The 56,653-nt window shown below is 60.2% G+C and carries 52 protein-coding genes and 3 pseudogenes (2 of these 55 running past the window's edge); 30 read left to right on the plus strand and 25 right to left on the minus strand.

Annotated elements, in window-relative coordinates; translation table 11 throughout:
- Both ACN9MU_RS09525 and ACN9MU_RS09530 read left to right on the plus strand, forming a co-directional pair.
- Window positions 1-5,190, plus strand: partial view of an Ig-like domain repeat protein gene (locus tag ACN9MU_RS09525; protein WP_426344478.1) — the 3' end only. 21,279 nt of this gene lie to the left of the window's left edge; only the last 5,190 of its 26,469 coding nucleotides appear in the window; its start codon lies off the left edge, out of view; its stop codon occupies window positions 5,188-5,190.
- Complete coding sequence (locus ACN9MU_RS09530; protein WP_426344479.1) at window positions 5,187-5,450, plus strand: hypothetical protein; 264 nt, start codon at window positions 5,187-5,189, stop codon at window positions 5,448-5,450. Before ACN9MU_RS09525 ends, ACN9MU_RS09530 begins: the two co-directional genes overlap by 4 nt.
- Before the next feature lie 234 nt (window positions 5,451-5,684).
- Here ACN9MU_RS09530 and ACN9MU_RS09535 read toward each other — a convergent pair whose 3' ends face one another.
- Window positions 5,685-6,122 (minus strand): integrase core domain-containing protein, encoded by a 438-nt coding sequence (locus ACN9MU_RS09535; protein WP_426344480.1) that lies wholly within the window; start codon window positions 6,120-6,122, stop codon window positions 5,685-5,687.
- Between the two features lie 18 nt (window positions 6,123-6,140).
- Window positions 6,141-6,557 carry a hypothetical protein gene (locus ACN9MU_RS09540; RefSeq protein ID WP_426344481.1) on the minus strand — a complete coding sequence of 139 codons (417 nt, stop codon included), beginning with the start codon at window positions 6,555-6,557 and terminating at the stop codon, window positions 6,141-6,143.
- 103 nt (window positions 6,558-6,660) lie between these two features.
- Between ACN9MU_RS09540 and ACN9MU_RS09545 the strand changes: the two genes are divergently transcribed.
- From ACN9MU_RS09545 to ACN9MU_RS09555, 3 genes are read left to right on the plus strand one after another with little or no spacing between them, the layout of a single operon-like run.
- Window positions 6,661-6,882 carry a hypothetical protein gene (locus tag ACN9MU_RS09545; RefSeq protein WP_426321953.1) on the plus strand — a complete coding sequence of 74 codons (222 nt, stop codon included), beginning with the start codon at window positions 6,661-6,663 and terminating at the stop codon, window positions 6,880-6,882.
- A gap of 40 nt (window positions 6,883-6,922) precedes the next feature.
- Window positions 6,923-10,876: a hypothetical protein gene (locus tag ACN9MU_RS09550; protein WP_426344482.1), complete on the plus strand. Its 3,954-nt coding sequence runs from the start codon at window positions 6,923-6,925 to the stop codon at window positions 10,874-10,876.
- 12 nt (window positions 10,877-10,888) lie between these two features.
- A complete protein-coding gene (locus ACN9MU_RS09555) occupies window positions 10,889-11,344 on the plus strand; it encodes a hypothetical protein (RefSeq protein WP_426321947.1) in 456 nt (151 codons plus the stop codon).
- A gap of 558 nt (window positions 11,345-11,902) precedes the next feature.
- On the opposite strand, the gene ACN9MU_RS09560 is transcribed toward ACN9MU_RS09555, so the two are convergent.
- The gene (locus tag ACN9MU_RS09560) at window positions 11,903-12,901 is read right to left on the minus strand and encodes a transposase (protein ID WP_426344483.1); all 999 of its coding nucleotides are present in this window, start codon (window positions 12,899-12,901) and stop codon (window positions 11,903-11,905) included.
- Between ACN9MU_RS09560 and ACN9MU_RS09565 the strand changes: the two genes are divergently transcribed.
- The 8 genes and pseudogenes from ACN9MU_RS09565 (at window position 12,879) to ACN9MU_RS09600 (ending at window position 23,802) form a co-directional block, all read left to right on the plus strand.
- Window positions 12,879-13,100: a hypothetical protein gene (locus ACN9MU_RS09565; RefSeq protein WP_426344484.1), complete on the plus strand. Its 222-nt coding sequence runs from the start codon at window positions 12,879-12,881 to the stop codon at window positions 13,098-13,100. The two genes, ACN9MU_RS09560 and ACN9MU_RS09565, sit on opposite strands and share 23 nt — an antisense overlap.
- A gap of 40 nt (window positions 13,101-13,140) precedes the next feature.
- Window positions 13,141-14,232: a hypothetical protein gene (locus tag ACN9MU_RS09570; protein ID WP_426344485.1), complete on the plus strand. Its 1,092-nt coding sequence runs from the start codon at window positions 13,141-13,143 to the stop codon at window positions 14,230-14,232.
- Window positions 14,233-14,282: 50 nt separating this feature from the next.
- Window positions 14,283-15,849: pseudogene (locus ACN9MU_RS09575) on the plus strand (IS3 family transposase).
- The gene (locus tag ACN9MU_RS09580; RefSeq protein WP_426344486.1) at window positions 15,839-18,682 is read left to right on the plus strand and encodes a LysM peptidoglycan-binding domain-containing protein; all 2,844 of its coding nucleotides are present in this window, start codon (window positions 15,839-15,841) and stop codon (window positions 18,680-18,682) included. Before ACN9MU_RS09575 ends, ACN9MU_RS09580 begins: the two are co-directional and overlap by 11 nt.
- A gap of 1 nt (window position 18,683) precedes the next feature.
- Window positions 18,684-19,355: a hypothetical protein gene (locus ACN9MU_RS09585; RefSeq protein WP_426344487.1), complete on the plus strand. Its 672-nt coding sequence runs from the start codon at window positions 18,684-18,686 to the stop codon at window positions 19,353-19,355.
- 609 nt (window positions 19,356-19,964) lie between these two features.
- The gene (locus ACN9MU_RS09590) at window positions 19,965-21,605 is read left to right on the plus strand and encodes a M28 family peptidase (protein WP_426337203.1); all 1,641 of its coding nucleotides are present in this window, start codon (window positions 19,965-19,967) and stop codon (window positions 21,603-21,605) included.
- 64 nt (window positions 21,606-21,669) lie between these two features.
- Window positions 21,670-22,071: a hypothetical protein gene (locus ACN9MU_RS09595; RefSeq protein WP_426337204.1), complete on the plus strand. Its 402-nt coding sequence runs from the start codon at window positions 21,670-21,672 to the stop codon at window positions 22,069-22,071.
- A 353-nt stretch (window positions 22,072-22,424) separates the two neighbouring features.
- Window positions 22,425-23,802, plus strand: a pseudogene (locus tag ACN9MU_RS09600) (PLP-dependent aminotransferase family protein).
- On the opposite strand, the gene ACN9MU_RS09605 reads toward ACN9MU_RS09600, so the two are convergent.
- On the minus strand, window positions 23,788-24,537 hold the full coding sequence (locus ACN9MU_RS09605) for an FCD domain-containing protein (protein WP_426344488.1): 750 nt from the start codon (window positions 24,535-24,537) through the stop codon (window positions 23,788-23,790). The pseudogene ACN9MU_RS09600 and the gene ACN9MU_RS09605 overlap by 15 nt on opposite strands.
- Before the next feature lie 81 nt (window positions 24,538-24,618).
- On the opposite strand from ACN9MU_RS09605, the gene ACN9MU_RS09610 reads away from it, so the two are divergent.
- Window positions 24,619-25,434 (plus strand): DUF4019 domain-containing protein, encoded by an 816-nt coding sequence (locus tag ACN9MU_RS09610; protein WP_426170088.1) that lies wholly within the window; start codon window positions 24,619-24,621, stop codon window positions 25,432-25,434.
- Window positions 25,435-25,444: 10 nt separating this feature from the next.
- Here the strand turns inward: ACN9MU_RS09610 and ACN9MU_RS09615 are convergent, their stop codons facing one another.
- From ACN9MU_RS09615 to ACN9MU_RS09645, 7 genes are read right to left on the minus strand one after another with little or no spacing between them, the layout of a single operon-like run.
- A complete protein-coding gene (locus ACN9MU_RS09615) occupies window positions 25,445-26,089 on the minus strand; it encodes a hypothetical protein (protein WP_426344489.1) in 645 nt (214 codons plus the stop codon).
- Window positions 26,086-26,790: a hypothetical protein gene (locus tag ACN9MU_RS09620; protein WP_426337208.1), complete on the minus strand. Its 705-nt coding sequence runs from the start codon at window positions 26,788-26,790 to the stop codon at window positions 26,086-26,088. Before ACN9MU_RS09620 ends, ACN9MU_RS09615 begins: the two co-directional genes overlap by 4 nt.
- Entirely contained in the window at window positions 26,777-27,736 is a 960-nt protein-coding gene (locus ACN9MU_RS09625; protein ID WP_426170094.1) for an AraC family transcriptional regulator ligand-binding domain-containing protein, read from the minus strand. Before ACN9MU_RS09625 ends, ACN9MU_RS09620 begins: the two co-directional genes overlap by 14 nt.
- A gap of 15 nt (window positions 27,737-27,751) precedes the next feature.
- Window positions 27,752-28,285 carry a DUF2059 domain-containing protein gene (locus ACN9MU_RS09630; protein WP_426321971.1) on the minus strand — a complete coding sequence of 178 codons (534 nt, stop codon included), beginning with the start codon at window positions 28,283-28,285 and terminating at the stop codon, window positions 27,752-27,754.
- 11 nt (window positions 28,286-28,296) lie between these two features.
- On the minus strand, window positions 28,297-29,898 hold the full coding sequence (locus ACN9MU_RS09635) for an OmpP1/FadL family transporter (protein ID WP_426344490.1): 1,602 nt from the start codon (window positions 29,896-29,898) through the stop codon (window positions 28,297-28,299).
- Between the two features lie 10 nt (window positions 29,899-29,908).
- Entirely contained in the window at window positions 29,909-30,916 is a 1,008-nt protein-coding gene (locus tag ACN9MU_RS09640; protein ID WP_426170100.1) for a transporter, read from the minus strand.
- 10 nt (window positions 30,917-30,926) lie between these two features.
- Window positions 30,927-31,694 (minus strand): C39 family peptidase, encoded by a 768-nt coding sequence (locus ACN9MU_RS09645; protein WP_426170103.1) that lies wholly within the window; start codon window positions 31,692-31,694, stop codon window positions 30,927-30,929.
- Between the two features lie 450 nt (window positions 31,695-32,144).
- Here ACN9MU_RS09645 and ACN9MU_RS09650 point away from each other — a divergent pair, with 450 nt between their 5' ends.
- Genes ACN9MU_RS09650 through ACN9MU_RS09665 form a run of 4 tightly spaced genes read left to right on the plus strand, consistent with a single transcriptional unit; the run spans window position 32,145 to window position 34,843 of the window.
- Window positions 32,145-32,657, plus strand: a complete 513-nt coding sequence (locus tag ACN9MU_RS09650) for a DUF6160 family protein (protein ID WP_090443139.1) — start codon at window positions 32,145-32,147, stop codon at window positions 32,655-32,657.
- A gap of 43 nt (window positions 32,658-32,700) precedes the next feature.
- Window positions 32,701-33,492 carry a hypothetical protein gene (locus ACN9MU_RS09655; protein WP_426344491.1) on the plus strand — a complete coding sequence of 264 codons (792 nt, stop codon included), beginning with the start codon at window positions 32,701-32,703 and terminating at the stop codon, window positions 33,490-33,492.
- Entirely contained in the window at window positions 33,492-34,385 is an 894-nt protein-coding gene (locus ACN9MU_RS09660) for a hypothetical protein (RefSeq protein WP_426344492.1), read from the plus strand. The genes ACN9MU_RS09655 and ACN9MU_RS09660 overlap by 1 nt, the downstream gene beginning before the upstream one ends.
- A complete protein-coding gene (locus ACN9MU_RS09665; protein ID WP_426170111.1) occupies window positions 34,382-34,843 on the plus strand; it encodes a hypothetical protein in 462 nt (153 codons plus the stop codon). Before ACN9MU_RS09660 ends, ACN9MU_RS09665 begins: the two co-directional genes overlap by 4 nt.
- Here ACN9MU_RS09665 and ACN9MU_RS09670 read toward each other — a convergent pair.
- Window positions 34,840-36,018, minus strand: a complete 1,179-nt coding sequence (locus tag ACN9MU_RS09670; RefSeq protein ID WP_426321983.1) for an MFS transporter — start codon at window positions 36,016-36,018, stop codon at window positions 34,840-34,842. The two genes, ACN9MU_RS09665 and ACN9MU_RS09670, sit on opposite strands and share 4 nt — an antisense overlap.
- 55 nt (window positions 36,019-36,073) lie before the next feature.
- Between ACN9MU_RS09670 and ACN9MU_RS09675 the strand changes: the two genes are divergently transcribed.
- From ACN9MU_RS09675 to ACN9MU_RS09685, 3 genes are all read left to right on the plus strand, one after another.
- A complete protein-coding gene (locus ACN9MU_RS09675; RefSeq protein WP_426344493.1) occupies window positions 36,074-36,787 on the plus strand; it encodes a substrate-binding periplasmic protein in 714 nt (237 codons plus the stop codon).
- A gap of 4 nt (window positions 36,788-36,791) precedes the next feature.
- On the plus strand, window positions 36,792-38,288 hold the full coding sequence (locus ACN9MU_RS09680; RefSeq protein WP_426344494.1) for a dipeptidase: 1,497 nt from the start codon (window positions 36,792-36,794) through the stop codon (window positions 38,286-38,288).
- 132 nt (window positions 38,289-38,420) lie between these two features.
- The gene (locus ACN9MU_RS09685) at window positions 38,421-39,362 is read left to right on the plus strand and encodes a TraB/GumN family protein (RefSeq protein WP_426170122.1); all 942 of its coding nucleotides are present in this window, start codon (window positions 38,421-38,423) and stop codon (window positions 39,360-39,362) included.
- Here ACN9MU_RS09685 and ACN9MU_RS09690 read toward each other — a convergent pair.
- The 3 genes from ACN9MU_RS09690 to ACN9MU_RS09700 form a co-directional block, all read right to left on the minus strand.
- The gene (locus ACN9MU_RS09690; protein WP_426344495.1) at window positions 39,359-39,718 is read right to left on the minus strand and encodes a hypothetical protein; all 360 of its coding nucleotides are present in this window, start codon (window positions 39,716-39,718) and stop codon (window positions 39,359-39,361) included. The two genes, ACN9MU_RS09685 and ACN9MU_RS09690, sit on opposite strands and share 4 nt — an antisense overlap.
- A gap of 76 nt (window positions 39,719-39,794) precedes the next feature.
- Window positions 39,795-40,193, minus strand: a complete 399-nt coding sequence (locus tag ACN9MU_RS09695; RefSeq protein ID WP_426344496.1) for a VanZ family protein — start codon at window positions 40,191-40,193, stop codon at window positions 39,795-39,797.
- Between the two features lie 143 nt (window positions 40,194-40,336).
- Window positions 40,337-42,199 (minus strand): methyl-accepting chemotaxis protein, encoded by a 1,863-nt coding sequence (locus ACN9MU_RS09700; RefSeq protein WP_426344497.1) that lies wholly within the window; start codon window positions 42,197-42,199, stop codon window positions 40,337-40,339.
- Between the two features lie 190 nt (window positions 42,200-42,389).
- On the opposite strand from ACN9MU_RS09700, the gene ACN9MU_RS09705 reads away from it, so the two are divergent.
- Genes ACN9MU_RS09705 through ACN9MU_RS09715 form a run of 3 tightly spaced genes read left to right on the plus strand, consistent with a single transcriptional unit; the run spans window position 42,390 to window position 43,495 of the window.
- Window positions 42,390-42,593, plus strand: coding sequence for a hypothetical protein (locus ACN9MU_RS09705; protein WP_426170131.1), 204 nt, complete (start codon window positions 42,390-42,392; stop codon window positions 42,591-42,593).
- 2 nt (window positions 42,594-42,595) lie between these two features.
- On the plus strand, window positions 42,596-43,051 hold the full coding sequence (locus tag ACN9MU_RS09710) for a hypothetical protein (protein WP_426321999.1): 456 nt from the start codon (window positions 42,596-42,598) through the stop codon (window positions 43,049-43,051).
- Window positions 43,052-43,057: 6 nt separating this feature from the next.
- Window positions 43,058-43,495: a hypothetical protein gene (locus ACN9MU_RS09715; protein ID WP_426170135.1), complete on the plus strand. Its 438-nt coding sequence runs from the start codon at window positions 43,058-43,060 to the stop codon at window positions 43,493-43,495.
- A 135-nt stretch (window positions 43,496-43,630) separates the two neighbouring features.
- Here ACN9MU_RS09715 and ACN9MU_RS09720 read toward each other — a convergent pair whose 3' ends face one another.
- The 4 genes and pseudogenes from ACN9MU_RS09720 to ACN9MU_RS09735 form a co-directional block, all read right to left on the minus strand.
- On the minus strand, window positions 43,631-44,395 hold the full coding sequence (locus ACN9MU_RS09720; protein WP_426337215.1) for an SDR family NAD(P)-dependent oxidoreductase: 765 nt from the start codon (window positions 44,393-44,395) through the stop codon (window positions 43,631-43,633).
- Window positions 44,396-44,427: 32 nt separating this feature from the next.
- Window positions 44,428-44,952 (minus strand): TPM domain-containing protein, encoded by a 525-nt coding sequence (locus ACN9MU_RS09725; protein WP_426337216.1) that lies wholly within the window; start codon window positions 44,950-44,952, stop codon window positions 44,428-44,430.
- A gap of 616 nt (window positions 44,953-45,568) precedes the next feature.
- Window positions 45,569-46,031, minus strand: a pseudogene (locus ACN9MU_RS09730) (TPM domain-containing protein); the annotation flags it as partial.
- Between the two features lie 195 nt (window positions 46,032-46,226).
- Window positions 46,227-46,820, minus strand: coding sequence for a LemA family protein (locus ACN9MU_RS09735; protein WP_426322005.1), 594 nt, complete (start codon window positions 46,818-46,820; stop codon window positions 46,227-46,229).
- 121 nt (window positions 46,821-46,941) lie between these two features.
- Between ACN9MU_RS09735 and pyrF the strand changes: the two genes are divergently transcribed.
- A complete protein-coding gene (pyrF, locus tag ACN9MU_RS09740) occupies window positions 46,942-47,763 on the plus strand; it encodes an orotidine-5'-phosphate decarboxylase (RefSeq protein WP_426322007.1) in 822 nt (273 codons plus the stop codon).
- A 79-nt stretch (window positions 47,764-47,842) separates the two neighbouring features.
- Here the strand turns inward: pyrF and sbcB are convergent, their stop codons facing one another.
- Window positions 47,843-49,288 carry an exodeoxyribonuclease I gene (gene sbcB / locus ACN9MU_RS09745; RefSeq protein WP_426322009.1) on the minus strand — a complete coding sequence of 482 codons (1,446 nt, stop codon included), beginning with the start codon at window positions 49,286-49,288 and terminating at the stop codon, window positions 47,843-47,845.
- Between the two features lie 50 nt (window positions 49,289-49,338).
- On the opposite strand from sbcB, the gene ACN9MU_RS09750 reads away from it, so the two are divergent.
- Entirely contained in the window at window positions 49,339-49,899 is a 561-nt protein-coding gene (locus ACN9MU_RS09750; protein ID WP_426170155.1) for a DUF5610 domain-containing protein, read from the plus strand.
- Window positions 49,900-49,979: 80 nt separating this feature from the next.
- Here the strand turns inward: ACN9MU_RS09750 and ACN9MU_RS09755 are convergent, their stop codons facing one another.
- Entirely contained in the window at window positions 49,980-50,951 is a 972-nt protein-coding gene (locus ACN9MU_RS09755; protein WP_426322011.1) for a diguanylate cyclase, read from the minus strand.
- Between the two features lie 66 nt (window positions 50,952-51,017).
- On the opposite strand from ACN9MU_RS09755, the gene ACN9MU_RS09760 reads away from it, so the two are divergent.
- Window positions 51,018-51,791 carry a helical backbone metal receptor gene (locus ACN9MU_RS09760; RefSeq protein WP_426344498.1) on the plus strand — a complete coding sequence of 258 codons (774 nt, stop codon included), beginning with the start codon at window positions 51,018-51,020 and terminating at the stop codon, window positions 51,789-51,791.
- Between the two features lie 3 nt (window positions 51,792-51,794).
- Here the strand turns inward: ACN9MU_RS09760 and ACN9MU_RS09765 are convergent, their stop codons facing one another.
- The 4 genes from ACN9MU_RS09765 to ACN9MU_RS09780 form a co-directional block, all read right to left on the minus strand.
- The gene (locus tag ACN9MU_RS09765) at window positions 51,795-52,151 is read right to left on the minus strand and encodes an HPF/RaiA family ribosome-associated protein (RefSeq protein ID WP_426170162.1); all 357 of its coding nucleotides are present in this window, start codon (window positions 52,149-52,151) and stop codon (window positions 51,795-51,797) included.
- 54 nt (window positions 52,152-52,205) lie between these two features.
- Window positions 52,206-52,850 carry a DUF1345 domain-containing protein gene (locus ACN9MU_RS09770; RefSeq protein WP_426344499.1) on the minus strand — a complete coding sequence of 215 codons (645 nt, stop codon included), beginning with the start codon at window positions 52,848-52,850 and terminating at the stop codon, window positions 52,206-52,208.
- Between the two features lie 13 nt (window positions 52,851-52,863).
- Window positions 52,864-54,087 carry an MFS transporter gene (locus tag ACN9MU_RS09775; RefSeq protein ID WP_426322016.1) on the minus strand — a complete coding sequence of 408 codons (1,224 nt, stop codon included), beginning with the start codon at window positions 54,085-54,087 and terminating at the stop codon, window positions 52,864-52,866.
- Window positions 54,088-54,153: 66 nt separating this feature from the next.
- Window positions 54,154-55,179: a CDP-6-deoxy-delta-3,4-glucoseen reductase gene (locus tag ACN9MU_RS09780; protein ID WP_426344500.1), complete on the minus strand. Its 1,026-nt coding sequence runs from the start codon at window positions 55,177-55,179 to the stop codon at window positions 54,154-54,156.
- A gap of 12 nt (window positions 55,180-55,191) precedes the next feature.
- Between ACN9MU_RS09780 and ACN9MU_RS09785 the strand changes: the two genes are divergently transcribed.
- The 3 genes from ACN9MU_RS09785 to ACN9MU_RS09795 form a co-directional block, all read left to right on the plus strand.
- On the plus strand, window positions 55,192-56,076 hold the full coding sequence (locus tag ACN9MU_RS09785; RefSeq protein ID WP_426170173.1) for an SDR family oxidoreductase: 885 nt from the start codon (window positions 55,192-55,194) through the stop codon (window positions 56,074-56,076).
- A 45-nt stretch (window positions 56,077-56,121) separates the two neighbouring features.
- A complete protein-coding gene (locus ACN9MU_RS09790) occupies window positions 56,122-56,346 on the plus strand; it encodes a hypothetical protein (protein ID WP_426170175.1) in 225 nt (74 codons plus the stop codon).
- Window positions 56,347-56,559: 213 nt separating this feature from the next.
- Window positions 56,560-56,653, plus strand: the beginning of a protein-coding gene (locus ACN9MU_RS09795; RefSeq protein WP_130315086.1) for a hypothetical protein. 149 nt of this gene lie beyond the right edge of the window; the window shows 94 of its 243 coding nt (coding positions 1-94); the start codon lies at window positions 56,560-56,562; its stop codon lies beyond the right edge, outside the window.

Consider the following 56,653-nt stretch of genomic DNA (forward strand, 5'->3'; position numbering starts at 1 on the left):
CACTGGGGCAACCTGCTGCAGGAAACGCAGCCGGTGGTTGCTGGCAACCCAGCGCCGACGGTCACCTACACCTACGACCTGAAGAACCGCAAGCTGACCGAGAACCACACCAAGGCGGACGGCACTGCTGGCGGCCGTGTTCGTGAGTTCAGCTACGTGTTCGGTGAGCGTGGCGTTGCCGTCATCCGCCAGATCAACGACCGTGAGAATGCGGCCGTCGCCGGTCCACAAGACAACGATAGCCTGCGTGCGCGCTATCGCGAGACGGTCGAAACCTACAACCTCGCAGGCCAACTGCTGTCGAGCATCGTCAACGGCACCAAGGCGGAAGAACATACGTACGACGTATTTGGTCAACTGCGCAGCGACATCATCGGCGGCCGGGTGGTCTGCAACTACGACTACAACGGCATTGGCCAGCTGGTCAAGGAGACCCACCCGATGGTGGATAACTGGCGTTTTGACCTGGCTTCGCACAGCACGGTCAACGATGGCCAGCGCGCCATGAGCAAGACCTATGCGTATGACAATCGCGGCAACCTGGCAAGCATCACCGCCGGGACTGGCGTGGTCACCAGGTACACTCACGACGAGCAGGGCAACCTGACTTCGTCGACGGATGCTCTGAACAACACCAGCTACACGACCTGGGACAAGAACGGACATAAGAAAACGACGAAGGACGCGCTCAATTACACCGTCACCAACGAGTACGACAAGCTGGGCCACCTCAAGAAGGTGACCGGCGCCGATGGATCCGTCACGATCAACGAGTATGACAATGCAGGCCTGCTGGTGCGCAGCACCCAGGCAAGCAAGGGTCAGACCGTTGAGTACACTTACGATGATGCCGGCCAGGTCGCCACCATCCACGAACTGGTTACGGGCATGGGCGCAGCGGCGAACACCAACCGCTGGGCCTATTATGCATACGACGCCGTAGGCAACCGCATCTCCGAAGTCCAGGAGCAAAACGGCCAGACCTTCCAGCGCAATGTGCTGGGCTACGACGCCGAACACCGTCTGATTAGCGTGGACGCTGCCGATCTCGGTACTGGTGCGCAGTTCATCCGCATGGAGTTCGACGGCTTTGGCAACCGCAGCCGCTTCAACTCCTGGTCCAGCAGTGCCGGCGCGGGTCGTAACCAGGATGGCTACTTCTTCTACGATGCGTTGAACCGTGTAGTGCGCGCTGACGCTACAAATGCCTCCGGCGCGGTCGACGAGTCGACGACCGATTATGTCTATGACATTGACGGCAACCTGGGCAGGAAGATCCAGGGCGGCAGCGTAACGCAGACGTTCACCTACGATGCGATGAACCGACTGGTTGCCAGCGTGATAGGTGGGCAGCAGTACAACACCCGCTACGATTCCGCAGGCCGTGTGGTGGAAGAATGGACCAAGGTCGAGGATCTGCCTGACGTCCAGGCTGACGCCGCACCGGTAGCACCGGTCGAACCGACGAAGCCGGTCGATCCGGGTCCAAATGCACCACAGGCGGACAAGGACCGATACCAGGCGCTGCTCACGCAATACAACATCGACTACACCGCCTACCAGCAAGCGTTGGCCGACTATGCAGAGCAGCAGGCCGAATATGGCGATCAGCTGTCCTTCCTGGCGCGACTGGTGAGGAGCAAGGCGAAGACCGGCTACGAACGGCATGCCATGTCGTACGATGTCGCCGGCCGCAACCTGGTGACGGAAAGCTACAACGACGACGGCAGCGTCAAGTCCCGCCAGACCAACGACAAGTTCGACGCTGCAGGCAACGTCTTGAAGAGCACCTCCTTCTCGACCGTTGGCGATGACATGAGCCAGTTCTACACCAGCACTTACGGCGCGGGTGCAACCGGTTCCGTCTTGCTGTGGTCGGAAGGCTATATGCGCGGCGAAAGCGGCAAACTTGCCGGCCGTACTGGCGCCAGTGCCAGGAGCGTCATGGTGTACAACGCCGACGGCAGGATGATTGCTGTGAACTTCGAAGAACCAGCCAGCGGCGAATGGCCGAAGTCCGGACCGAAGTCGAAGTTCTTCGTGTTCGACGCCCAGGGCAACATCCTGAAGTCGACCGAAGTCGACAAGAACGCGCCGATTCAGGAGCAATACCAGGTCATTGCCAACGGCCAGTTGCAGATGCGTTACAGCACCAACTCCGGCAGCTTCGGCGACATGTCGGACGAGCAGAAGAACAACTTCTGGCGTGCTTACAACCTCAACGCCAGCCAGAACCCGTTGATCGACGATCCTGTGGCTGGCGGCAGCACGCCGGGCAACGGCGGCAATGTGGTGGTAGCCAACGACGGCGACACCTTGCAGACGATCGCCCAGCGCATCTACGGCGATGCTTCGCTGTGGTACAAGCTGGCAGAGGCCAACAAGCTCGAACCGGGCCAGGCGCTGCACGGCGGCCAGGCGCTGATTGCGCCGGCTTACATGAATGGCGTTTCGCTGGAGCAGGCCTATAACAACGGCAAGCTGGTCGGCAGCACCTTACCGAACCTGCCTTCGCCGCCCCCGCCCAAGTCGAAGTTCGGCTTCATCGCCAAGATTATTTCCATCATCGTATTTGTGGTGGTGTGTGTGATTACAGGCGGCAGCGGCGTCGGCATCGCCTTGGCAGCGATGTCGTCCGTGCTGGCTGAACAGCATGCGACCAATATACTGAACGGAAACTTCGATTTCAAACGCGCCGTGAAGCGCACGCTCAACCCGTTCTCCGGCAACCTGCACGACTTCACGCGGTCGTTGTACGACCCGATGGGCAATGGCGACCATGAATACATGAACTACAAGGCCGTGGCCAAGGCGGGCGCCATGGCTCTTGTGACAGCGGGCGTTGGCAGTTATGTGACGGGCATGGTTGGCGGCGCCGTTACGCAAGGCGCAACAGCCATGGGCGTATCCAGCAGCATGGCCACGGCGATCGGCACCCAGGTCGGCATATTCGCCACTTCGACGTTGACTACCGCATTGACCAGCGAGCACTTTAGCTGGAAGGCCGTGGCTGCATCATACATCGCGAAGAATGCTGGGAACGTTGTCGGAAGAGCGCTTGGCGAATACATCGGCGAATCCGGAACGGTCTTGGGTGGGTCCTGGGGAAAATACGCCCAGCTCGCGGTTAATTCGGCCGCGCAGAATATTTCCTACCAGGTGATCAAGAACGATCACGTGGATTGGAAGGCTGTTGGCGTGAGCACCTTGGCATCGCTTGGCAATGCACTGATCAAGAACAACGTTGGCGTTTTCGGCGGCAAGGGTTCGTTCGGCGACTATGCTGCACACGGAGTGCTCGGTGGCTATTTGTCAGAACGTCGTGGCGGTAACTTCATCGACGGGCTGGTGGAGGGTGCTGGTGACCAGATTAAGGAAGATGCCGCTAACAATCCTGGCGAGATTTTTGAGAACCTCTTTGGCTCTGCGCCAAAAAAAGGGCAAGAACCGGTGCTGGGTAAAACATTTGCAGAAGATGTTGCGGCACGTAAGCAACGAGGCATGTTCGGCGTTGACACCACACCCGACGGTATCAATGGCGCGTCCGCAGCGGCAATTTCTGGCGACGGAAATGCTGAGTCAGAGGCGCTCAAACGGTTCATGAGTTCTTACGCCAAACAACAGCTGCGAGATGATGAAAGGCATCAGGCTCGACTGGATCAGATCATCGAGCAAAAGCTCGCGGCGGCCTCATTCGAACAAAATGCTGGCCTAACGGTTATCGAGCAAAACGCGGTGTCGCTACAGAGAGTTCCGGAGCAACGGTTCGCTAAAAATGGTGAATTGGTGAAATTTGATGGTACTGGCACGGTTCCTATCGGGCAGGTAACGACTTCTGACTTCAAGTTGCAGGGCGAAGAGAGGCTTGTAGGAGGCTCGAATGCGGCCACCTACGCAGCATTCGATGGAGCCGGTAACCTGTTTACAAACGCTTCTGACACGGGAGGAAAATACCAATTCTATGGTCGAACTGAAGGTGCAAAGGCTACGATCCAAGACGTTCTTGATAACACAACAGATCCGCAGCAGCGCCTTGAGCTACTGAAATATCGATTCGAGCGTTGGAACGTGGGGGCAGGGGAGTATGCTTCCTTGGGACTCGAGCTCAATCCTGGCGATCCCCGCTTCACCGAGATGCAACAGCGCGCAAATGGCATGCGTGATGCAGTAGGCGCCTTCTCTCTGACGACGGTCGGCGGCGTCGCGGGGCTGATGACTGGTGGATTGGCCTTTAGCGCAGTACGTACCTTCGGCGCACCTTTGGCTACGAGTGCATGGGGAGCTATTGGCGTCACTGGTGCAGCAGGTGTTTCGGCAGGCGTTGTCGGTGATCTGACGTCCCAGGCTCTCGAAAACGTCGCCTATTTTGCCTCAGGTAAGACTATTGGCCACTTCGGCATAAATAAGACTGAGTTGGCGCTATCTGCAGCGTTCGGCCTTGCGCCTATACTGCCGTCTGTGGTCAGGCAAGGCGCTTCAGAACTTCGAGCTGCAGGCCTGCCCGATTGGAAATTCGGATTTACCAAACCAACCAGCGTTCGGTCGGTGCTAGAAACTGTACAGTTAGAAAGAATCGGCGCGGACGGATTGTTGGCATCGACGAGCAATCCTACCATTGCGTTCGCTGAAATGCGTAGTTCTGGTGTTGGGGAAGCAATAGAGCAGGTTGCAATGAAGGACTGGCGAGCAAGTCGACCTGTAACGACCACCGCGAAATTGTTGGAATCAGGTGAGCTGCCGGGGCATTACGGGTTTACGCTGGATCAGCGTACCATTACTACCAAAGACCTGTGGTCGCTAAACGTTAAACATGAAGGTATGGAGTTTGTCTTGACTCGAGAGACAGTGGACGGAGATAGAGTCTGGAGACTTTACTCTGGTCTTCCGGATAAAGTGAGGTTCCCAGTGTTTGACGACACGCAAGTGTTTGGGCACGTACATCCGTTGGGTGAAATTGAGAAGCTTCCTTCGTTTGCAGATATAAACAATATGAATGAGCTTTGGCGACGAAAGTTAGCCGTAGACCCAACGACGCCACCTCTTAAGTCACGAATAGTCTGGGGCCCGGAAAAGGAAAATGTAACCATTTTTACAACGACAGGCGAGGATGTTCTATCGGATAATTTTAAAGATAAAAGACTAATCCGATTGGGCATGGATCCACAGAAAGTTAAAAGGAATAAACAATGACTGAGAGAGTTTTTACAAACGAGGAAATTGTAAGGGAGTTAACAATGGATGGCCTTCGGATCGAAGACTATGTTGTCATTCGGCCTGAAGACGGCTTAGGTACTCTTTATTCGATTGAACTTAATACGATGTTTGCTCATTTGTTACGACCGGATGCGTTATATGTTCAAGCGATCAGATTCATTAAGGAAAATCTTCCGGAAAATGTTTATCCAGATGTTGCAACCTTGAAAGAAAACTATCCAAATCTGATGACTTAATTTGCTGTGCTGCCCCGTCCAGATGTCCAGAAAGGTGTGGGTATCAATTGAAGCAGCGATTTTTGAAAGAAAATTGCTGCTTTAGTGGCCCCGCAACGGTGTGCACCGGGCATTTTCTAGCGAATAGTTCGAGAATCACGCGACATTTGCTTAATCATTAGGCAGCTTCGTGGTGTGGGGCGAGCAAAGTCCTGGACGACCTGTCCGTATCACCTGCCACAGTCTTCTTGCCGGCTAATGCCGCAGCCACACACCTTTCAGAAGACCGTCCCAGGCTTCGAAAAGATAAGCGCACTTGGGCCTTTGCCGATGCGGGTCGATTCCGCGCCAGGCTTCCATTGGCGTCCTGCCGTTTAGATGCTGGTGCGGCCTGACCTGGTTGTACCAGAATCCGAATTCATGCATGGACAGCCGCAGTGCGGGCAAGTCTTCGACCGTCAGTTGATCGAGCTTTTCTTTCAATGTGCCGAACAGCCTTTCAATGCGGCCGTTCTGCCATGGCATGCCTGGCTGGCTGAATTGCTGTCGAACGCCAAGAAATTTCAACGTTGTCCGGAACAGGAGCGAATGGAAGATGGCTTCATTATCGGTCCTGATCGCCCGCGGCATTCCATATTGACTAATCGCGCGCAAGAGGTGGCGCAGGATGGTGCCTGCGCGCTTGTCAGGCAAGGGTTGCAGGCACAGGGCTTAGCGGCTGCCATGATCAATGACGCCAAGGATGGCGTGGATCTTTCCGGCGGTATCGGCTTTGCCGGTTAGGTCGAGACCCCAAATCCTGTTGCGGGCCAGCGGTGCGGGCTGCTGCCGCTTCCATCGTTCCCGCATATCGGCGATGCGGTAGTGGTGTTGTTTGATCGTCAGAGCCACCCAGCTTTTGCTCACCGTGACACCGCGCTGGCAGCCGTGCAGGCGGTTGAAGGTGTTGGCCAGCTTTTGACAGCTTAAATCGGTGAGCGCCTTTAAGCGGATGATTTCTGCGATTGCCCAGGCTGGCTTGCGGAGGTGATGGTGGCGCGGCTTTTTACAGGCGGCGCGTGGACAATGACGCCGCACGGGCCTCGTCCACAACAGGTGCGCCACGAACCGGCAAAGGAAATGCAGCATCCAGCATAAGTGATACACGGGGACGAAAAAAGGCGCGAGTATATCGTCAAAGCGATTCCGTTTTTGCGGTGCAGGCGGCAAGCTGGCCCGAAAGTGCAGGGCGGTGACATACGACGCCGTAGGCAACCGCACCTCCGAAGTCCAGGAGCAAAACGGCCAGACCTTCCAGCGCAATGTGCTGGGCTACGACGCCGAACACCGCCTGGTCAGCGTGGACGCGGCCGATCTCGGTACTGGTGCGCAGTTCATCCGCATGGAGTTGAAGCGGCTTCGGCAACCGCAGCCGCTTCAATTCCTGGTCCAGCAGTGCCGGCGCGGGTCGTAACCAGGATGGCTACTTCTTCTACGATGCGTTGAACCGTGTAGTGCGCGCTGACGCTACAAATGCCTCCGGCGCGGTCGACGAGTCGACGACCGATTATGTCTATGACATTGACGGCAACCTGGGCAGGAAGATCCAGGGCGGCAGCGTAACGCAGACGTTCACCTACGATGCGATGAACCGACTGGTTGCCAGCGTGATCGGTGGGCAGCAGTACAACACCCGCTACGATTCCGCAGGCCGTGTGGTGGAAGAATGGACCAAGGTCGAGGATCTGCCTGACGTCCAGGCTGACGCCGCACCGGTAGCACCGGTCGAACCGACGAAGCCGGTCGATCCGGGTCCAAATGCACCACAGGCGGACAAGGACCGATACCTGGCGCTGCTCACGCAGTACAACATCGACTACACCGCCTACCAGCAGGCGTTGGCCGACTATGCAGAGCAGCAGGCCGAATATGGCGATCAGTTGTCCTTCCTGGCGCGACTGGTGAGGAGCAAGGCAAAGACTGGTTACGAACGGCATGCCATGTCGTACGATGTCGCCGGCCGCAACCTGGTGACGGAAAGCTACAACGACGACGGCAGCGTCAAGTCCCGCCAGACCAACGACAAGTTCGACGCTGCAGGCAACGTCTTGAAGAGCACCTCCTACTCGACCGTTGGCGATGACATGAGCCAGTTCTACACCAGCACTTACGGCGCGGGTGCAACCGGTTCCGTCTTGCTGTGGTCGGAAGGCTATATGCGCGGCGAAAGCGGCAAACTTGCCGGCCGTACTGGCGCCAGTGCCAAGAGCGTCATGGTGTACAACGCCGACGGCAGGATGATTGCTGTGAACTTCGAGGAGCCGACCAGCGGCGAATGGCCGAAGTCCGGGCCGAAGTCGAAGTTCTTCGTGTTCGACGCCCAGGGCAACATCCTGAAGTCGACCGAAGTCGACAAGAACGCGCCGATTCAGGAGCAATACCAGGTCATTGCCAACGGCCAGTTGCAGATGCGTTACAGCACCAACTCCGGCAGCTTCGGCGACATGTCGGACGAGCAGAAGAACAACTTCTGGCGTGCTTACAACCTCAACGCCAGCCAGAACCCGTTGATCGACGATCCTGTGGCTGGCGGCAGCACGCCGGGCAATGGCGGCAATGTGGTGGTAGCCAACGACGGCGACACCTTGCAGACGATCGCCCAGCGGATCTACGGCGATGCTTCGCTGTGGTACAAGCTGGCAGAGGCCAACAAGCTCGAACCGGGCCAGGCGCTGCACGGCGGCCAGGCGCTGATTGCGCCGGCTTACATGAGTGGCGTTTCGCTGGAGCAGGCCTATAACAACGGCAAGCTGGTCGGCAGCACCTTACCGAACCTGCCTTCGCCGCCCCCGCCCAAGTCGAAGTTCGGCTTCATCGCCAAGATTATTTCCATCATCGTATTTGTGGTGGTGTGTGTGATTACAGGCGGCAGCGGCGTCGGCATCGCCTTGGCAGCGATGTCGTCCGTGCTGGCTGAACAGCATGCGACCAATATACTGAACGGAAACTTCGATTTCAAACGCGCCGTGAAGCGCACGCTCAACCCGTTCTCCGGCAACCTGCACGACTTCACGCGGTCGTTGTACGACCCGATGGGCAATGGCGACCATGAATACATGAACTACAAGGCCGTGGCCAAGGCGGGCGCCATGGCTCTTGTGACAGCGGGCGTTGGCAGTTATGTGACGGGCATGGTTGGCGGCGCCGTTACGCAAGGCGCAACAGCCATGGGCGTATCCAGCAGCATGGCCACGGCGATCGGCACCCAGGTCGGCATATTCGCAACTTCGACGTTGACGACCGCATTGACCAGCGAGCACTTTAGCTGGAAGGCCGTGGCTGCATCGTACATCGCGAAGAATGCTGGGAACGTTGTCGGAAGAGCGCTTGGCGAATACATCGGCGAATCCGGAACGGTCTTGGGTGGGTCTTGGGGAAAATACGCCCAGCTCGCGGTTAATTCGGCCGCGCAGAATATTTCCTACCAGGTGATCAAGAACGATCACGTGGATTGGAAGGCCGTTGGCGTGAGCACCTTGGCGTCGCTTGGCAATGCACTGATCAAGAATAACGTTGGCGTTCTTGGCGGCAAGGGTTCGTTCGGCGACTATGCTGCACACGGAGTGCTCGGTGGCTATTTGTCTGAACGTCGTGGCGGTAATTTCATCGACGGGCTGGTGGAGGGTGCTGGTGAGCAGATTAAGGAAGATGCCGCTAACAATCCTGGCAAGATATTTGGGGGGCTCTTCGGCACTGCGCCAAAAAAAGGGCAAGATCCGGTGCTGGCTAAAACATTTGCAGGAGATGTTGCTGCTCGTAAGCAACGAGGCATGTTCAGCGGTTTCGAGCCAGCGACACAGGCTGGACCAGAATTTCCCGGTCCGTTGGGAATCGGCAATGCACTCGGTTCCAGCCTGACAGACCAGATGCAACCCACACCTGAATCGAGCATCACCATTGGTGGCCGTAGCGAGCATGGCATGGGGCTCAGCGACGGCGGCAGTTTCAATTTAGGTGGAATTCCAACGAACAGCGCGGCTGCCGTTTCGTATTCGGCCGGCGGTATGTGGAGCGACACGCAGTACGCCAAGGTTTATGACGACCCTGCAATGCAGGATGCTCGCTATATCGTTGATGGCCCTGCGGCGGCTGGTCCTGGCGATGACATTCCAGGGGTGACGGGACGAGATCGTCTAAGGTTGCCTTCGGGATCAGTTGATGGCGAGGATGCCAAAGTTAATTGGATTAATCCAGTCGTGAGGGATCGAATGGACGTGGCCGAAAGATATAACGCGTTGGTCGTTGGGGATGCTGCTAAGAATAATCAAGATCTTTCGCCGACAGTAGCCAATGCTGTAAGGCTTGGGTTGTATGAAGTGTCTGACACTGGCTTCCTCGGTAAGACGACTTCGAATTCTTGGGACTTCGCCCTGAGCGACAGCGGTGGTCATCAATACGAATATACGATCCCTGCTCAGTCGCCAGTTGATACGGGGTCGGATTGGAATATCGGAACACGTCTGCTCGGCGTTGTTCAGGGAGTCGGAGGTCTCGCAGGTGGGGTCGCGAGCGGTGCCGCAATTGCTTTGGGTGGCGCCGGGGCACCGATCACTGGTGGCGGTAGCCTATTGCTGTCGGCTGCAGGCTGGGTAGGATTTGCCGCAAGCGTAGACCAGGCAACAGCCGGATTCAAGACAGCGCTTACTGGCGAGGCTTCGCGCACCCTTATTGGGCAAGGAATTGAGTATGCAACCGGTGCATCTCCACAAGTTTCAGAACTTGGCGCTGGACTGCTTACCTTGTCGCCTTCCGCAGCCACGGCGAGCCTGGCCAACCAAGGGACTCAACAATTTGCGGCATCCTGGCGAGCAGCAAAGACCACATATGAGGCAGCACCGGTTGTGGTACCATCTTCAACTACGCAACCGCTGTTGTTGACGTATACGCCCGCAGCAAATACGGTGAATCAAGTCCGGAATGCGGCGTCAGCAGTCCCGTCGGCAGCCCAGAAGCCACTATTGTTGACTTATACACCGACGACCAATACGCTGAATCAGATCCGTAATATGCGTGGCCCTGAGAGTTGGCAGGCCGCTGAACGCTATGTGCAGGAGTTGAGTGGCTCGCCGGGCCAGATGCACTATCCGGTACCTGCGGTGACCATCAATGGGAAGCCAATTACTGGAACTGGTGGTCGATTCGTCGATGCTCCTGTGCCGCAGCCTAATGGTGGAGTTGTCGCCAATGAGGTTAAGGCGTATCAGTCTTGGCGGACGGTAAATGGACTCCCCACCCAACAATTTGTTCCGCTTAGTGAACAGATTCAACAACAGATCCTCAAGGATGTCTGGTTGAGGGGGAATGTCCCTGGATACGATCCTCGCTGGGTGTTCTTGGGGGCGCCGCCTTCTGCAGAATTGAGTCAGCAACTCACGAATAATGGCATCATTCAGGTAATTCATCATTAAAGGTTAATAGGAATGACAGCGCAAGACATGGCCACGCTTGAAAAGCGGAAGGCCGGATTTAACGAGTTTTATGGCGAGCTTATGCCAGTCCTCGTGGACTTCGTAGGGAAGCTGGGAATACAGCCAGCGCACGAAGTGCTGAATCATGCTGCCCAGTTCGCGCCTTATGTAGAGCAGGCATTGCAGGACATGCTCGTGGCTGACGAGGGGGATCGTGCCTGGCTGCTAACCCGTATGGGCTATTGGGTTGGTGAATATTTTGTACAGGAATTCGGGGGCTGTTGGTTTGTAAATGACATCCCGGGATCTCGATACTTTAGTCGCTATGTGGTCGGGAAATTTGCTAAAGCCAAGGATCAGGCCATGATGATTGATCCATTCGAGATCGCAGCGAGTTACGTTGATACTCCACCGCCGAGGAGGCTTACTGCTTTGTTAGCAGCGGTAGCTGCTGAATTGGCTGTGTGATGGGATGGTATATGGCTGCTTAGTTTGCAACTTGCCCCGTTGCCCCGTCCAGATGTCCAGAAAGGTTTGGGGATCGATTGAAGCAGCGATTTTTGAAAGAAGATTGCTGCTTTGGTGGCGCCCGGACGGTGCGCACTGGAGATTTTCTCGAGAATGGTTCGAGAGTCGTGCGACATTTGCACAGACATTAGGCAGGTTCGTAGCAAAGGGCGAGCAAGGTCCTGGACGACCTGTCCACATCACCTGCTACCGCCTTCTTGCCAGCTAATGCCGCAGCCACACACCTTTCAGAAGACCACCCCAAGCTTCAAAAAGATAAGCGCGTTTCGGCCTTTTGCCCCGTCCAGATGTCCAGAAAGGTTTGGGTATCAATTGAAGCAGCGATTTTTGAAAGAAAATTGCTGCTTTAGTGGCCCCGCAACGGTGTGCACCGGGCATTCTCTTGCGAATAGTTCGAGAATCACGCGACATTTGCTTAATCATTAGGCAGCTTCGTGGTGTGGGGGAGCAAAGTCCTGGACGACCTGTCCGTATCACCTGCCACAGTCTTCTTGCCGGCTAATGCCGCAGCCACACACCTTTCAGAAGACCGTCCCAGGCTTCGAAAAGATAAGCGTATTTCGGCCTTTGCCGATGCGGGTCGATTCCGCGCCAAGCTTCCATTGGTGTCCTGCCGTTTAGATGCTGGTGCGGTCTGACCAGGTTGTACCAGAATCCGAATTCATGCATCGACAGCCGCAGTGCCGGCAAGTTGTCGACCGTCAGTTGATCGAGCGTTTCTTTTAATGTGCCGAACAGCCTTTCTATGCGGCCGTTCTGCCATGGCATGCTTGGCTGGCTGAATTGCTGTCGAATGCCAAGAAATTTCAACGTTGTCCGGAACAGAAGCGAATGGAAGATGGCTTCATTATCGGTCCTGATCGCCCGCGGCATTCCATATTGACTAATCGCGCGCAAGAGGTGGCGCAGGATGGTGACTGCGCGCTTGTCAGGCAAGGGTTGCAGGCACAGGGCTTTGCGGCTGCCATGATCAATGACGCCAAGGATGGCGTGGATCTTTCCGGCGGTATCGGCTTTGCCGGTTAGGTCGAGACCCCAAATCCTGTTGCGGGCCAGCGGTGCGGGCTGCTGCCGCTTCCATCGTTCCCGCATATCGGCGATGCGGTAGTGGTGTTGTTTGATCGTCAGAGCCACCCAGCTTTTGCTCACCGTGACACCGCGCTGGCAGCCGTGTTGGCGGTTGAAGGTGTCGGCCAGCTTTTGACAGCTTAAATCGGTGAGCGCCTTTAAGCGGATGATTTCTGCGATTGCCCAGGCTGGCTTGCGGAGGTGATGGTGGCGCGGCTTTTTACAGGCGGCGCGTGGACAATGACGCCGCACGGGCCTCGTCCACAACAGGTGCGCCACGAACCGGCAAAGGAAATGCAGCATCCAGCATAAGTGATACACGGCGACGAAAAAAGGCGCGAGTATATCGTCAAAGCGATTCCGTTTTTGCGGTGCAGGCGGCAAGCTGGCCCGAAAGTGCAGGGCGGTGACATACGACGCCGTAGGCAACCGCACCTCCGAAGTCCAGGAGCAAAACGGCCAGACCTTCCAGCGCAATGTGCTGGGCTACGACGCCGAACACCGCCTGGTCAGCGTGGACGCGGCCGATCTCGGTACTGGTGCGCAGTTCATCCGCATGGAGTTGAAGCGGCTTTGGCAACCGCAGCCGCTTCAACTCCTGGTCCAGCAGTGCCGGCGCGGGTCGTAACCAGGATGGCTACTTCTTCTACGATGCGTTGAACCGTGTAGTGCGCGCTGACGCTACAAATGCCTCCGGCGCGGTTGACGAGTCGACGACCGATTATGCCTATGACATTGACGGCAACCTGGGCAGGAAGATCCAGGGCGGCAGCGTAACGCAGGCATTCACCTACGATGCGATGAACCGTCTGGTTGCCAGCGTGATCGGTGGGCAGCAGTACATCACCCGCTACGATTCCGCCGGCCGTGTGGTGGAGGAATGGGCCAAGGTCGAGGATCTTCCTGACGTCCAGGCTGACGCCGCACCGGTAGCACCGGTCGAACCGACGAAGCCGGTCGATCTGGGGCCAAATGCACCTCAGGTAGACAAGGACCGTTACCAGGCGCTGCTCACGCAGTACAACATCGACTACACCGCCTACCAGCAAGCATTGGCCGACTACGAAGAGCAGAAGGCCGAGTATGGCGATCAGCTGTCCTTCCTGGCGCGACTGGTGAGGAGCAAGGCAAAGACTGGCTATGAACGGCATGCCATGTCGTACGATGTCGCCGGCCGCAACCTGGTGACGGAAAGCTACAACGACGACGGCAGCGTCAAGTCCCGCCAGACCAACGACAAGTTCGACGCTGCAGGCAACGTCTTGAAGAGCACCTCCTTCTCGACCGTTGGCGATGACATGAGCCAGTTCTACACCAGCACTTACGGCGCGGGTGCAACCGGTTCCGTCTTGCTGTGGTCGGAAGGCTATATGCGCGGCGAAAGCGGCAAACTTGCCGGCCGTACTGGCGCCAGTGCCAGGAGCGTCATGGTGTACAACGCCGACGGCAGGATGATTGCTGTGAACTTCGAAGAACCAGCCAGCGGCGAATGGCCGAAGTCCGGACCGAAGTCGAAGTTCTTCGTGTTCGACGCCCAGGGCAACATCCTGAAGTCGACCGAAGTCGACAAGAACGCGCCGATTCAGGAGCAATACCAGGTCATTGCCAACGGCCAGTTGCAGATGCGTTACAGCACCAACTCCGGCAGCTTCGGCGACATGTCGGACGAGCAGAAGAGCAACTTCTGGCGTGCTTACAACCTCAACGCCAGCCAGAACCCGTTGATCGACGATCCTGTGGCTCCCCCAGTGTCAAAATAGTTGTCGCTCCGATAGATCTGAGAAAATGGGGGCGATAACAGGAGTGTGAAGTGGCACGGTACGGACAGGAATTTAAGGATAAGGCGGTAGCGCGTTTGTTGCCGCCAGAGAGCGCGTCGATCAAGGATGTCGCCTTGTCGATTGGCGTGAGCGAATCGACATTGGAACGCTGGCGCAGTGAAGCGCTGGCCAATCCGACGCAACGCCGCGAATGGACGCCCGCCGCGCGGTTTGAAGCGGTGCTGGCGACGTCCATGATGGACGAGGCAAACAAAGGCGCTTGGTGCCGCAGTAATGGCGTCTATCCGCACGAGCTGGCAGTGTGCGCGAGCATGCAATCAATGCTTTAGCCGAACCTGGAGAGAAGCGCGTGACTGCGGCAGAGGCCAAGCAAGACAGGCGCCGCATCAAGGAACTGGAACGCGAGATCCGCCGCAAGGACAAGGCGTTAGCGGAGACTGCAGCTTTGCTCGTGCTATCAAAAAAAGCCGAGGCGATCTTCAGCAAGTACAAGGCCGAGGACGAATGATCGGACTCGAAGATCGCCAAGTCATGGCCCGAGATATCGCCGACGCTTGCCAGGCCGGTGCACGCCTGAGTGAGGCATGTGCCACAGTCGGCTTGAATGCGCGCACCCTGCAACGCTGGCAAGCGCACGGCGGCTTGGAAAACGGCGACCGCCGGCCGACGGCAATACGCCCTCTGCCTTCGCATGCGCTGACGGAGAACGAACGCGCTGCCGTTTTGGCCGCCGCGAACGAACCGCGTTTTGCTGACATGCCGCCGGCTCGCATCGTCCCCATGCTGGCCGACGAGGGCGTCTACTTGGCCAGCGAATCGACATTCAGTCGTATCCTGCGCGCCCATGGTCAGATTCGCCATCGCGGTCGGGCCAAAGCGCCGCGTCGGCAGCGGCCGCCGACCACACATATCGCCACTGCGCCCGGCCAGGTCTGGTGCTGGGATATGACCTATTTGCCGGCTCGGGTGGCGGGCCGCTGGTTTTACCTCTACTTGATCCTGGATCTCTACAGCCGCAAGATCATTGGCTGGGAGGTGCATGCCGAGGATGATGCCGACCATGCCAGTCACTTGGTGCGCCGCACCGCATTGGCCGAAGGCGTCGCTATGAACCGCAACAAGCCAGTGCTGCATGGCGATAACGGTGCCACACTGAAGGCGACCACGGTGTTGGCCATGCTGCATTGGCTGGGCATCAAGCCTTCTTACTCGCGCCCGCGTGTGAGCGACGACAACGCGTTCGCCGAGGCACTGTTCCGCACCGCAAAGTATCGCCCGGAATTCCCATCGGGTGGCTTCGCCGATCTGGCCGCCACGCGCGACTGGGCCGCCCGCTTTGTGCAGTGGTACAACGTCGAACATCGACACAGCGGCATTCGCTATGTCAGCCCCGCACAGCGCCATGCTGGGCAAGACAAGGCTATTCTGGCAGCGCGGCATCAGCTCTATCTGGCTGCCCAGGCGCGCCATCCGGCCCGCTGGTCGGGCAATACGCGCAACTGGGCACCTTGTGGCGCCGTTACCTTGAACCCAGAGCGCGATCACGTCGTTTCCACCAGTGCAAAGGAGAGCCATACTCAGCAAATTGCTGCTTGAATCGGGCGACAACTACCTTGACACGCGCCGGGCTGGCGGCAGCACGCCGGGCAACGGCGGCAATGTGGTGGTAGCCAACGACGGCGACACCTTGCAGACGATCGCCCAGCGGATCTACGGCGATGCTTCGCTGTGGTACAAGCTGGCAGAGGCCAACAAGATCGAACCGGGCCAGGCGCTGCACGGCGGGCAGGCGCTGATTGCGCCTGCTTACATGAGTGGCGTTTCGCTGGAGCAGGCCTATAACAACGGCAAGCTGGTTGGCAGCACCTTACCGAACCTGCCTTCGCCGCCCCCGCCCAAGTCGAAGTTCGGCTTCATCGCCAAGATTATTTCCATCATCGTATTTGTGGTGGTGTGTGTGATTACAGGCGGCAGCGGCGTCGGCATCGCCTTGGCAGCGATGTCGTCCGTGCTGGCTGAACAGCATGCGACCAATATACTGAACGGAAACTTCGATTTCAAACGCGCCGTGAAGCGCACGCTCAACCCGTTCTCCGGCAACCTGCACGACTTCACGCGGTCGTTGTATGACCCGATGGGCAATGGCGACCATGAATACATGAACTACAAGGCCGTGGCCAAGGCGGGCGCCATGGCTCTTGTGACAGCGGGCGTTGGCAGTTATGTGTCGGGCATGGTTGGCGGCGCCGTTACGCAAGGCGCAACAGCCATGGGCGTATCCAGCAGCATGGCCACGGCGATCGGCACCCAGGTCGGCATATTCGCAACTTCGACGTTGACGACCGCATTGACCAGCGAGCACTTTAGCTGGAAGGCCGTGGCTGCATCGTACATCGCGAAGAATGCTGGGAACGTTGTCGGAAGAGCGCTTGGCGAATACATCGGCGAATCCGGAACGGTCTTGGGTGGGTCCTGGGGAAAATACGCCCAGCTCGCGGTTAATTCGGCCGCGCAGAATATTTCCTACCAGGTGATCAAGAACGATCACGTGGATTGGAAGGCTGTTGGCGTGAGCACCTTGGCATCGCTTGGCAATGCACTGATCAAGAACAACGTTGGCGTTTTCGGCGGCAAGGGTTCGTTCGGCGACTATGCTGCACACGGAGTGCTCGGTGGCTATTTGTCTGAACGTCGTGGCGGTAATTTCATCGACGGGCTGGTGGAGGGTGCTGGTGACCAGATTAAGGAAGATGCCGCTAACAATCCTGGCGAGATTTTTGAGAACCTCTTTGGCTCTGCGCCAAAAAAAGGGCAAGAACCGGTGCTGGGTAAAACATTTGCAGAAGATGTTGCGGCACGTAAGCAACGAGGCATGTTCGGCGTTGACACCACACCCGACGGTATCAATGGCGCGTCCGCAGCGGCAATTTCTGGCGACGGAAATGCTGAGTCAGAGGCGCTCAAACGGTTCATGAGTTCTTACGCCAAACAACAGCTGCGAGATGATGAAAGGCATCAGGCTCGACTGGATCAGATCATCGAGCAAAAGCTCGCGGCGGCCTCATTCGAACAAAATGCTGGCCTAACGGTTATCGAGCAAAACGCGGTGTCGCTACAGGGAGTTCCGGAGCAACGGTTCGCTAATGGTGAGTTGGTCAAATTTGATGGTACTGGCACGGTTCCTATCGGGCAAGTAACGACTTCTGACTTCAAATTGCAGGGCGAAGAGAGGCTTGTGGGGGGCTCGAATGCGGCCACCTACGCAGCATTCGATGGAGCCGGTAACCTGTTTACAAACGCTTCTGACACGGGAGGGAAATACCAATTCTATGGTCGAACTGAAGGTGCAAAGGCTACGATCCAAGACGTTCTTGATAACACAACAGATCCGCAGCAGCGCCTTGAGCTACTGAAATATCGATTCGAGCGTTGGAACGTGGGGGCAGGGGAGTATGCTTCCTTGGGGCTCGAGCTCAATCCTGGCGATCCCCGCTTCACCGAGATGCAACAGCGCGCAAATGGCATGCGTGATGCAGTAGGCGCCTTCTCTCTGACGACGGTCGGCGGCGTCGCGGGGCTGATGACTGGTGGATTGGCCTTTAGCGCAGTACGCACCTTGGGCGCACCTTTGGCTACGAGTGCATGGGGAGCGATTGGCGTCACTGGTGCCGCAGGTGTTTCGGCAGGCGTTGTCGGTGATCTGACGTCCCAGGCTCTCGAGAACGTCGCCTATTTTGCCTCAGGTAAGACTATTGGCCACTTCGGCATAAATAAGACTGAGCTGGCGCTATCCGCAGGGTTCGGCCTTGCGCCGATATTGCCGTCTGTGGTCCGGCAAGGCGCTTCAGAACTTCGAGCAGCAGGACTGCCCGACTGGAACATCAAATTCGCGACGCCAACGGGAGTTCGGGGTTCCGTTACACTCGGTATAGCTGAATCGATACAGTTGGAAAGAGTGGTGACTAGCGAAGGTGGCGAACAGGTGTTGTTAGCTAACAGGGCAAATTCTGCTCGTCCTCTCGAAGAACTGATCCCTGGTGGAAGAATCCCGTCCGTAAGAGGAGGAAAATTTGATTCTTGGTACAATCAACTGACACCCGAGGAGTTCGATCAAGTTTGGGCTGTGCCGAAATACCGGGACACGATAGAGGCTCGAACTCGAAATCCTGGTGGACTGCATGAATGGCTGCCGGTTTCGGGCGTCAGCATGGAAGAGATAAAGTCCATGCGGACTCCCGTTGAGGACGTACGGGGCGTTAATCCCCAATGGATGCATGGTGGCGAGGGATCTACTACAGCACATAACGAGATTATTAACGAAGTAAAAGCATCGACGAACTTCATGGACTATAAAATGAAACTCCAGACTTGGGCAGATAGAAGGCTCTTGGGGGGACGTAATGCATTGCCGGAAGGGCTGAAAGACTAATATGAACGAAAGTAATCTCTATACTAGAATTACGGCCGGCACTGGGATATTGTTCGGAAGATCAACTGATCAACGCGTATTGTCCGGCATGTTCAATCGCTATCGGCCCGACGGCCAAGGACTAGAGAGTCTGCTTGGTAACAACAACGATGTCGAAAGAGAAGTACTCGCTAGAATTAGAAGGGTATTTGATGCAGCGTCTTCAGGATGGGACCCTTGTGACTTGTACTTCGTTGTCAGGCAACCTACACCCGTCAATGAAATGAAGGCAATTCAGCTTGCGGAGACTTTTTTGAATGGGCTCAAGAATTTTGCAGATTTTCTTGGCGACGCGGAATTGCGCGATGCCCTTGAGGGCCGTCGGATAACATTGCAAGCACCTAAGGGTCAAGAAGTTGACGAAGACACACCAACAATGGTGTACGAGTGTTTAACGGATTTCCTAGCTGAACAACAGCCTGCGCAGAATGATCTTTTCGCTCTCAAGGAAGCAATTTATTCTATGGCCAATGATTATTTTTTGATGGCATTTATCCTTTGGCCGGCGATGAAGATCACCGGCCCAGCAAGCAATGCATTCGACGGGTATTATGAGTTGTGGCGTTGTGGCATTGGTCTGAAGTACTTTGCCGCTGGGGACGTAGCCGTTACGCTTCCCTTCAAAAGACTTTGAGTTTTTGCACATTCTAGGTGCCAGTCCAGATGCCCAGAAAGGTTTAGGTATCGATTGAAGCAGCGATTTTGGAAAGGAGATTGCTGCTTTAGTGGCGCCGCAACGGTTTGCGCTGGACATTTTCTTGGGATTAGTGTTTTGCGCCGCACTTTCGTCGTAGCGTCAGCTAAATTATCGTCAAGCGATTTCGGCAAGATTGGCGGCGTTTTTCCACTTTGACGTCGTAGAATGTTCCCCGCTTGGTCACGCTTAGATCGTATCGTCTGCCGCTTTGGCATCGTAGCTGCGTTGAAAAAAAATGGCGACCCGAAGCCACCACGCTACGATATGCGCTGCTGGCCCCCATCATCTTCAATGGATTTTCGCTGCGTGATGGCGTCGGCAGGATGCACTACGTCTTCTCCCCGCTGCGCGCTTGCTGCTGCTTGAGTAACGCTTCGTGCGCTCGCAAGTGCGGTTGCTGCAGCGCCGCGTTGACGTCGGTGACGGTGCAAATATGCTGTCGATCCATATTGGACGATTCCGCACCAGGCTTCTATTAAGGTAAATCCGCTAGAATGCCCGCGCGGCCATCAGCCGCGCCCAATGGACAATCCACAAGACAAAGACATGACTAAATCCATCACCTTCGTAGCGTCCACCCTCGCGGCCAGCATTGCGCTGGCGCTGGCTCCGGCCCACGCAGCAGGCGTCAAAGGCGGCAAGGCAATGCAGCCGATTGTGCAAGAGGCGCCGCTGCGCGCCCATTTGGCGTTCCTTTCCAGCGACCTGCTGGAAGGCCGCGGCACCGGCCAGCGCGGCGGCGACCTGACCGTCGCTTACCTGGAAAACCAGGCCCTGGCCGTGGGCCTGAAGCCGGTTGACGGCGTCACCTACCGCCAGCTGGTGAAGATCGCCGGCGTGAAGACCGATGCGGCGGCTTCCAACCTGCGACTGGAAGTGAATGGCGTGGCGCTGCCTGCCAGCTTCGGCAAGGATTGGGTCTATGCTCCGGGCGATGCGAAGGCTGCGCACAGCTTCAATGCCGACCTGGTGTTCGTCGGCTACGGCATCACCGCTTCGGAGGAGGGCTGGGACGACTACAAGGGCCAGGACGTGAAGGGCAAGGTCATCGTCATGATGGTCAACGACCCGATGCCAACGGCCGAAGCGCCGAACCGCTTCGGCGGCAAGGCCCTGACTTACTACGGCCGCTGGACCTATAAATTCGAAGAAGCCAAGCGCAAGGGCGCGATCGGCGCGCTGCTGATCCACACCGATGCTTCGGCTTCGTATGGCTACAGCGTGGTGAAAAACAGCTGGGACGGCGTGGAACGTTTCCAGCTTGCGCAAGGCACGCCGGGCACCGAGTTGCAAGGCTGGATAACCAACGATACTGCGCTGGCGTTGTTCAAGGCTGCAGGCCTGGACCTGGACCAGTTGCGTGCGGCCGCTGAACGTAAGGACTTCCAGCCGGTGGCGCTGAAGGCCAGGCTGGTGGGCGACATGAAGGCTGAAGTGCGCAATGTCGAACAGTTCAATGTGGCGGGCGTGGTACCGGGCACCGATCCGAAACTGAAGGATGAAGTGGTGATCTACTCGGCTCATTGGGACCACCTGGGCAAGCAGGGCACGAGCGGTGACACCATCTACAACGGTGCAGTCGACAATGCCTCCGGCAGTGCGGCCTTGCTGGCGATGGCGCAGGAGGCGGTGAAGTCGCCTGCCAAGCGTAGCCAGATGTTCCTGTGGGTGGCGGCGGAAGAGCAGGGCTTGCTCGGTAGCGCAGCGTATGCTGAATCGCCACTGTGGCCGTTGGCGAAAACGGCTGCGAACCTGAACCTCGATTCCCTGAACTGGATCGGCACTACGCGCGATATCGGCACCGCTGGGAGTGAGCGCACGGACTTGGGCAAGATGGCGGAAGCCGCCGCCAAGGGCATGAAAATGGTGATCGCGAAAGAGAAGCCGGACCTGGCGGGCGGTTACTTCCGTTCCGACCACTTCAGCTTTGCCAAGGCGGGTGTGCCGGCATTCTCCATCACCTCGGGCAGCGATTACCTGGGCGACAAGGAGAAGGCGGAGCAGATGCGTGCAGCGTACCGCAAGAGCTATCATCAGGTCAGCGACGAATATGATCCTAACTGGTCGATGGCTGGCATGACGCAGATGGCGCAGTTCACCCTGAACCTGGGGCGTATCGTGGCCGATGCGCCGAAGATGCCGGAGTGGAAAGCTGGCGACGCTTTCGGCAAAGCGCGCGCCAAATAGGAAGATTTAATCAAGACCTCACCTGAGGGTGTCTGTCAGGTGAGGTAAACGAAAAGGAACAGTTTTGAGCGACGCCGTATCTTACTGGGCCCCGATATGCGGGCTGGTTGCACAGCTTCGTTGCTGGATTCGCGTTGCATCGACATCCGGCCTCTCAACCGAAGAGGGGGATTGGGGGCAACTTCTGACGATACCTGTAGATGGCTACCTTGAAGGGCCAAATGGGCCATATCCCTTCCGCGATGTTCAATGGATCGAGTTATCAACGAATCGCATCAAAAGCGGCATGGCAGGCCATCCACTTCAATTCGTTGATATTAAAGACCAGATTCTTGAGCAGTTGCTGAACACGCGAGTCACATGGGAAATTCGTGAGTCCATATGGTCGGTACCGCGAATTTTTGAAGATCAGCCAGTGCAGGTTGTTCGAATCGTGAACCCAGTTAGCCCTGCGATGGCGCCGTGACGGGCCAAGAGCGGGTATTCGGTAGAATTCCAACTTAGTAGCTCGCTGCCGAGATCGGTCGGCACAGGCGTGCTTCGGGGCTGCGGGCGCCTACGGCGCGCCGATTTCTCTATTTCTCCTTCTCTTTCTCCCCCTTCTCTTTATCGTGATGCCATTTGATGGCGAAGAACATGCCCGTGCCGAACACGAGAACCTTGAACGTAACTAAGACAACTGGAATCCATTCCATCTTTTTTGCGTATTTGCGAATGCTGATCAGAGAGGAGAGAGTGCCAGCGATTGCTGCACGACCTGAGGCATACTACCCAAAAGCAATTTCCATACATTGAGACAAAATGTCCCAGTTGAAATCCATGCAAGATGAAAATTCGCCGATCTGGATGCCGCGCTTGGCTGTGCATGGCGGGCCGCGTTTTTTACAGATCGCGGATGCGTTGCAGGCAGCGGTAGAAGGCGGTTCGCTGAAACCGGGAGACCGCCTGCCTCCGCAGCGCCAATTGGCAGCACAGCTGGACGTCGACCTGACGACGATCACGCGCGCATACGACGAAGCCAGGCGCCGCCACTTGTTGGAGGGCCGCGGCGCTCGAGGCACCTATGTCGCGGCGCCGAAAGTTGAATTGGACTCCATCCTCGACCTGAGCATGAATACCCCGCCGCCGCCGGATGGCGTGGACTTTGACGACATGTTGAAACAGGGTTTGTCGCAAGTATTGATGAGGGCAGATAGTGAATTGCTGATGACTTACCACTTGGCCGGGGGGAAGCAACTCCGACCGCAAGGCTGGAGCCAAGTGGCTCGAACCGATGTTTGGACATCCGGATGCACGACAGCTAGTTGTCTGCCCGGGGGCGCAAGCGGCGATCGCCGCATTGATCCTTGCGCTGACGGAGCCTGGCGACGTTATCCTGGCAGAGCCAATGAGTTATCCCGGCTTGCGTGCCGCCGCGGCCCAATTCGGCCGGCGCATCATTGCGGTGGAAGCGGACAAGCACGGGATGGTGCCTGGGATGCTTGAGGAGGCGTGCCGCCAGCACAAGCCTGGGCTGGTGTACCTCAATCCGACTTTACAGAACCCGACCGCCGTCACTATTCCGGAACGCCGGCGCAAGGAGCTCGCCACCATCGCGAAGCGCTGCAATGTGCGCATCGTCGAGGACGATCCCTACTGGCTCCTTGCAGATAGCCCGCCACCGCCTATTGCCACATTTGCACCGGAACAGGTGTACTACATCTCAACCCTGTCGAAATGCCTGACGCCCGGCTTGCGTGTCGCCTTCGTGCTAATACGCGACCCGCACGAACGCGAACGTTTCCTGGTCGCGCTTAGATCATTTGCGCTGATGGTCGCTCCTCTGACGGCGGCACTGGCCACTCAGTGGATACTTTCCGGTTCGGCAGACGGATTGCTGGAAGGTGTGAGCAAGGAGGCGCGCCTGCGCCACTTGATGGCTCGGGATCTCCTGGCCGGGCGGTACAGCGGCGCAGGGGATGGCCTGCATGTATGGTTCGAGTTGCCGGCGTACTGGAACCCCTCGCAGCTTGTGCGTGCAGCCGAGAGCGAGGGCATTGCAGTCACGCCTGCAGAGGCATTTGCAATCGGCACCGGCTCTGTGAATGCAATCCGGATCTGTTTGGGTAGCATCAAGGATCGCGGGCGCTTGCAGGCCGGTCTTCAAAAGCTGTCGCACCTGCTTGCACGGCGGCCCGAAGTCTTACGCGCCGGCTGACAGCCGCCGCGTTGCCGCACTGCGGCGTTCTTCGTTCTTCAGGGTTTCGCGCATGGTCTGCTTGACGAAATCCAGGTGGTGGTGGGCAGCGTGTTCCGCCATATCCATCCTTCGTTCCCGTACCGCTTCCCAGATCGCGCGGTGCTGCACCTGAAGCTGCGCCCACAGTTCCGGGCGAGCCGTCAGGTATTCCAGGTTGCTCTGCACGTGGCCTTCCATCACCTTGTGTAGGCTGGAGCTCAAATGCCCGATCAGCACATTGTGCGAGGCCTCTGCAATCGCCTGGTGGAATTCCACGTCGGTCTTGATGCATTGCTCGAGGTCCTGCGTCGCCAACGCTCGCTCCAGTGACTCATGACATGCGCGGATGCGTTCGAAATCCTCTTCCGTTCCGCGCTCCGCCGCCAGTTGCGCGGCCTGGCCTTCCAGCATGTAGCGGAATTCGAGCATGTCGCCGTGGATATCCGGATGGTCTTTCAGCATCTGCTGCCACGGGTCGGTGAATGCCGCTTGCATCGAGTCGGTCACGAAAGTTCCGCCGCCGTGGCGCGTGATCAGCAGCCCCTTGGCCACCAGCGATTGCAGGGCGCCGCGCAGGGAGGGACGCGACACGCCCAGTTCCACTGCCAGTTCGCGCTCGGACGGTAGGCGGTCGCCAGGCTTCAGCGAACCTTCGAGGATACGGGTTTCCAGTTCAGTGGCGACGACATCGGACAGGCGTGGGGCGGATGGCATGGCGGCTCGCAGCTTAATGGTCAGACGGCCGGATGCTACCACAATTGACCTTTTGTCGCGCCGTGCTCTATATTGCAATGCATGATTGATTTCCTGATACTCCTGTCCGCAGCTGCGGCGACGCCTGACAGTATTGGCTACCCCAGCGCCGCAGCAGCATTGGAGACCCTGAAAGCACGCAGCGACGTGGCGATCACGGAGGAGGGCGGCTGGACTGTCGCAGACGATAAAGCGAGCCATACGTTGTGGTCCTTCACCCGGGCCGGGCATCCTGCCCATCCTGCGGCAGTCCGGCGCACGGTGGTTGTGGAAAACGGCCAGGCATCGATCAGGATGAATGCACTATGCCAGGCAAAGCGCGAAGCCTGTGACAGCATGCTGGAAGAATTCCGCCGCATGAACGCGGCGCTTCAGCAGTCCCTGGCGCCACCAAAGGCTGTGAGTGCGACGCCAGCATGGCAACCGACAGCCTCCCAGAAAACCCGCGTCGAGGCGCTGAGCAAGGCCTACTTTACGGAGAAGGATGCGGCGCGCTATGCCGAGGCATGGGCGCGCCTTGGCGCCGGCTTGCGGCAGCAGTGGACGTTTGAGGAATGGCGCGATGCCATGGCGGCGAGCGCTGCACGGGCAGGCAGTGTGCAACAGCGTGACCTGAAGAAAGTTACGATCTATCGCAGCTCGCAAAGCGGCGCGCCTGGCACCTATGCAGCGGTGGATTTCACGGGCCGTTTCACCAATGCCGAGACCTACTGCGGCTACCTGGTCTGGAGCGAGCAGGCGGACGGCAGTTTCCTCCTGATGCGGGAGGAAGAGAACTATATTTACAACGAAACCGCGGCGCGGCTGACGGCCGAACAACGCTTGAAAATGAAGGGAGTGTTTCGCTGCGCGGAGTAATAGCGGCCCATTACCTGGCCGCTTGCGCACGCAGGGCTTCCAGCGTGCGCGGGAGGCTGCGCTTGCTCATCATCTCGACGATCCAGCCGAAGCCGTATGGCACCGGTCCCGGGTCGGCATAGACATGATATTCAACCAGCGTCTTGCCGCTTTCGCCGGGGATCGGCGTGAATAGCCAGTAGCCGGCGGTGTCGGCAATGGTGTCTGCGGGCGCAAGGCCGGTTGGCACCAGCTGCCATGCGAGTTTGCATTGGGTGGCGTCGGGCTGCTGTTGCTGCTCCAGTCGCAGGCGGTACTTCTTTTGCTGTCCCAGTGGCAGGTCGAGTGTCATGTCGACCAGGACGTAGCCGTCTCCTTCGCCAACCGGCAGCGCGCTCTTTGTATTGGGCATGTAAGAGGAATAGGCGGCGTAGTCCTGAACCATCGCGCACAGGCGCGGGACGGGAGCTGCGACCAGCGTCCAGGCAGTGAAGGCTTTGCCGGGCAGGCCGTGACTTGGAGCCTCAGCCACATGGACAATATTGCCCGACAGGGCGGACACCGCAGGTGCCAGAGGCTCTGCGCCTGTTGCCGCCATCGCGGGCAGGGCGACAGCCAGGGCCAGCCAAGGCGCGCGATGCAGGCGCTTTGCGACGGGGCGGACGGCGCGGTTCATCGCTTGAGCGCCATCGTGATGACGGTACCGGTCAGGTCGATGCCCCTGATCGAGATGCTGCCGAAGCTCGGTCCACTGCCCGCGGCGCCATGCACGCGGATGTTGTTGAAATTGATTTCTCCGATCGTGGTCGGAAGGTTCAGCGACAAGGAGCCGTCGGGATTCACGGTGGTCGCCGCGCGGTTCGGCGCGTACACCACGTTATTCACGCTGACATCGGAGTCAATCATGCCAAGCACCGGATTCACCAGCTTGGCCAGGTCTCCGCTCACTTCCACGCCGTTACGTTTCAACTGATCGCGTACCTGGCGCACCAGGTCTTCATCAAGCCCTTGGGCTGTCACGGCGTCGAGTTCACTTTCCGCCAGTGCCGCAAACGAGCCCTCGCGGGGCACGATTGCAGCCGGGGCGCTGATGGTGACGGGGGCTGTAGCCAGCGTTTCGGCGGCATACGCCTCCAGTGGAGCGAAAATCGCCCCGATCAGCGCCGCCGCCATGCGCACGCGGCGCTGCTTGCGCAGGATGTCCTGCACATGCTGGTGCGTGACAAGCTCCCACTCGGCGAAAATTTCGCCGAGCCGCTGGCCGGTTTGCCGCTGATGTTCGATCGCGCTCTGAAGCTGTTCTTCGGTGACCAGCTTGTGCTTGACCAGCAATTGGCCAAACAGTTGCGCAGGATGCTCCGGTTTATACCATGCCATGTTTTTCTCCGTGATTGGCCAGGTCGGAAGGCGTCATGCCGAACCAGCGCTTGCAGGCCCTGTAGAATGCGCTCGGTTCGGAAAAGCCCAGTTGGAAGCTGAGCATCTTCAGCGACAGTTCGCCAGCTTCAAGCGATTGCCGCGCCAGCGCGCGCCGGGTGTCGTCGACCACATTGGAAAAGCTGGTGCCTTCCTCGGCCAGGCGGCGCTGCAAGGTGCGCTCGCTCATGGCCAGCAAGCCGGCGACGGCGTCGCGATGCGGCGGCCCTTTCGGCAGCAGCGAGGCGAGGATCTCTTGCACACGGGCTGTGAATGCAGGCGGCTGCGCTTCGGCCAGTTGGGCCAGGATAGGCTTGGGGCCGGGCAGCGGCATGCCGCCGTTGGGCAGCGCCGCCACCATGTCCGCGTCGGAAAACTCCATCACATTGTGCGGCCGGTTGAAATACACCGGGCAGCCGAAGGTATTTTCGAAGAATGCCGAATTGGCCGGTTCCGGGAAGGCGTATTCCACCTTCACCGGCACGGCGTCGTCGCGGCCGGAGGCACAGCGCAGGGTGCGCAGCAGCACGCACCAGACGAAGTCGTAGCGCTGGCGCGGCACCACGCGCTGCAGGCCGGGCAGCAGGATACCGACGCGCGTATGGCCGTGACAGCGCTCGATCGTGCTTTGCACGGTCGGCGACAACAGCATGATGTGCCCCATCACGCCCAGCCAGCCCAGGCGATGCGGGGTAGAGACTTTCAGGCCGATCAGCGGATCGCCCGAATGTTCAACCACCAGCTCCCACAGGTGGCTGAGTTTATCCGACAGCGTCAGCGCGTCGCAGGCCAGGCCATCGCCTTCATTCAGGCCAGCTTGCTCGAACAGCGCTTCCGCTTCAACGCCGGAATGGGAAAGGCGCGATTTCACACCGCGCACCAGGTGAAGAGCCGAGGAATAGCTCATGGCCTGTTCTCCCGGTCAGGGCGACACCGCACTACGAAGGCGCATGCCGATGCGCTGCTGCAGTTCCTGCAGCTTGGGATCCATCACGGCACGCGTATCGGCGGCAACCCCTTCGCCCAGCTTCTTCTGCAGCTCGGGCACCATGCCTTCGAACTTTTTCTTCACCGGCGATTCGAGAATGGTGATGATCTGGCGCAGTTCCTCCTCCGTGAAGCGTTCGGCCAGCATCGGGGCCACCGTGGTGCCGACCAGTTTCTGCGCGCTGGCCTGCGCCAGCGGCTTGTTCTCGTCCATGAACTGGCGGGCATCGGCCACGATCTCCTTCAGCGCGGCATCGCGCTTTTCCGGCGATACGCGGCCCTGCAGCACGGCGCGCGCCTGCTGCACCGCATCGCCTACCGGCGCCTGCAGCATCGATTCCCCGATGGTTTCCGGGTGCCAGAGCTGCAGCACGCGGTTGACCAGCTCCTGTTTCGCGGCCGGTACCGGCGCCGCATGCACCGTGCCCCCGATGGCCAGGGCGGCGATCATTGTCGCGAGTTTTTTCATCTCAAACGCTCCTAGAAATGTTCAACAAGACTGAATCCGGCGTACCGGACCTTGATATCGCCAGCCACGTCCTGGCCGGCATATGGGTTGTAAATGATGTTGAGGAATTTGCTGCTGTTCATGTTGTCCGACGATTCGGCCGGCGCATTGAACTTGCCCGTCATGTAGGAGGCGGCCAGGTTCAGCTCATACTTCTTGCTGAGACGCCAGTTCAGGCCCACGCTATACAGCTTGGTATCCGGCAGCGGCGCGATCAGGTCGATCTTGTTGGCCGGGACCGAGGTCTTGCGCGGTTCGTAGCCCAGGCGCAGCGCCACGCCTTCGAACGGGAACAACTGCAGGCCGTAGCCCATATTCAGCACGCTCTTGTAGCCGCGCGGGATCTTCAGCTTGGTCGAATCCGGAACGCCGTACAGGCGCGCCACTTCCAGCAGCTTGATGCTCTGGTCGAATTCGAACACCAGCTGGTTCCAGTCGCTCCAGCGCGCGTAGCTGGCGTCCACGTTCAGCTGCACGTAGCGCACCGGCTTGAATTTGACGCCGACCTGCAGGTGCGCAGGGAAGGGGATGCTGGCCGACATGTAGCCGTGCTGGACTTCCGGGATCGACTGCGGCAGGCCGAGGATGGCGCCTGCCACGGGGCCGAACAGGCTGGAATTGAGGCCTTTAACGAAATTGCGCAGCATCGGCTCGGTCTCGAAGGTGTAATGCCCGGTATAGCGGGTCTTCGAGCCGCCCTGGTAGACCGCGCCCAGCGCGAACCACGGCTGCGGTTCCCACAGCACGCCCAGGTTCAGCGTCGGGTCGACCGGCGAGGTCATTTCCAGCCGCATCGCCGCAGCCTTCTTGAACGGATTGACCATGCCGGCCTTGCCGCCGCCGCACAGGCCGAAGCCGAAGGTGTCGATGATGTTGCCGCCTTCTTCCGGGCACCAGCCTTCCTGCAGCTTGCCGAAGATGCCCAGCAACTGGTTGGGGAAGCGCATATGCGTATCGACCACGAAGGCCGAGTGCGCGATCGGCACGGCGGCGCCGAAGCGCAGCGTGTCCGAATACTTGTAGCCGACGGCTGGCGAGGCCCACACCAGCCTTTGCAACTGGATCTGGCGCCCGTCGAAGCGGCCCGGGTCTTCCGGGTCCTTGGTGCGGTCAAGGCTGATCGCCTGCGCCATGTAGGAATTGGTGGCGAAAGTCCACGGCGAGCCCGGATTATTCCAGGCGAAGCCGAAAGTCGGCACCACCACCCCGGGCAAGCGCCAGCCCGGCATGCCGTAAGTCGGCACATACATCGCTTGCCGCATCGGCCCGGTGTGGGTGCCGCTGAGCGGATCGTCCTTCCATCCGCCGATATCGAAGCCGGCCGGCGCCGAGAAGCCGGCGCGGGCGCGGATCGAGGCGCCGAACGCCGTGTGCTGCATGCTGTCGCCCTGCAGGCGCGCCAGTCCTGCAGGATTGAAGTGCACCGAGTCGATGCCGGGCGGGTCTGCCGTCACGGCGTTCCCGAGCGACATGGCCACCACGCTGGTGGTCAGGTTTTCCACCAGCGCGGCATGCGCGGGCAGAACGTGGGCAAGCGCTGCGGCACATGCCGCCAGGCGGAGCGGGGCTCGCATTGCTGCCTCGTCAGAATGCCAGCGGCAGGTTCAGGCCCACCGAGAAGTTAGGCGAGTCGCTGGTCAGGCCGATGCCAACCGACATATTGACGGTGTTCTTCGGCGACATGCGGTAGCCCATGCCGAAGTTCAGGATGGCCGAGGTTTGCGTATTGGTGCGCACGTTCAGGCCGTCGGCAAAACGCAACTTCGCGCCCTGCGAGATCGCGCCCTGGAAGGACATCGTTGTAGAAATGCCATACGACAGGGCATAGGCGAAGCCCATGCCGAAGCCGAACTGTGTGCCCGGCGCCACACGCGTCAGCACGCGGGTGCCGTTGGCCTGGTGCAGGCCGGTAGCCTGGCTGCTGGCGGTCAGCGACAGGGAGCCGAACAGCGCCACCGGATCGACGATGCGGTTGACGTTCATGCCCAGCGACAGCGAAGCGACACCGCTGCCGGTTGCTTCGCCGCTGCCGGCGATGATCTTGAACGGGCTGCGCCCGGTGGGCAGGCGCAGGTTGCTGGTGGCGGTGAAGTTGGCGCGGTCGCGCCGTGCTTCCCACGGCTGGTAGCGGGCGCCGATGGCGATGTCGCCCAGCGAGAATGAGGTGTTGTTGCCGTTGCGCGACTCGGCGAACTTGCCGATCACGGGCAGGGTCACGTTGGCGGTCAGGTTGTCCCACACGCCGTAGTCGACCGACAAGGTGTTGGTGACCACGTGGGCCGATACGTTCTCGATTTCGAACAGGGTCAGGCCGTCGGCCGCGATGTCGGTGACGATTTTTTCCTGGCCGATGTAGGTGTAGTTCAGGTCATAGGTGTATTGCGATTTGCCTTTGCGGATCAGGGAATACTGCTTATCGACTGCGGTAAGGGTTTCCTTCAGCAGGGCGCTCTGGTCGCCTTCGCCTTCCTTCTTCGCCAGCGCGTCGCGTGCGGCGGCGGTGGTGTTGGCTGCCGTGCTTTCCTGCGCGCCGGCGGTCGAATGCACCAGCAGGGCGGTGGCAAGCATGAATGGCAGGTACTGATATTTCATTCGCGTTTCCTTATTGACGGTGCATCCAGGTGCGGGCCGGGCCGGAGTTGACGGCACGTTCCAGCAGTTGCGTGGTGTTGTTGAAGGGATCGAGCTGGCCATGGTTGGTGACGCGGTCCATGTCGACCACGCCCAGTTCCTGGTCATTCAGCGCCAGTTGTGCCGGCGCTTTCTGTCCGGCCGGCGCGGACAGGATGAATAGGGTGTTCTTGTCCCACAGCGTGGCAAATTCCTCTACCGAGAAGGCCAGGTTGCCGGCGGAGGGATCGGCGATGAAGACCACGCCATTGCGAATGCCGCGCAAGACCACGAAGTGCTTGGCGCCGGCATAGTCGATCGGCACGATGGCCGGTTCTTCCAGCGTCAGCAGGTCTTTTACTTCGGCCTTGTAGCCGGCGGCGGGCACGTTGAGCGAAGCGGCGTAGCGCTTCATGTCCAGCAGCGAAAAGCCGCGGCGCTCGATGATCTTTTCCTTCTCGCCCTTTTCCAGCATGCCTTCCATGGCTTGCTGCTCGGTGACGTCGAGGCCGAGGTGGAACTTGAGGATGGTGACCAGGGCCGCCGAACCGCAGCTGTAGTCATAGGCCTGGCGCACGATGTGGCGGTACTTGAGTTCGGAGAACGGCTCCATGCTCACGGCCTGCGAATAGCTGCCGCCGCCCAGCATGGTTTGCGGCATCTCGTACTGGCCTTTGGGACGCTCCTGCACCTCGTGGCGGGAGAGGGCGGCGGAACCGCCAATCAGGGCGGCCAGGACCCCCATCAACAGCATCAGCATGGCAGCTCCCGATCGTTGGGGTAAGCGCTGCCCTTGCGCGTCGCGCGCGCGTCGAATCCTGCTCCCATGGCGTCTCCAATGTAATTTGGACGAACGTTCGTCCTTGCTCTTTTGTTATTTATTTACGCACGTTTCGTGGCTTGCACGATGCATAAAAATTAGATGCACACCTCTACTTCGCACCCGAAAACTTATGCTAAAGCGAGCAACATGCGCACAACAGCGCTCTTCCTCTGTGTGGCTCCCCAGGACAATTGTTTGGCCTGTGCGGTCAGTGTGAAACGCTAGACCCTGTGCGGCGGCGCCACCTATCATAAATTTAATTAATATTCGAACAATATTAAGACGGCGCTTCGCCAACCCGGGCTTACCAGGCCAGGGGCCGGCAAGGAGGCGCAACAGGTGCAGCAAGCAAACCAAATTATTCTTATTCGAACGGAGATCAACGATATGAAACGCATTACCACCGCTGTAGCAATCGCCCTGTCCACCCTGGCCCTGTCCGCATCCGCAATGACCCCGATCAAAGACGCAGAACTGAGCGCAGTTACCGGCCAGGACGGCGTGTCGATCGGCGCCAACCTGAACGTCAAAGTCGAATCCTTCGTCTACACCGACACCGACGCTCTGGATGCCAACGGCCTGGGCGGCGGTTCGGTGAGCTTCAACGGCATCAAGGTCAATGGCCTGATCGCTGCCACCATCGACATCCTGTCGCGTAACTCCTTCCTGCAGGCTGCCGGCGCTGCCGGCGTGACCAACCCAGGCACCTTCTACAACCCGGCAACCGGCGGCGACGTGGTGCAGATCGCGATCCCGGCCGACGTGCAAGTGGCAGCAGGCAAACTGCTGAACATCTCCGTTGACGCAATCAAGATGGGCGGCAGCAATGCTTCCTACGGTTCGATGGCCATGAACCAGCTCGACCTGCGCGGCACCCAAGTGTGGATCTGGGCACACTGATCGCAATAGCGGCCGTGGGAGCGGCCGCTTTGCGAAGTTCCTGATGATGGAATCCCGTCTCTTTGCGGCCGCCCTCGCGGCCGCCTTTTTCTGCGCACCGGCTTCTGCGCAACTGCGGCCCATGAGCGACGACGACCTGTCGCGCGCGCGCGGGCAGGGCTTGCTGGCAGTGAGCAACAGCACGCTTGGCGGCTTCGATTTCACGCGCATCGCGCTGGACGCGGACGTGGAAATGAATGCGAGCTTGCGTAACATTCGCCTTGGCGATTACCGCTTTCCTTCGCGTGAGGGGACGGGCGCCGATATCGACATGCCGGCCCTGCAGTTCGGGCAGAACGGCAGCAAGGTTTCGATCACCAATCCGTATTTCGAAGTCGTGTACCGCAACACGGGCGATGCCAATGCGCCACGCGAAGTGGTGGGCATGCGCATGGGCTTCGACAGCATAAAGGGCGACGTGGGCCTGAAGGTGAACGGCCTTTCCGGTTCGCTGCTGGTCAGCGGCGTGGACGCGAACGGCCAGCCGGCTACAATCGATTCGCATACCGATGCCGGCGGCGGCAAGCGCTGGGATGGCGCCAGCTCCCTGGCCGGCGTGCGCGCAGGCGACGCTTCGGGGCCGAGCCGCGATTTCTGGATTTCCGTGCTGAAGTCGGGCGTGCAGTTCCAGGCGCCGAGCGGCACCACGCAGATGCCTGATGCCGCGCAGTCGGGCGTCTGGCTCAATTGGCGCGACAAGCTGGTGTCGCTCACCAACCTGCCCGCGGCGCAAGTCCCGGCGCCCGTGGCCCCTGCAGTGACGCTGGCTGCGCCAACCGTGTCGGTGGGGCGCTGATGCAGCGTGCACGCCGCTCCTCGCTGGCTGCAGCCCCCGCGGCCACTGCCAGGGCCGCGCTTGTATGCTGGGCGCTGGTGCCTGCGCTGGTGCTGGCTGACGGCCTGCGCCCGCTGAACGACAGCGCGCTGTCGGACGTGCGGGGGCGCGATGGCGTCAGCTTCGACCTGAACGGCTTTTCCATGAATGGCGACATGCGCGTGACCTATACGCGTCCGGACGGCGCCAGCATCTGGGCCGGCAACCCCAGCGCATCGCGCAGCGACAGTGCGACGCCGTTCTCCGATCCCTACCGCTTCGACATCGTGCGCAGCACCAATGGCCTGGCCGACGTCGCGCAGTTCTCCTTGCCGCAAAATGCCAACGGCGAACAGAAATGGCAGCTTGCCTTCGACTTTGGCGTGAATGCCGACGGCATCGACCGCGATGGCGGTTCCATCGTGGCAAGCGACCTGGCCTTGTATGGCGGCGGCTGGCAATTCTCCACGCCACGCACGCAGGACGGCCTTGCCCTTGGCGTAGCGATGCGCATGGACATCGGACAGTGGGCAATGCGCCCGAACGGCCGCGCCAATACGTTGGGCCAAATGGCGCTGGATAACATCCGCATCGGCGCCACCGACGAAAACGGCAACTTCACCGGCCAGCCCTGGATGATTGCCGACGTTGCGCGCCAGCCCGCCCTGGTCAATGCCCTGGCTGACGAGAACGGCCCGCGCCTGCACATCGGCATCGGCGCGCCGGATGCGCAGTACGGCACCGGCCAGGCAGCCAGCGGGGGCATTGAAATCGGCAAGATCAGCTTCACCTCGCCCAGCGGCAACGTGGACCTGGGTTCTTCCCGCATCGGCAATATCCAGATCAACTACCTCGATATCAAATTCCGCCAATGACGAGACTTGCCCCGCTATTGCTGCTGGTCCCGGCCTTGCTGCAGGCCGCACCCTCCCGTCCGCTCGACGACAGCGAGCTTTCCGGCGTCAGCGCCCGCGACGGCATCAGCTTTGCCGCCCATGTGGTAGTGAACGATCCGACCCTGGTTGGCGCCGTGACCGACAGCCGCCTGTCGCTGGGCTTCCACGATGGCGGCCAGCCGCGCTACATCGTGCTGCGCAATGTGCGCGGCACGGTCGACATGTTTGCCATCGGCCTGAACGTACAAGCCCGCCCCGACGGCAGCGGCGATTACATCGCCATCACGCTGCCGTCGCAAATGCGCTACACAAACTTCGGCTTCGAATCAATGAGCGTGCAGAACGACCCCAACGCCGCCGTCACCGGCAACCTTGGCAGCGTCAATATCAACGGCAACCTGCAGATGCAGGGCGAGTTCCGCATGTGGGCGCATTAATCGCGGCGCTCGGTCGCGAACAGCAGTAGCGCCAGCAAGGGAAACAGCAGCCCCGCCACCAGCACGCCGTTCCAGCCGTAGCGGGCCCAGGTCCAGCCGCCAAGCCACGAGCCGAAGGCTCCGCCGGCGAAGAATATCGAGATATACAGGCCATTCAGGCGGCTGCGCATTTCCGCGCCCAGTGCGAAGATGGCGCGCTGGCCGACGACCAGGTTGCCCGAAGCGCCCATGTCCAGCACGATCCCGCACAATACCAGCAGCACCAGCGTGAACTCTCGGCCGCCATGCAGCAGGAGCGGCGCGCCAAAAGCTGCCGCAGCGGCCAGCAGCGCCATCAGGGTGGTCGAGCGGCTCTTGCCCTGGTCGGCGCGCCGGCCGGCGATCGGCGAGGCGATCGCACCTGCCACGCCAAGCAGCGCAAAGATTGCGATGCCGGTTTGCGAAAGGTTGAAGGCGGGGCTGGCCAGCACCAGCGGCACCGTGGTCCAGAACAGGCTGAAGGCGGCGAACATGCAGGCCTGGTAGGCCGCGCGCCGGCGCAGCACAGGCGTGGTGCGCAGCAGCGTCCACATGGAGGCTAGCAATCCGCCGTAGCGGTAGCCGCCCTCCGGCCGGCGCTGCGGCAAGCGTAGTTGCAGCACCACGGCCAGCACCGCGATGGCAGCAGTGGAGATGAAGAAGATTGCATGCCAACCCAGCGCGTCGGTCACCAGGCTTGATACCGGCCGCGCCAGCATGATCCCCAGCAGCAGCCCGCTCATTACCGTGCCCACCGTCTGGCCACGATGTTCCGGCGCCGACAGGTGGGCGGCAAACGGCACCAGAACCTGCGCTGCCGCCGAACATAGCCCGATGAAGAAGGCCGCCGCGAGGAAGGTGGCGGCATTGCCGGCCATCGCTGCGCCGAGCAGCGCCAGCGAGGTTGCGCCCAGCAGCGTCACGGTCAGGCGGCGGTTTTCCAGCAGGTCGCCCAGGGGCACGATGAACGCCAGCCCAAGGCAGTAGCCGATCTGCGTCAGCGTGACGATCAGGCCCGCGGCGCCGGGTTCGATCCCGGTGGCGCGGCTGATCGGGCCCACCAGCGGCTGCGCGTAATACAGGTTGGCGACTATCAGGCCGCTGGCGACAGCCAGCAGCAGGATCATGGCTGGGGTGATGTGGTGCTCTTGTTTCATGGCGCAGCAGGATAGCACCGAAACAAAAAGCCTGCTGGTGGGTTAATATTTCCAAATGAAAGCCATTTCCGCCATCGTGTTCTCCCTGCTGACCGCTGCTTCGGCGCGTGCCGAAAAAGTGGTCATGCTGGTCGATACCGGCACTGAAATGCCGATGGCGGATATCCGCGGCGGCGAAGTCGTTGGCGGCATCCACAAGGATCTGGCAGAAGCGCTTGCGCAAAAAATGGGCCGCACGGCGGTTACGCTGGCGATGCCGCGCAAGCGCATCTCGATGGCGCTCGAATCGGGGCAGGGCGACGTTCTGTGCATGTACCTGCCCGAATGGCTGCAGGGGCGCTTCGGCTGGACGCAAGCCTTCATGCCGCAGACTGAAACAGTCATTACCTCGCGGACTGTGGCGCAGCCGCAAAGCCTGCTTGAACTGTGGGGCCAGCCGATCGGCACCGTGCTTGGTTTCCAGTATCCCGAAATGGAAAAGGCGATGGGCACCGGCTTCGTGCGCGCCGACGCGCACTCCAACCTGGCCAACCTGCGCAAGCTGGCAGCCGGCCGCCTGCGCCACGTCGCCACCATCAAATCGTTTTACGATTACCAGCTGCACAGGGGCGAGAAGATCAACGTCCATGAACCGCTGGCAGTGCGCAGCTACTATACGCGCTGCGCCGTGTCGGAAAAGGGCCGCGTGGCCCTGGCCGAGGTCGACGCCGCCATCACCCAGCTGGTGCGCGAAGGCGCCATCAACAAAATCCTGTCCAACTACCAATAGCACAATGATCAAGAGACTTGCACTAGCCACCACGCTGGCCTTTGCCACCGCCCATGCCGCAACGCCTCTCAGCAGCGACGCCACGGCCGCCGCGCGCCATGCCCGCCAGGCTTACGGGGAAAAAGTGATCGACAGCCTGGCCAATATGGTCAGCTTCAATACCGTGGCAGACGACAAGGTACCGTTCGAGAAGAACCCCCAGCACATCGGCTTCAAGCGCTTCATCAAGGAAGAAGCCAGGCACCTGGGACTCGATTTCACCGACCATGGCTACATCATGGTGGTCGGCCTGGGAGAAGGCAAGGAGCGGGTTGGCGTGATCACCCACGGCGATGTTCAGCCGGTCGACCCGAGCAAGTGGAAGCAGTCGCCATTCAAGCTTGACCGCACCAGCGAACCAGGCTTGCTGCTGGGACGCGGCACCGAGGATGACAAGGGCCCGATCGCCACCGCCATGTATGCGATGAAGGCGATCAAGGACCGCAATGTGCCGTTGAAAAAACGCATCGAACTGTATATCTACATGGCCGAGGAGTCGGACTGGGCGCAGCTGGAAGCGTTCCTCAAGACCCATACGCCGCCGCAGACCAACATCACCATCGACGCCGAGTATCCAGCGGTGACGGCCGAAAAGGGTTGGGGCGCCGTGCGCGTGACCTTGCCGGACATGGCGCCGGCGCCGGGCAGCGGGGCGCTGGTGACAAGCTTTACCGGCGGTTTCTTCGACAGCCAGATCCCGGAAGATGCGCGCGCCGTGATCGACAATGCCGATGCCGCGCTGGAGACGGCGATCCGGACCCGCGCCGCGCAGCAAAAAGGCATGCGTTACCAGTACGCGTGGCAGGGAACGCGACTGACCGTCACCGCCAAGGGCCTGGCCGCGCATTCTTCCAAGCCGGAGGACGGCGTGAACGCCATCGCCATGCTGGCCGATGCGCTGGACGTGCAGCACTGGGGCGCCAGCCAGGCCGGCATGATGGTCGATTTCGTCAACGACATGATCGGCACCGGCCTGCAAGGTGAGAAGTTCGGCAAGATTGCCTACAGCGATGACTTCATGGGGCCGATGACGGTAGCGCCGACCACGTTGAAGGCAAGCGACAAGGGGCTGGTCCTGGGCATCAACCTGCGCCGCCCGCGCGGAAAAACAACAGCCCAGCTGACGGCGGAAATCAATGAGGCCTTTGACGCCTGGAAGGCGGAAAACCAGCCGCGCGCGACCCTGGCCGCGCAGATCGGCGAGCCTTGGGTGCAGGACAAGGCGCCGCAGTTGCCAACCCTGATGAAGGTGTTCTCGCACTACACCGGCATCAAGGATCCCCAGCCGATCGCCATTGGCGGCGGCACCAACTCGCGCCTGTTCCCGCGTGCAGTGAGCTTCGGCCCGACCATGCCGGGCAAAGTCTATACCGGCCACTCGGAGCATGAGTTCATAACGGAAAAGCAATTACTTCTCAACCTGGAAATGTACACCGCAGTCCTGGTCGAGCTGGCGAAGTAAATGTCGACATTGTTGGCGAAACGAGTATTGCTTTACGGCAGCAAATGACCTTACCATGGGCAACAAGGCTTTCGCACCGGAAGCCTTCAGCCCATGCCTGGCTGCGCTACAGGCATCCCATGAAAAGATGCCATGTTCCGCAAGCTTGTCTTCCTGACTGCATTGTCATTTTCCCTGTCGGCACACACCATGGATATGAGTATCCCGCCGGCGAATTCCGCCGCGCCCGCGGATGCCATCCAGGTCAACGACGTGCCGCGCCGCGGCACGCTGTACCGCGTGCATCACGAAGGCAAAACCTCTTACCTGTTCGGCACCATCCACGTGGGCAAGCAGGACTTCTTCCCTTTAGAGCCTGAAGTCACCGAAGCGCTGGCCAAGTCCAGTTCGCTGGTGCTCGAGCTCGACGTGCGCGCCAGCGGCCCTTATTATCGCGCGCTGGAACGGCATGGCCAGTACCCGGCCGGGCAAACCATTCGCGACCACTTGTCGCCCGCCGCCCTGGCCAGGCTGCAGGTCGCGCTGGACAAGGTCAAGCTGCCGCTGTCCAGCGTCGAGCATTACCGCCCATGGGTGGTGGCGAATATCCTGGTAGGACAGGAAATCGAAAAGGGCGGCTTCAACCGCGGCCTGGGCGTGGAAGGCTATTTGCTGAGCAACGCCACGCGGCAAAAGAAGCCATTGCAGGAACTGGAAACCGCCGATTACCAGCTTGGCCTGTTCGGCTCACTGAGCGATGCGCAGCAGGAAGCCTACCTGCTGGAGAACATCGCCGATATCGACAGCGGGGCAGCGCTGCGCAAATCGGCAGGCCTGGTGGACGCATGGGGCGCGGCCGATGCTTCACGCATCGCGGCGCTGACGCGGGAGTTGACCACGGGCGACACGGTGTCCGCCCGCTTCATGGACCGCACCTTGCTGGGCAAGCGCAATCCGGAAATGGCAGCCAATATTGAAGCGATCATGCGCAAAGGCGACGCCTTCATCGGCATCGGCCTGTTGCACCTGGTTGGCGACAAAGGCGTGCCGGCCTTGCTGCGCCAGCACGGCTACCAGGTCGAAAAGGTCTACTAGTATTTGGGGCTGGTGCTCAGCGAGCCGTTCGAATAGCGGACGTTGTCGCCCACGCGATAGCTGGGCATGCTGTCCACATTCACGGTCTCGATGGAGCCGTCAGCCTTTTTCACGGTGACGCGGTAACCGCTGCCGCTGCCGGCCGCTGCTGCGCCAACCGCACCGCCTGCCGACATCGAACCTGCCGGGTCGATCGACTGCACCACGCCATCCCAGTTGCCGGCAAGCGGGCTTCCTTCCGAAGCGCTGGCCGTCGAGGTGCTGGTGTCCTGATCCATGCTGGCGGTTTTCTTGCTGCTGTCATGGGCGCAGCCCGCCAGGGCCAGGCTCACCAGCATGATTACGGAAAGTTTCATACATCCTCCATAAGAAGCCCACGTAAGGTCTGCGCGCCGGGGAAGTGTACGCCGTTCCGTCAACGGCCGACGCACGTCAAGCGGCGGGGCGCTTGCGCAAGCTCCACAAGGCCCACATCAGCGTCGAGGCGATGATGGCGGCCGACATGTCGACCAGCCAGTCATCCACCGAGCCGTGGCGGTAGGGAAAGAAGGATTGAACGAATTCATCGATGGCGCCCATGACGGTGATGCCGAACACCGCCTTGAGCGCGCGCTGCGCCGGCTCGCCCTTGCAGCCGGTGAACAGCATGAAAGCCAGTACCGAATAGCCGAAGCTGTGCAGCACCAGGCCGCTGGCATATTCCGCCGCCTCGGCACGGGCGCCGGGAATCGATCCAATGATGCAGTTAAGTGTGAAGAGGGTGATGGCGCCCCAGAAACGCAAGCGTGCGTGGGCGTCGCTGAGGAACAGCAGGGTCAGGAATTTTTGCATGGGTGGGAAGATACCACGGAAGCGGTTGCGCCGGCACAAGGCCGGCGCACCTTCTGGTGCCACGCATATCGATTGCGTGTGCAGCAGATGTGTCCATTATAGGGATCGGCTGTGACAGCACCATGACATAAATCAATCTTCGTTCAAACTTTGAAGAAAGCCACTGCGTCGAGCAGGATGTCGGCCTGGCCCGCCAGTTCTTCCGCAGTGGCCGCAAGCTGTTCGGCGGCGGCGGCATTGCGCTGGGTGGTTTCGCTGAGCTGGTTGATCGCTTCGCTGATCTGGCTGGCGCCGCTGCTTTGTTCGCGCGAAGCCGCGTTGATCTCTTGCACCAGCTCGGAAGTCTTGCGGATGCCGGGCACGATTTCCTTCAGCAGCTTGCCGGCAAGGTTGGCCACGGCCACGCTGTCCTGCGCCACGCCGCTGATCTCCTGCGCAGCGGCCTGGCTGCGCTCGGCCAGCTTGCGCACTTCCGCTGCCACCACGGCGAAGCCCCGGCCGTGTTCACCGGCGCGGGCGGCCTCGATGGCGGCATTCAGCGCCAGCATGTTGGTCTGGTAGGCGATATCGTCGATGATTGCGATTTCCCTGGTGATCTGCTGCATCGCCGTCACGGTGCGCGCCACGGCATCGCCGCCTTCATCCGCGTAGCCGGCCACGCGTGCCGCCATCTCGTCCGTCACGCGCGAGTTCTCATGGTTCTGGAAAATCGACGCGCTCATTTCTTCGATTGAAGCGCTGGTCTGTTCCACGCTGGCTGCCTGCTCGGTGGAACTGGTGCTCAGGGCTTGCGCAGTGGCGCTGGCCTGTGCTGCCGCATTGACCAGCGTATCAGCCGACTGGCGCACGCTGGTCACGGTGGCGTGCAGGCGCTGGGCCATGTCCTGCACCATATAGGCCAGGCTGCGGCGGTCGTCCCGACGCAACTGCATGCGCTGCGTCAGGTCGCCCTGCGCGACTTGCTGCAATACCTGGCATACCTCCGATGGCTCGCCGCCGATCTGGTAAATCAGGTGGTGGCTGATCGCGTAGCCGACCAGGATCGCCAGCGTGGCAATGGCGATGATGCCGCCGGTGAGCAATTGGCGTGTCTTGTTTTGCTCATGCAAACGCTGTTCGATGTGGGCCGACAGCAGGGCGAAGGCGGTATCGTTTGCGCTGAATTGCTGGTCGATGGCGCGCGTGGTGGCGGCGATGTAATCCGGCGCGGCGTAGTCCAGCGTATCGGCCATGACGATGCGGGTGCGCGCCAGTTCCGTCACTTCGGCGGCGGCAGCGGCGGCGGCGGTGACCGGAATGTCCAGCTTCTGCTTCAGAACAGGATTGGCGGCATAAGCCTTGCCCATGGTGCGCTGCATGCCGGCGCTGGAATGGCGCGCCTTGCTGAGCAGGCTGTACATGATGGCGCGGCCTTCGATGTCGATCTTGCGGGTGGCCAGGAAGCCGGCGCCGCGGGCACGCATCTGTCCCAGGTCTTCGGCCACGCGCGGCAGGTCGAAATACGTGGCGCGCATCAGGTAGTAGGAGTCGGCGTCGGGATCGAGCGAGAGGCCGGACTGGTCGGCCAGCTGTTCGATGAAGAGCAGGGTGAATTCGCACAGGGCGGTATGGCGCTGGTAGCTCTCCACCGTGGCCAGGCTGCGCGTGCTGACATCGCGCGCCAGGGCACTCCACTCGTCGCGGATGCGGGCGAACATTTTGCGGTCCTGGCCATCGCCCTCGGCCAGCATGGACGACATGCCGAGCAGCAGGCGGTTGACTTCGGCCTCTTTGGCGCTGCGTTCACTGGCGAGCTGGCCGGCACCGACGAAGGCTGCCGACAGGCCACGGTGCTGCTGGATGCTTTGCAGCAGGTCGAGCGCCTGGGCGCCCGGTTTGAGGCCGGTCTGCTCGACGGCGGAAAAGTGGAGGCTGCGGCTGTTTTCCGATAAGAACAAATAGAACGGTGGCGCGACCAGCAACACGGCAATGATGCCCAGCACTGCAAAGCGTTGCCATAGTTTCATCCTATCCAGCAGGGTGGCCACCGCGTTCTCCCAGGATTGGCAGGTCTGATCAGTGTAGCCGGGAATCGCTGGGCCCGATACCGCGGCATGCCGTGCCGATTCTCGCTGCTATAATTCCGTGCGGAAAAATTGCAGTTTATTTAACTCTGGAATCGTCAGCGCAGAATCCATCCATTCGCGAGACTTGAAAATGAAGAAAAGTACTATAGTCGTTGGGCTCCTGCTGGCAGCAGGCCTGGCACAAAGCGCCTTTGCCGCTGCCAAGGCGCCGCTGCTCAAGCGCAGCGCCGTCATGCAATGTGCAGACCGCAAGATTGAATTGAAGGGCGATTGCTTCAAGCAAGATGAGATCGCCGGCTTGTCCTGCACCAGGCAGCGCCTGAGCAAAGTCTGAATATGAAATCCCTGTTGAAGGCATCGCTTTCGATGATCGCGTTTTGCTGCATGGCGCAGGCAAAAGCAGCAGATGTTTATTCTCCTTACGGCTTGCATTGCCCGGCCGTCTCCACGCCATCTGATGAAGATATCAGCAAGGTTACAGGAAGTCTCGATCAGCGCTACCGTGCAGCCTGGGGGAAAGAGCGGAAGCCTGGCCAGCCGATTCCTACCAAGGCTATCGATCCCAGGTTAATGGAAGAGATTGCAGCAATCTCGGCGTGCGGCGCACTCATGGATCAACCCTCCTGCTCACAGTATTACGACCCTGAGTTTGGCGGGAAGGTTAGCGTCTTGATGGACCTGCGCGCTAAAGCTCCGGTCCGCAGGCAATTTGACGAAGCAATTGCGGCGCTGCCATCTGTCGAGGCGAGGAAGGCAGCCCTGCACTGCATCAAACTAGTTGGAAGGAAATAAGTTCGCATGAAGCCTGCATTTTTAACGGCACTGAGCCTTCTTTTGTCTTGCGCGGCGGCACCAGCGATCGCGGGTGAGGCTTACGCGCCGTTTGGCCTGCGTTGTGTCGCCGCAGCGACGAACGCAGACTCTACAAAAGTTGCGGAAAGCCTCAGCCTGCGCTTTTCGAAAGTCTGGGGAAAAGACTGGCTGACGAAGCCAACGCCGCCCGGCCAGATTGATCCGAAGGTCATGGAAGAAGTTGTCGCCATTTCGGCATGCGCAGCAATCGTAGATTGCCCGAATTACTTTAACCGCGAAATCGGTGGCGACCTGACGGTGTTTACCGACATTGGAACCAAAGTGCCATTGCGCAGGCAATTTGATGCAGCGGTGGCCGCGCTCCCTGCGTCGGAAGGCAAGACCGCGCTGCAAAGTTGCATGAAGCTCGAAGCCAAAAAATAAAAAAAAGCCCGCTGGTTAAAGCGGGCTTAAACTATTTTCTTGGAGGAGAATAGTGGAGACATGTGCAATTATGGTGCGCCGCCACATATTAGTCCAATTTTCGTTTTCGATAATCGTTATTCAGATTTCGTATAACTAATCTTTTACTGGTACAACGTAGTTCAGCGCCATGCGGCCACCATCAACGAAAAGCGTCTGTCCGGTCATATAGCTGGCATCGTCGCTAGCGAGGAAAGCGCATATCGAAGCGACCTCTTCCGGCTCACCGCAACGCCCCAAAGGAGTGCGCGACAAAATGGTGCGTTTTGCTTCCGGGCTGGCCAGGACCGCCTGTTTTGCCAGTTCGGTCAGGATGGTGCCGGGGCCGATGCCGTTGACACGGATGCCATAAGGCGCCAGGTTCAGCGACATGACCTTGGTCAACTGGTTCACGCCGCCTTTGGACACCACGTAAGGCACCTGGTCCGGGATTGCCAGTTCCGAGTTCACACTTGACATATTGATAATGCAGCCGCTCTGCTGCTTGACCATTTCGCGTGCCACTGCCTGGCCGCACAGGAACATGGATTTCAGGTTAATGCCAAGCACGCGGTCGAAATCGGCTTCTGCCAGGTCGAGGAAGCTGCATTTGTGGGTCACGCCGGCGTTATTGACCAGGATGTCGATGCGGCCGAAAGCAGCCAGGGTGGCAGCGACCAGCGCGTCCACGTCGGCTTTCTGGCTGACGTCAGCGGTGAAGAAGCGGGCCTGGTCGCCCAGGGCTTCGGCAGCCTGGGCTCCTTCCGGCTTGATGTCCACCAGCATGACCTTGGCCCCTTCGGAAATGAGGCGCTGGGCGCAGGCCAGGCCGATGCCCTGGGTTGCGCCGGTGACGATGGCTACTTTATTCGTTAATTTCATAGTGCTTCCGCGGTTCGGTTAGGAAGCTTATTTTAGAGGATGACCGCGTCGTTGGGCAGTTGGTTGGGGCGTGCGCCGTCGGCGGGATAGTGGCGTGCCAACAGTGTGTTGAGCTGCTCCAGTGCCGAAAGAGTGGGGGCGTGGTAGTCGCCCTGGGCGAAGCCGGTGGTCATGGTGCGGCAGATGGTTTGCCATTCGGTGTCGGCAACCAGTCTGCCGACATGGCGGTCGGCCACGATATCCACTTCGCGCGCGGCGAGGTTGATGTAGATGAGGACTCCGCAGTTTTCCTCGGTATCCCAGACGCCGTATTGCGCGAACAGGGCGCGGGCGCGCTGGCGGTTGCTGACGTTGTTGAAGGCTGAAAGGGCGTCCAGGCCCGGTTCCACGATCAGGCGCACTTCGGCGCGATGGCGTTGTTCGCCTTGCGTGATGGCTTGTTCGATCACTTGCAGGGTGGCTGGTGGGAAGGCGCGCTTGCCCACGCTTGTGCCGCTAGTCATATGCCGCCAGGCGCGCTTGCAGCGGCCGAAGAAACTTGTCGCTTGGGTTGTCATCACCAGTCTCCCGAGGCGCCGCCGCCATCGAAGCTGCCACCGCCGCCGCTGAAGCCGCCGCCGAAGTCGCCGCCACCGCCCCAGCTTCCGCCGCCGCTACGGCTTGCCGCGGCACTCAGGGCATTGCCCAGCGCGGCGCCGATCAGCACGCCTGTTGCGTCCGAACCCCAGCCGCCGCGCCGCAGTCCCCGGCGCGAACCGCCGCGCATCATCGGCAGGATGACGAAAACGCCAAACAGCAGCAGGGGGAAGAGCCAGCCGGCCGACCAGCCGCCGCCTTCGCGCCCGCCACGTCCGCTATCGCCATCGCCCGCGTTGCGACGGCCGGCCTGGCCCGTGCCTTCATCCGGGCTGCCTGGTGACCGGGTCTCGCCAGCGCTGTCCGGAACTTTCGCGCCGCCGGTATCCGCTGCGCTGCGCGCCAAGCCCGATTCTCCGCTGCCTGGAATGCCGCCTGCCCCCGCTGCTGCCGCCATACCGGCCACGCCAGCGTTTCCAGCTGCAGCGCCGCCGGCCGCCGAGCTTTGCTGCGCGCCGCCCAGCGTAGCTCCTGGCGCTGACGCGGATACGGTGCGCTGTCCTCCCGGCGGAGCAGGGAAGTGCTCCTTATCAAGCAAGGTCGCGATCGAGCTCACGCCGGCCGCCAGCCCACCGTAAAAATCCCCTTGTCGAAAATGCGGCGCTATCACATCCTGCAGGACGCGCTTGGATTGGGCATCCGTCAGCGTCCCCTGGACCCCGCGGCCAGCCTCAATCCTCAGCCTGCGCAGCGAAGACGGATTATCCTTGGCCACTACCAGCAGCACACCATCATCAACGCCCTTGCGTCCCAGCTTCCACGCCTCTGCCACGCGAATGCTGTACTGCTCGATCGCCTCCGGCGCCGTGGACGACACCAGCAGGATGGCAATCTGGCTGCCCGTCTTGCGCTCATAATCGGCCAACACCCCATCGAGGGACGAGCGTTGCTGGGCGGTCAACATGCCCGCCTGGTCGGTAACGCGGGCCGCGTGCGCCGGCACGGCGGCGAAGCCATCGGCCGCCTGTGCGCCGGTGACGACAAGCGCAAGCAGCGCCATGATCGCCAGCCCGATCACCACCCTCAGCCACGGCGAGCCAGGCAAGATGGTCCAGCGCCGCGCATGCTCCGCCAGCCCGCCAGTACGCCGCGCCAGGTCGCGATCGATGAGCGGATCGCTCAACCGATCCTCATCGCGGCTGGAAGCCTTGCCGCCGCCGCGGGTATGCCGAGGTGTAGTCGCCATTGCGACTCCTTACTTCTTGTTGAAGTCCACCGTGGGAGCAGTTGAAATGGATTTTTCGTTCTCGACGGTGAAGCTGGGCTTCACGTCGTAGCCGAACATCTTGGCCGTCAGGTTGGTCGGGAAGCGCCGTGCCAGGACGTTGAAGTCCTGCACCGAGGCGATATAGCGCTGGCGTGCCACGGTGATGCGGTTCTCCGTGCCTTCGAGCTGCGATTGAAGGTCGCGGAAACTGGCATCGGCCTTCAGTTCAGGGTATTTTTCTGCCACCACCATCAGCCGCGACAGGGCATTGGTCAACTCGCCCTGGGCCTGCTGGAATTTCTGCAGGGCCCCCGGATTATTCAGTACATCCGGCGTCACCTGCATACTGGTGGCCGAAGCACGGGCCCGGGTCACCGCCTCCAGCGTTTCGCGCTCGTGCGAGGCATAGCCCTTCACCGTGTTCACGAGGTTCGGGATCAGGTCGGCCCGCCGCTGGTACTGGTTGACCACCTCACCCCACTGGGCCTTGACCGCTTCGTCCTTGGCCTGGAACTCGTTGTAACCGCAGCCGGACAGCAAAACCGTTGCCAGCACACCCATTGCCAAAAATTTTCGCATCATTCGCTCCTTGGAACGTATTATCGAAATATACACGCAATCAGCCGGCGGCCATGTGCGGCAATGCACACACCCGGCCCGTTATAATGGTGGGTTTGCAACGCAAAGAATAAAGAGGCCCGCTGTGACATTTATCGAAAAATTATCCGCTGCCTGGGCAGCCAACGATTCCCTGCTGTGCGTTGGCCTGGACCCGGATATGGCGCGCCTGCCTGCGCAATTCCAGAACAATCCGCAAGGCATTGTCCAGTTCTGCACCGGGATCATCGACGCCACTGCCGACCTGGCATGTTCGTTCAAGCCGCAGATTGCCTATTTCGCGGCACTGGGGGCGGAAGGCCAGCTTGAAAAAATCTGCGCTTATGCCAAGGAAAACTATCCGCATATTCCGTTGATCCTGGACGCCAAGCGCGGCGACATCGGCGCCACCGCCAAGCAATATGCGCGCGAGGCGTTCGACCGCTATGGCGCGGATGCGGTGACCGTCAATCCGTACATGGGTTCCGACTCCGTTGAGCCTTACATGGAGTGGAGCGACCGTGGCGTGATCATCCTGTGCCGCACCTCGAATGCGGGCGGCTCGGACCTGCAGTTCCTGAAGGTGGACGGCAAGCCGCTGTACCAGCATGTGGCCAAGCTGGTGGCGGAGAAGTGGAATGCCAACGGCCAGTGTGCGCTGGTGGTGGGGGCGACCTTCCCGGAAGAACTGGCGCAGGTGCGCGGAATTGTGGGCGACATGCCGCTGCTGGTGCCGGGGATTGGCGCGCAGGGCGGAGATATTGAGGCGACCGTCAAGGCGGGCCGTACTTACAACGGTACCGGCATGATGATCAATTCGTCGCGTGCGATTTTGTATGCGGCGCCGCAAGGCGGGGAGGATTTCGCGGCCGCGGCACGCCGCGTAGCGCTGGAGACGCGCGACGCGATCAATGCACATCGCGCCTGAAACCGGCAAACCAATGTCAGACCCATAGGGTCTGACACTAGGTGTCTGACCCTGTGGGTCAGACAACGCCGTACCGGTTTCAGTAGCGCTCCGGCGCAATCATTTCAACGTATTCGTACAAAGCCCCCAGCACCTCCTGCCCCCGCTCATCGGTCTCCGCCCCAAGCCGATCCAGCTCCGAGAACAACTCATCGACTGTCCGCGCCCCGCCGGCACCTTCAAACAAGCGCGCCGCACGATGCTGTTCCCAATGCTCATGCTCTTCCTCGGACAAAGTCTGCGGGAAGTTACGCGCCCGGTAGCGGAAAAACAGTTCGCCCAACCGGTCATCCTGGAAATGCGGTGACGCCGACGCCAGCTTGGCCGGATGCTCGCGCCGCAAGGATTCCAGCAAGCGCTTGTCGCCATTGCTGACAAAGCCGCCATACAAATCCTCATCGACATCCGCCGGCTCGCCGACAGGGCGCCAGAACACCTGTTCCCAGATCGCCGACATATCCGGCCCTGCCGCAGCACGCGCAGCATGGGCACGCGCCGCCTCCAGGTCCAGTCCCCAGCGCTCGGCCAGTTCCGGCCGCAGCGTCTTCAGGTTCGACACCAGCATTGGCGACTTGTTCAGGTGGATGCTCTTGATCGGCAGGCGCGTCATCCCCTCCGGCATGGCGTCGGCGCGGGTAAACATGCGGATGCGGATCGTCTCCGCATCCAGCGCAAACAGCTCCTGCGGGTCATAAGTGCAATCCCACACCAGCAACTCGTTCTTGTTGGATGGATGCGGCGCCAGCGGCCACACCAGCGCAAGGCAGCCGCGCTCCGCCGGGAACATGCCCGACACGTGCAGGAAAGGCTGGCGCAACTCGCGCGCCAGGTGCAGCCCGATCTCCTCGGAGACGCGGTCCTTCTTGTGCAAGGCCAGGCAGAAATCGAACAGCTTCGGATGCTTCTGGCGGATCAGGCGGGCCAGGGCAATCGTCGCGCGCACGTCGGACAAGGCATCGTGCGCAGCCTCGTGCACCAGGCCATTGGCCTTGGTCAAATGCTCAAGCTTGAAGCTCGGTTTGCCGCTATCATTAAGGGGCCACTCAATACCTTCGGGGCGCAACGCATAGGTCATCCGCACCACATCCAGCAAATCCCAGCGCCCGCACTGGTTTTGCCACTCGCGAGCGTAGGGATCGATCAGGTTACGCCAGAACAAGAAGCGCGTCACTTCGTCGTCAAAGCGGATAGTGTTGTAGCCTACGCCTATGGTGCCAGGCTCCGAAAAAGCCTTCTCGACGGTTGCCGCGAATTTGTGCTCCGGCACGCCCTGTTGCAAAGCTTGCTGTGGGGTAATGCCGGTAATCAGGCAGGCGACCGGGTCAGGCAGGTAATCGTTGGCTGGTTGGCAGAACAACATGATCGGCTCGCCGATTTCGTTCAGCTCTGCGTCGGTACGGATTGCAGCAAACTGGGCTGGGCGATCGCGGCGTGGCACGGCGCCGAAAGTTTCGTAGTCATGCCACAGGAAGGTATGGTTACTCATGGTGCAAATGTTGGTTCTCGTTATCGAATGCTGAGGCAAGGAGGACTGCTGTGTCAAATACCATTTCCGTCAATACCCGTGCCACGCCCGCCGCCGCGAGCAGCGACACGGCCATTTCGGCGTCCACCCGCGCCAAGATGCAACTGAACGTGTCGATCCTGCAGGAATCGGCCTCGGTTTCGCTGAATTCCGAAAATGATCCGCTGGCGCTGGTCTACAAATCGGCAATCACCTCGATCAACGAGCAGCTTGAGTCTGATTTCGGGCCGGATGCGATCCAGAACGCCACCGGGCAGGACAACTCGCCGGAAGGCACGGCGGGGCGCATTGTATCGCTATCGACGGCCTTCTTCAGCGCTTTCCAGCAACAGCACTCCGAGCTGGAGGGGGATGACGCCCTGAATCGCTTCATGGACACGATCAAGGGCGGCATTGAAAAAGGCTTCAAGGAAGCCCGCGATATCCTGAAAGGCCTGAAGGTGCTGGGCGGCGACATTGCCTCCAACATCGACAAGACCTACGAGCTGGTGCAGAAAGGCCTGGATGCCTTTGCTTCGAATCAAAGGCAAGCTTCCTCCACCGACGAGTCCCAAAGCGGCAAGGTGGCGTAATAAAAGTCGGGGTCAGGTCTGGCAATCCGCCATTGCGCGAAGCGCAAAGTTCCTCGAGAAGCCAGACCTGACCCCGACTTTTATTTTGCGACTTCAACGCGGTTGCGGCCGGAATCCTTGGCGCGGTAGAGGGCCGCATCGGCGGCGGCGATGAGGGCCGTTTCGTCCTGGCCGGGACCCAGTGCTGCGACGCCGAAGGAACTGGTGATGTGCGGCAGCGGCAGGCGCATATCGCTGAAGACTATCGCGTCGCGCATGCGCTGGCACAGGCGGCCGGCCACGGCTTCGGCCACCTGCACATTCGTCTCGGGCAGCACCACCATCATTTCTTCGCCTCCGTAGCGAACCGCGAAGTCGGTTGGCCGCAAGGCGCCGGTGAGCACTTGCGCGGCCGCGCGCAGGGCTTGGTCGCCTTGCAGGTGGCCGTGGCTGTCGTTGAATTTCTTGAAGTGGTCGATGTCGAGCATGATCAGCGACAGCGGCTGGCCGGTGCCCTGGGCGCTGGCGACCAGTTGCGGCAGGAAGTCGTTCAGCCAGGCGCGGTTATACAGGCCGGTCAGGCCGTCCACCATCGAGAGCTGGCGATAGAACTCGCCAAGCTTTTGGCGCTTGCGCATCTGCGCGTTGGCGGCGCGGATACGGAAGGAAAGCAGGCGTAACAGATTGCGCGCTACGCCGTTGGCGGCGTCGATCAGTTCCCACGCCAGTTCCGATTCGATCACCAGCAGTTCGCTTTGCTCCAGCGCGGTAATCGCGGCCTGGTTGGCTTCTTCGTCGAGCACAGCCTGTTCGCCGACGCTCTCGCCGGGCAGGACTTTGCTGATGGTGCCGTCGGACATGCCGGTACTCATATCGGCCGCCACCGACAAGGCGCCGCGCAGTACGATGTACAGGCGGGCGCGCTGCGGGTCTGAGACCACTTCGCCTTGTTCGACCTGCACGATCGGGCAGTCCTTCAACAATGGTGCGATGCGCAGGCTGTCGGCGCCGCGGAATAGTTGCAAGGCCTGGATCTGGTAAGCGGAAGTGCCGAAGGTGCCAATCGGTTTCAAGATGAACTTTCTTACTGCGGTATCAACAGGTGTTAATGATAGCCTAAGTGTGGTTCAATATCGGCCATGACTTTTACCGACATCCTGGGCCAGCAACATGCGGCCGCTCCAAACGCGCGCATCGTTTCGCTGGTGCCTTCGATTACCGAGCTTCTTTGCGACCTGGGCCTGGCGCCGCAACTGGTGGGCCGAACGGGTTTCTGCATCCATCCGGCGGACGTGGTGCGTAATATCCCGAAGGTCGGCGGCACCAAGGACGTCAACATCGAAAAGATCCGCAAACTGGCGCCGACCCACCTGGTGGTGAACATCGACGAAAACGAAAAGCCTACCGTCGACAAGCTTGCGGAATTCGTGCCGCATATCGTGGTCACGCATCCGGTCGAGCCGCGCGATAACCTGGCGCTGGTGCAGTTGATGGGAGGCGTGTTCTGTGCGATGGAGCGCGCGGATGCCTGGTGCGGCGAGTACGAACGCGAACTGGCGCTAATGCAAAAAGGCCGTCCGCAGCGCGTGCTGTACTGCATCTGGAAGGACCCGTGGATGACGGTCTCGCGCGATACCTATATCGCCCGCATGCTGGCGCTGATCGGCTGGTCGGTTCCCGAGATCGGCGACGTGCGCTATCCAAGCTTCCAATGGAGCGATGCGCTGGTGCATGACGTGGACCAGGTGCTGCTGTCGTCCGAGCCTTACCGCTTCACGGAAGAACACGTGGACGCACTGGAGCGCCAGATCGGCAAGCCGGTGCAGTTGGTCGATGGGGAAATGATGTCCTGGTACGGCAGCCGTGCCCTGCAAGGTATCCGATACCTGAAAGGCCTGGCCGCCGCGGGTTAGGAATTACTCTTCAGCCTCTTCGAAGTTGGGCTGGGACGTGTGGCGCTTGCCATCGTTCAGGCGGCCCAACGCGCTGTCGATGGCTCGTTGCAGCTTGTCTGCTGCGCCGTTGATGGATTGATGCAGGGTTGCGTCGTGGTCGGTGACGGCAATCGGCTGGTAGCCGTTGACGCGCGCCTCGATCATGCAGCGGATATCTCCGTCAGAGGACTTCTGTGCATTGCCTTCGCTGAGGTGGACGTCGACGCGTCCGATGTGCTCGCCGAACCGGTGGAGTGCAGTCTTGACCACTTCTTTCACATGGTCTTCCAGGCCTGCAGTACGTTCGATGGTTTTGTCGGTGTTCACACTGATTTGCATATGCTGCTCCCGTTTGTTAACCAAAACGTGTTGCCACGCGATTTCATCATACGCCTACATCAGCGAAGCCGCCATATTCACAAATAAACCCAGGATAAGAAGATTGAAGAAGAAGCTCAGCACAGACTGGCCCAGCACCAGTTTGCGCATGGCGGGTGCTTGCACCGACACGTCCGAAGTCTGCGCGGCGACGGCAATCGTGAAGGAGAAATACAGGAAATCCCAGTAATCGGGCTGGGTCTCGCCGCCAGGGAATGACAGGGGGCGCTGGCGCCCCTCGGCCTTGTAATAAAGGTGGGCGTAATGGAAGCAGAACAAGGTACCGACCAGGAACCAGGAGCCTACCAGCGTCATCACCACAAAGGCGTAATGCAGCCCGCGTTCATTGGCGGGCATGTCGCGCAGGCTGGCCAGTTCGCTGCTGATGGCGATCATGCTGGCGACCGTGGCGATCACCAGGCTGGCCAGGATGGTTGCTGCGCGTTCATCCTGGCGTGCGGCGATGCGCTTCACCTCGCGGTGGTCGGCGCGCATCATCATCCAGCCAACTGTGAACAGGTACATCCAGACCGAGATGTCCCAGGCAGACAGCACGCGCACCAGCGGTTTCCAGTGCGATGGCAGGAACACCCCCGCCAGTGCGCCGACCGCGATGGCGGCGCTCAGGTGCGGGCGGCTGCGAACGATGTGGTAGCGCATGCGGTCAATCTTACTACTTGTCGTGATGGGGGAAGCGGTCCATGCGCGACAGGACAGGGAAGCGCCAGGCCCAGATGCCCGTCACGGCCAGCGTGGCGACGCCGCCGAAGACCACGGCGCGCGTGAGTCCCAGCCAGCCGGCAGTGACGCCGGATTCGAATTCGCCGAGTTCGTTGGAAGCGCCAATGAACACTGCGTTCACGGCGCTGACCCGGCCACGGATTGCATCGGGCGTTTCGAACTGCACCAGCAAATGGCGAACGTAGACGCTGATCATGTCGCCTGCGCCCAGCAGCAACAGGCAGGCGAGGGCGAGCGTGAAGCTGGAAGTGGTGCCGAGGATCACGGTGCAAATGCCGTACACGGCGACGCCGCCGAACATCCAGATGCCGACGCGACGGGTAATCGGCCAGAAAGCCAGTGAAATCGAGCACAGTGCGGCGCCAGCACCGGGCGCGGTGCGCAGCAGGCCAAGGCCGGAGGGGCCGATGTGCAGCACATCGTGCGCCAGTGCCGGCAGCAGCGCCGTGACACCGCCAAACAGCACGGCGAACAGGTCGAGCGAAATTGCCCCCAGCATGATGGGGCGCGACCAGACGAAGCGCAATCCTTCCAACACGCTGTGCCAGGTGGCCGGCTCCTTGCGCGTGGCCTGCGGGGCGGGACGGGTCAGGCACATCAGCACCACGGCCATCAGCAGCATGACGGAAGTGACGGCGTACACCGTTGCCGGGCCATACACGTAGAGCAGGCCGCCCAGCGTCGGGCCGAGGATCACGGCGACCTGGAAGGTCGAACTGTTCAGGGCCACCGCGCGGCTGAAGTCCTCGGTGGGGACCATGTTGACCAATACTGCCTGGCCGGCGGGGCTCGAGAAGGCGCGCGCGCTGCCGTACAATACCAGCACCGCAAAGATAGGCCAGACGGATTCGAAGCCGCTGTGCGTGTAGCCCAGCAGCGCCAGCCCGCACACCAGTTGCGCGCCGAGGCAGGTGGCGATGATGTTGCGGCGGTTGTAGCGGTCGGCGGCATGGCCGGCGTACAGGATCAGCAGCAGGAAAGGCGCGAATTGCGCCAGGCCGATCATGCCGAGGTAGTACAGGTTCTTGGTCTGTGCATAGACTTGCCAGCCGATGGCGACGTTCTGCATTTGAACGGCGATGGTGCCGAGCAGGCGGGCTGACAGGTAGAAGGCAAAGTTGCGGTGGCGGAGGACAGAGAAACCGTTGGATGACATACGTTTGCGTGCTTGGGGGAGCCGAAGGGCGCTGCGCGCCCCACGGCACGCAGCGCGGGGAAAGACTTAAGGTTGCTGGAGGTCTGCTTCGGAAGTGAAGGCGTCCGCGTAGAACTCATCTTCCGGCAGCTTGCAATCCTTGACGAAATCGCGCTTGGCCGATTCAACCACGATCGGGGCGCCGCAGGCGTAGACCTGGTAGCCCGACATGTCCGGCAGGTCGTCGATCACTGCCTGGTGGACGAAGCCGGTGCGGCCGCTCCAGTTTTCTTCCGGCAGTGCATCGGAAACCACCGGCACGTACTTGAAGTGGGGCAGTTCTTGCGCCCATTGGCGGCACAGCGCGTCCATGTACAGGTCTTGGGGGCGGCGGCCGCCCCAGTACAGCGTCATCGGGCGCTTGGAGCCGCTGGCGCGTTCGTGTTCGACAATGGCCTTGATCGGCGCGAAGCCGGTGCCCGAGGCCAGCAGCACCATCGGCTTGTCGGAATCGTCGCGCACGAAGAAGGTGCCCAGCGGGCCTTCGAAGCGCAGGATATCGCGCTCCTTCATGGTGCTGAACACCTGGTCGGTGAACAGGCCTCCCGGCATGTGGCGGATGTGCAAGGTGATCGCGCCGCCTTCCGGTGCGGTGGCAATCGAGTAGGCGCGGCGCTTGCCGTCGCGCAGCAGGAATTCGAGGTACTGGCCGGCCTTGTACTGGAAGGTTTCGTTGGCAGGTAGCTGCAGCGTCAGCACCATCACGTCCGGCGCCATTTTCTCCAGAGCGTTGACGCGGGTCGGCATTTTCTTGATCGGGAATTCGCCGCTGCCGACCACTTCGCGCGCTTGCAGCACCAGGTCGGAATGCGGAATCGCACAGCAGAACAGGGACATGCCGGCTGCTTCTTCTTCCTCGCTCAGGGCGCGGCGCTGGTGCGCCTTGTGGCTGACGGAGCCCGACACCACCTTGCCCTTGCAGGAACTGCAGGCGCCATTCTTGCAGCCGTAGGGCAGGCCGACGCCGGCGCGCATGGCTGCGGCCAAAACGGTTTCATCGTCTTCGCAGGTGAATTGGTGGCCGCTAGGCTGAACAGTTATTTGGAAAGACATACAATCTTAAAAATGGAAATCAGTAAAAAATTCAACAAGCCGCGCCTGCTGGTCATTGGTTGCGGCGATGTGGGCATGCGTCTGCTGCCTTTGGTGCGCGCGCATTACCGTGTATTTGCCGTGACCAGCCAGCGCGAGCGTTTTGCCGAATTGCGTGCGGCGGGCGCCGTTCCCCTGCTGGCCAACCTGGACCAGCCCGAATCGCTGCGTCGCCTGGCCGGGCTGGCGCACCAGGTCGTGCACCTGGCTCCACCGCCGGGCGAGGGTGTGCTGGATCGGCGCACCCGCAATGTGACCGCCATTTTACCTGACCGGGCGCAAGTGGTTTATGTGAGCACCACCGGCGTGTACGGCGACCTGGGCGGGCGCTGGGCTGACGAAACCCAGACCGTTGCTCCTCGCAATACGCGGGCGCTGCGGCGGGTTGATGCGGAGCAGGTGCTGCGGGACTGGGCGTGCCGCGCGCAAGGGCGACTGGTAATCCTGCGCGTGCCGGGCATCTATGCTGCGGACCGTTTGCCAATCAAGCGCCTGGAGCAGGGAACGCCAGCGCTGCGTCCGGAAGATGACGTTTTCACCAACCATATCCACGCCGACGACCTGGCGCGTGTTGTTTTGGCGGCCTTGCGCAAAGGATTTTGTAACCGTGTGTATCACGCAGTGGATGACACGGAACTCAAAATGGGGGACTATTTCGACATGGTGGCCGATCATTTCGGCCTGCCGCGCCCTCCGCGCCTGGATCGGGCAGCACTGGCGCAGGCCGTGGCGCCAACCCTGTTGTCTTTCATGTCGGAATCGCGCAGGCTGGCGAACCGGCGCCTGAAAGAGGAGTTGCAGGTACGGCTGCAGTACCAGGATGTTGCAGCCGCCTTGAGATGCATCAAGCGCCCGTGATGCTGCCGGCGCTATCTTGTGCCAACGTCTGCCAAGGAGGGCGCCATGTATAGCCATCCCACCAAGGAACAAGTCCGTGCTTACCTGGCCCAGCGCGGCCACGCCCACCTGCCTCCGCCTTCACCCGAGGAAATCAGGCGCCGCCTTGACTGGCGTTCGGAGTACACTCCCATGCCGGCTGCCCTGATGTACCTTCCCCCCGCACTGGCCTGGATCACGTTTGCCTGGCTCTGCTTGCCGTTTACTTTAGCAATAAACGACCATCAGTAGTCTTTTTGTTAAACAAGATGAATTCCTAGCACAGCTTTGTGCGCTACAATCTATCAAAATCTCACGGCGTTAAGCGAACGGCAATAAATCGGTGTATGATACCGTCCGTGTGCCGAAAATTGCGTCAATAACGGCTTTTTCTGGCGCTCTTTGTCGAAAATTCCGCCAATAATTTTGTTGCGACCACGCAACGCATTGAAAAAGTACCCAGTCATGAGCTCTCTGAAAGAAATTACTGCATCGTCGACCTACAATCCGAACCGCGTTCTGGACGCCATCATCGAAAAGCTGCAACTGAAAAATGACG

The organism is Pseudoduganella sp. R-32 (assembly GCF_049913245.1).
Taxonomy (GTDB): Bacteria; Pseudomonadota; Gammaproteobacteria; order Burkholderiales; family Burkholderiaceae_D; genus Rugamonas.

What these genes read in the sequence shown, in the direction of transcription:
- ACN9MU_RS09790 (WP_426170175.1), top strand. Translation starts at nt 56,122, where the DNA reads ATGTATAGCCATCCCACCAAGGAACAAGTCCGTGCTTACCTGGCCCAG.
- ACN9MU_RS09610 (WP_426170088.1), top strand. Translation starts at nt 24,619, where the DNA reads ATGATTGATTTCCTGATACTCCTGTCCGCAGCTGCGGCGACGCCTGAC.
- ACN9MU_RS09700 (WP_426344497.1), bottom strand. Translation starts at nt 42,199, where the DNA reads ATGAAACTATGGCAACGCTTTGCAGTGCTGGGCATCATTGCCGTGTTG.
- ACN9MU_RS09705 (WP_426170131.1), top strand. Translation starts at nt 42,390, where the DNA reads ATGAAGAAAAGTACTATAGTCGTTGGGCTCCTGCTGGCAGCAGGCCTG.
- ACN9MU_RS09615 (WP_426344489.1), bottom strand. Translation starts at nt 26,089, where the DNA reads ATGAACCGCGCCGTCCGCCCCGTCGCAAAGCGCCTGCATCGCGCGCCT.
- ACN9MU_RS09735 (WP_426322005.1), bottom strand. Translation starts at nt 46,820, where the DNA reads ATGATGCGAAAATTTTTGGCAATGGGTGTGCTGGCAACGGTTTTGCTG.
- ACN9MU_RS09530 (WP_426344479.1), top strand. Translation starts at nt 5,187, where the DNA reads ATGACTGAGAGAGTTTTTACAAACGAGGAAATTGTAAGGGAGTTAACA.
- ACN9MU_RS09645 (WP_426170103.1), bottom strand. Translation starts at nt 31,694, where the DNA reads ATGCTGATGCTGTTGATGGGGGTCCTGGCCGCCCTGATTGGCGGTTCC.
- ACN9MU_RS09775 (WP_426322016.1), bottom strand. Translation starts at nt 54,087, where the DNA reads ATGTCATCCAACGGTTTCTCTGTCCTCCGCCACCGCAACTTTGCCTTC.
- ACN9MU_RS09605 (WP_426344488.1), bottom strand. Translation starts at nt 24,537, where the DNA reads ATGCCATCCGCCCCACGCCTGTCCGATGTCGTCGCCACTGAACTGGAA.
- ACN9MU_RS09680 (WP_426344494.1), top strand. Translation starts at nt 36,792, where the DNA reads ATGATCAAGAGACTTGCACTAGCCACCACGCTGGCCTTTGCCACCGCC.
- ACN9MU_RS09675 (WP_426344493.1), top strand. Translation starts at nt 36,074, where the DNA reads ATGAAAGCCATTTCCGCCATCGTGTTCTCCCTGCTGACCGCTGCTTCG.
- ACN9MU_RS09590 (WP_426337203.1), top strand. Translation starts at nt 19,965, where the DNA reads ATGACTAAATCCATCACCTTCGTAGCGTCCACCCTCGCGGCCAGCATT.
- ACN9MU_RS09660 (WP_426344492.1), top strand. Translation starts at nt 33,492, where the DNA reads ATGCAGCGTGCACGCCGCTCCTCGCTGGCTGCAGCCCCCGCGGCCACT.
- ACN9MU_RS09710 (WP_426321999.1), top strand. Translation starts at nt 42,596, where the DNA reads ATGAAATCCCTGTTGAAGGCATCGCTTTCGATGATCGCGTTTTGCTGC.
- ACN9MU_RS09555 (WP_426321947.1), top strand. Translation starts at nt 10,889, where the DNA reads ATGACAGCGCAAGACATGGCCACGCTTGAAAAGCGGAAGGCCGGATTT.
- ACN9MU_RS09770 (WP_426344499.1), bottom strand. Translation starts at nt 52,850, where the DNA reads ATGCGCTACCACATCGTTCGCAGCCGCCCGCACCTGAGCGCCGCCATC.
- ACN9MU_RS09640 (WP_426170100.1), bottom strand. Translation starts at nt 30,916, where the DNA reads ATGAAATATCAGTACCTGCCATTCATGCTTGCCACCGCCCTGCTGGTG.
- ACN9MU_RS09665 (WP_426170111.1), top strand. Translation starts at nt 34,382, where the DNA reads ATGACGAGACTTGCCCCGCTATTGCTGCTGGTCCCGGCCTTGCTGCAG.
- ACN9MU_RS09690 (WP_426344495.1), bottom strand. Translation starts at nt 39,718, where the DNA reads ATGAAACTTTCCGTAATCATGCTGGTGAGCCTGGCCCTGGCGGGCTGC.
- ACN9MU_RS09625 (WP_426170094.1), bottom strand. Translation starts at nt 27,736, where the DNA reads ATGAGCTATTCCTCGGCTCTTCACCTGGTGCGCGGTGTGAAATCGCGC.
- ACN9MU_RS09765 (WP_426170162.1), bottom strand. Translation starts at nt 52,151, where the DNA reads ATGCAAATCAGTGTGAACACCGACAAAACCATCGAACGTACTGCAGGC.
- ACN9MU_RS09725 (WP_426337216.1), bottom strand. Translation starts at nt 44,952, where the DNA reads ATGACAACCCAAGCGACAAGTTTCTTCGGCCGCTGCAAGCGCGCCTGG.
- ACN9MU_RS09585 (WP_426344487.1), top strand. Translation starts at nt 18,684, where the DNA reads ATGAACGAAAGTAATCTCTATACTAGAATTACGGCCGGCACTGGGATA.
- ACN9MU_RS09635 (WP_426344490.1), bottom strand. Translation starts at nt 29,898, where the DNA reads ATGCGAGCCCCGCTCCGCCTGGCGGCATGTGCCGCAGCGCTTGCCCAC.
- ACN9MU_RS09685 (WP_426170122.1), top strand. Translation starts at nt 38,421, where the DNA reads ATGTTCCGCAAGCTTGTCTTCCTGACTGCATTGTCATTTTCCCTGTCG.
- ACN9MU_RS09655 (WP_426344491.1), top strand. Translation starts at nt 32,701, where the DNA reads ATGATGGAATCCCGTCTCTTTGCGGCCGCCCTCGCGGCCGCCTTTTTC.
- ACN9MU_RS09650 (WP_090443139.1), top strand. Translation starts at nt 32,145, where the DNA reads ATGAAACGCATTACCACCGCTGTAGCAATCGCCCTGTCCACCCTGGCC.
- ACN9MU_RS09670 (WP_426321983.1), bottom strand. Translation starts at nt 36,018, where the DNA reads ATGAAACAAGAGCACCACATCACCCCAGCCATGATCCTGCTGCTGGCT.
- ACN9MU_RS09620 (WP_426337208.1), bottom strand. Translation starts at nt 26,790, where the DNA reads ATGGCATGGTATAAACCGGAGCATCCTGCGCAACTGTTTGGCCAATTG.
- ACN9MU_RS09540 (WP_426344481.1), bottom strand. Translation starts at nt 6,557, where the DNA reads ATGCTGCATTTCCTTTGCCGGTTCGTGGCGCACCTGTTGTGGACGAGG.
- ACN9MU_RS09715 (WP_426170135.1), top strand. Translation starts at nt 43,058, where the DNA reads ATGAAGCCTGCATTTTTAACGGCACTGAGCCTTCTTTTGTCTTGCGCG.
- sbcB (WP_426322009.1), bottom strand. Translation starts at nt 49,288, where the DNA reads ATGAGTAACCATACCTTCCTGTGGCATGACTACGAAACTTTCGGCGCC.
- ACN9MU_RS09780 (WP_426344500.1), bottom strand. Translation starts at nt 55,179, where the DNA reads ATGTCTTTCCAAATAACTGTTCAGCCTAGCGGCCACCAATTCACCTGC.
- ACN9MU_RS09720 (WP_426337215.1), bottom strand. Translation starts at nt 44,395, where the DNA reads ATGAAATTAACGAATAAAGTAGCCATCGTCACCGGCGCAACCCAGGGC.
- ACN9MU_RS09760 (WP_426344498.1), top strand. Translation starts at nt 51,018, where the DNA reads ATGACTTTTACCGACATCCTGGGCCAGCAACATGCGGCCGCTCCAAAC.
- ACN9MU_RS09695 (WP_426344496.1), bottom strand. Translation starts at nt 40,193, where the DNA reads ATGCAAAAATTCCTGACCCTGCTGTTCCTCAGCGACGCCCACGCACGC.
- ACN9MU_RS09785 (WP_426170173.1), top strand. Translation starts at nt 55,192, where the DNA reads ATGGAAATCAGTAAAAAATTCAACAAGCCGCGCCTGCTGGTCATTGGT.
- ACN9MU_RS09630 (WP_426321971.1), bottom strand. Translation starts at nt 28,285, where the DNA reads ATGAAAAAACTCGCGACAATGATCGCCGCCCTGGCCATCGGGGGCACG.